Origin of the sequence: Segetibacter koreensis DSM 18137 (genome assembly GCF_000374045.1) — a bacterium.
Lineage (GTDB): Bacteria > Bacteroidota > Bacteroidia > Chitinophagales > Chitinophagaceae > Segetibacter > Segetibacter koreensis.
The window spans coordinates 57672-115342 of sequence record NZ_KB893324.1 but is presented as its reverse complement, the minus strand read 5'-3'; the positions used below and the strand labels follow the sequence as shown (position 1 = coordinate 115342).

General features: G+C 36.2%; 53 protein-coding genes, 2 rRNA genes and 1 pseudogene (2 of these 56 cut by a window edge). 30 read left to right on the top strand and 26 right to left on the bottom strand.

Annotated elements, in window-relative coordinates:
• Together B154_RS0110845 and rrf are read left to right on the top strand one after the other, a co-directional pair.
• A 23S ribosomal RNA gene (locus B154_RS0110845) occupies positions 1 to 66 on the top strand (it extends 2818 nt beyond the left edge of the window).
• Positions 67 to 191: 125 nt separating this feature from the next.
• Positions 192 to 303: ribosomal RNA gene (rrf, locus tag B154_RS0110840) — 5S ribosomal RNA — on the top strand.
• A 50-nt stretch (positions 304 to 353) separates the two neighbouring features.
• On the opposite strand, the gene B154_RS0110835 is transcribed toward rrf, so the two are convergent.
• Complete coding sequence (locus tag B154_RS0110835; protein WP_018614132.1) at positions 354 to 761, bottom strand: WYL domain-containing protein; 408 nt, start codon at positions 759 to 761, stop codon at positions 354 to 356.
• Positions 762 to 895: 134 nt separating this feature from the next.
• On the opposite strand from B154_RS0110835, the gene mqnB reads away from it, so the two are divergent.
• Together mqnB and B154_RS0110825 are read left to right on the top strand one after the other, a co-directional pair.
• Entirely contained in the window at positions 896 to 1579 is a 684-nt protein-coding gene (mqnB, locus tag B154_RS30680) for a futalosine hydrolase (RefSeq protein WP_018614130.1), read from the top strand.
• A 1-nt stretch (position 1580) separates the two neighbouring features.
• On the top strand, positions 1581 to 2414 hold the full coding sequence (locus B154_RS0110825) for a 1,4-dihydroxy-6-naphtoate synthase (RefSeq protein ID WP_018614127.1): 834 nt from the start codon (positions 1581 to 1583) through the stop codon (positions 2412 to 2414).
• Between the two features lie 121 nt (positions 2415 to 2535).
• Here B154_RS0110825 and rplI read toward each other — a convergent pair whose 3' ends face one another.
• The 8 genes from rplI to B154_RS28300 all read right to left on the bottom strand — a co-directional run bounded on the left by rplI (position 2536) and on the right by B154_RS28300 (position 7742).
• On the bottom strand, positions 2536 to 2982 hold the full coding sequence (gene rplI / locus B154_RS0110820) for a 50S ribosomal protein L9 (protein ID WP_018614126.1): 447 nt from the start codon (positions 2980 to 2982) through the stop codon (positions 2536 to 2538).
• Between the two features lie 9 nt (positions 2983 to 2991).
• The gene (gene rpsR / locus B154_RS0110815) at positions 2992 to 3258 is read right to left on the bottom strand and encodes a 30S ribosomal protein S18 (protein ID WP_018614125.1); all 267 of its coding nucleotides are present in this window, start codon (positions 3256 to 3258) and stop codon (positions 2992 to 2994) included.
• Positions 3259 to 3264: 6 nt separating this feature from the next.
• Positions 3265 to 3621, bottom strand: a complete 357-nt coding sequence (gene rpsF / locus B154_RS0110810) for a 30S ribosomal protein S6 (protein ID WP_018614123.1) — start codon at positions 3619 to 3621, stop codon at positions 3265 to 3267.
• A 137-nt stretch (positions 3622 to 3758) separates the two neighbouring features.
• Positions 3759 to 4631 (bottom strand): hypothetical protein, encoded by an 873-nt coding sequence (locus B154_RS0110805; protein WP_157580665.1) that lies wholly within the window; start codon positions 4629 to 4631, stop codon positions 3759 to 3761.
• A 436-nt stretch (positions 4632 to 5067) separates the two neighbouring features.
• Positions 5068 to 5718: a response regulator transcription factor gene (locus B154_RS0110795; RefSeq protein WP_018614117.1), complete on the bottom strand. Its 651-nt coding sequence runs from the start codon at positions 5716 to 5718 to the stop codon at positions 5068 to 5070.
• A gap of 54 nt (positions 5719 to 5772) precedes the next feature.
• Entirely contained in the window at positions 5773 to 6588 is an 816-nt protein-coding gene (locus B154_RS0110790; RefSeq protein ID WP_018614116.1) for a sensor histidine kinase, read from the bottom strand.
• A 14-nt stretch (positions 6589 to 6602) separates the two neighbouring features.
• A complete protein-coding gene (locus tag B154_RS0110785) occupies positions 6603 to 6887 on the bottom strand; it encodes a hypothetical protein (protein ID WP_026260111.1) in 285 nt (94 codons plus the stop codon).
• 435 nt (positions 6888 to 7322) lie between these two features.
• Entirely contained in the window at positions 7323 to 7742 is a 420-nt protein-coding gene (locus tag B154_RS28300) for a hypothetical protein (RefSeq protein WP_018614112.1), read from the bottom strand.
• A 328-nt stretch (positions 7743 to 8070) separates the two neighbouring features.
• Here B154_RS28300 and B154_RS0110775 point away from each other — a divergent pair, with 328 nt between their 5' ends.
• From B154_RS0110775 to B154_RS0110760, 3 genes are all read left to right on the top strand, one after another.
• Positions 8071 to 8727 (top strand): response regulator transcription factor, encoded by a 657-nt coding sequence (locus tag B154_RS0110775; RefSeq protein ID WP_018614110.1) that lies wholly within the window; start codon positions 8071 to 8073, stop codon positions 8725 to 8727.
• 422 nt (positions 8728 to 9149) lie between these two features.
• Positions 9150 to 9815, top strand: coding sequence for a response regulator transcription factor (locus tag B154_RS0110765; RefSeq protein ID WP_018614106.1), 666 nt, complete (start codon positions 9150 to 9152; stop codon positions 9813 to 9815).
• Between the two features lie 155 nt (positions 9816 to 9970).
• A complete protein-coding gene (locus tag B154_RS0110760; RefSeq protein WP_018614104.1) occupies positions 9971 to 11278 on the top strand; it encodes a cryptochrome/photolyase family protein in 1308 nt (435 codons plus the stop codon).
• A 91-nt stretch (positions 11279 to 11369) separates the two neighbouring features.
• Here the strand turns inward: B154_RS0110760 and B154_RS0110755 are convergent, their stop codons facing one another.
• The gene (locus B154_RS0110755) at positions 11370 to 12416 is read right to left on the bottom strand and encodes a sensor histidine kinase (protein WP_018614103.1); all 1047 of its coding nucleotides are present in this window, start codon (positions 12414 to 12416) and stop codon (positions 11370 to 11372) included.
• 51 nt (positions 12417 to 12467) lie between these two features.
• Entirely contained in the window at positions 12468 to 13151 is a 684-nt protein-coding gene (locus B154_RS0110750) for a response regulator transcription factor (RefSeq protein WP_018614101.1), read from the bottom strand.
• Between the two features lie 168 nt (positions 13152 to 13319).
• Between B154_RS0110750 and B154_RS28295 the strand changes: the two genes are divergently transcribed.
• The 9 genes from B154_RS28295 (at position 13320) to B154_RS28290 (ending at position 24082) form a co-directional block, all read left to right on the top strand.
• Positions 13320 to 15476, top strand: a complete 2157-nt coding sequence (locus B154_RS28295; RefSeq protein WP_157580663.1) for a hypothetical protein — start codon at positions 13320 to 13322, stop codon at positions 15474 to 15476.
• Between the two features lie 108 nt (positions 15477 to 15584).
• A complete protein-coding gene (locus B154_RS0110740) occupies positions 15585 to 17381 on the top strand; it encodes an ABC transporter ATP-binding protein (protein WP_245542584.1) in 1797 nt (598 codons plus the stop codon).
• A 223-nt stretch (positions 17382 to 17604) separates the two neighbouring features.
• The gene (gene atpB, locus B154_RS0110735; RefSeq protein WP_051084299.1) at positions 17605 to 18765 is read left to right on the top strand and encodes a F0F1 ATP synthase subunit A; all 1161 of its coding nucleotides are present in this window, start codon (positions 17605 to 17607) and stop codon (positions 18763 to 18765) included.
• 28 nt (positions 18766 to 18793) lie between these two features.
• Positions 18794 to 19063 (top strand): ATP synthase F0 subunit C, encoded by a 270-nt coding sequence (gene atpE, locus B154_RS0110730; RefSeq protein ID WP_018614093.1) that lies wholly within the window; start codon positions 18794 to 18796, stop codon positions 19061 to 19063.
• Positions 19064 to 19201: 138 nt separating this feature from the next.
• Positions 19202 to 19696 (top strand): F0F1 ATP synthase subunit B, encoded by a 495-nt coding sequence (atpF, locus tag B154_RS0110725; protein ID WP_018614091.1) that lies wholly within the window; start codon positions 19202 to 19204, stop codon positions 19694 to 19696.
• Between the two features lie 74 nt (positions 19697 to 19770).
• Positions 19771 to 20334 (top strand): ATP synthase F1 subunit delta, encoded by a 564-nt coding sequence (atpH, locus tag B154_RS0110720; RefSeq protein ID WP_018614088.1) that lies wholly within the window; start codon positions 19771 to 19773, stop codon positions 20332 to 20334.
• Between the two features lie 164 nt (positions 20335 to 20498).
• Positions 20499 to 22076 carry a F0F1 ATP synthase subunit alpha gene (gene atpA / locus B154_RS0110715; RefSeq protein ID WP_018614086.1) on the top strand — a complete coding sequence of 526 codons (1578 nt, stop codon included), beginning with the start codon at positions 20499 to 20501 and terminating at the stop codon, positions 22074 to 22076.
• Positions 22077 to 22329: 253 nt separating this feature from the next.
• Positions 22330 to 23238 carry a S66 peptidase family protein gene (locus tag B154_RS0110710; protein ID WP_018614084.1) on the top strand — a complete coding sequence of 303 codons (909 nt, stop codon included), beginning with the start codon at positions 22330 to 22332 and terminating at the stop codon, positions 23236 to 23238.
• Positions 23239 to 23470: 232 nt separating this feature from the next.
• Positions 23471 to 24082, top strand: a complete 612-nt coding sequence (locus B154_RS28290; protein ID WP_018614082.1) for a class I SAM-dependent methyltransferase — start codon at positions 23471 to 23473, stop codon at positions 24080 to 24082.
• Between the two features lie 198 nt (positions 24083 to 24280).
• Here B154_RS28290 and B154_RS0110700 read toward each other — a convergent pair whose 3' ends face one another.
• Both B154_RS0110700 and B154_RS0110695 read right to left on the bottom strand, forming a co-directional pair.
• Positions 24281 to 24571 carry a rhodanese-like domain-containing protein gene (locus B154_RS0110700; RefSeq protein WP_018614079.1) on the bottom strand — a complete coding sequence of 97 codons (291 nt, stop codon included), beginning with the start codon at positions 24569 to 24571 and terminating at the stop codon, positions 24281 to 24283.
• Positions 24572 to 24581: 10 nt separating this feature from the next.
• Complete coding sequence (locus B154_RS0110695; protein WP_018614077.1) at positions 24582 to 26564, bottom strand: KUP/HAK/KT family potassium transporter; 1983 nt, start codon at positions 26562 to 26564, stop codon at positions 24582 to 24584.
• A 215-nt stretch (positions 26565 to 26779) separates the two neighbouring features.
• Between B154_RS0110695 and B154_RS0110685 the strand changes: the two genes are divergently transcribed.
• The 5 genes from B154_RS0110685 to B154_RS33045 all read left to right on the top strand — a co-directional run bounded on the left by B154_RS0110685 (position 26780) and on the right by B154_RS33045 (position 32561).
• Positions 26780 to 28291, top strand: a complete 1512-nt coding sequence (locus tag B154_RS0110685; RefSeq protein WP_018614074.1) for a hypothetical protein — start codon at positions 26780 to 26782, stop codon at positions 28289 to 28291.
• Between the two features lie 24 nt (positions 28292 to 28315).
• Positions 28316 to 29296: a hypothetical protein gene (locus B154_RS0110680; RefSeq protein WP_018614071.1), complete on the top strand. Its 981-nt coding sequence runs from the start codon at positions 28316 to 28318 to the stop codon at positions 29294 to 29296.
• A gap of 117 nt (positions 29297 to 29413) precedes the next feature.
• A complete protein-coding gene (gene purQ / locus B154_RS0110675) occupies positions 29414 to 30073 on the top strand; it encodes a phosphoribosylformylglycinamidine synthase subunit PurQ (RefSeq protein ID WP_026260110.1) in 660 nt (219 codons plus the stop codon).
• A 53-nt stretch (positions 30074 to 30126) separates the two neighbouring features.
• A complete protein-coding gene (locus tag B154_RS0110670) occupies positions 30127 to 30573 on the top strand; it encodes a protein-disulfide reductase DsbD domain-containing protein (RefSeq protein WP_018614066.1) in 447 nt (148 codons plus the stop codon).
• A gap of 17 nt (positions 30574 to 30590) precedes the next feature.
• A complete protein-coding gene (locus B154_RS33045) occupies positions 30591 to 32561 on the top strand; it encodes a protein-disulfide reductase DsbD family protein (RefSeq protein ID WP_018614065.1) in 1971 nt (656 codons plus the stop codon).
• A gap of 133 nt (positions 32562 to 32694) precedes the next feature.
• On the opposite strand, the gene B154_RS0110660 is transcribed toward B154_RS33045, so the two are convergent.
• Positions 32695 to 33276, bottom strand: a complete 582-nt coding sequence (locus B154_RS0110660) for an RNA polymerase sigma factor (protein WP_018614063.1) — start codon at positions 33274 to 33276, stop codon at positions 32695 to 32697.
• 465 nt (positions 33277 to 33741) lie between these two features.
• On the opposite strand from B154_RS0110660, the gene uvrA reads away from it, so the two are divergent.
• Positions 33742 to 36609 carry an excinuclease ABC subunit UvrA gene (uvrA, locus tag B154_RS0110655; RefSeq protein WP_018614061.1) on the top strand — a complete coding sequence of 956 codons (2868 nt, stop codon included), beginning with the start codon at positions 33742 to 33744 and terminating at the stop codon, positions 36607 to 36609.
• 91 nt (positions 36610 to 36700) lie between these two features.
• Positions 36701 to 37501 (top strand): MBL fold metallo-hydrolase, encoded by an 801-nt coding sequence (locus B154_RS0110650; RefSeq protein WP_018614060.1) that lies wholly within the window; start codon positions 36701 to 36703, stop codon positions 37499 to 37501.
• A 61-nt stretch (positions 37502 to 37562) separates the two neighbouring features.
• Here B154_RS0110650 and B154_RS0110645 read toward each other — a convergent pair whose 3' ends face one another.
• The 3 genes from B154_RS0110645 to B154_RS0110635 form a co-directional block, all read right to left on the bottom strand.
• Complete coding sequence (locus B154_RS0110645; RefSeq protein ID WP_018614058.1) at positions 37563 to 37961, bottom strand: response regulator; 399 nt, start codon at positions 37959 to 37961, stop codon at positions 37563 to 37565.
• A gap of 247 nt (positions 37962 to 38208) precedes the next feature.
• Entirely contained in the window at positions 38209 to 38634 is a 426-nt protein-coding gene (locus B154_RS0110640) for a response regulator (protein WP_018614056.1), read from the bottom strand.
• Positions 38635 to 38874: 240 nt separating this feature from the next.
• Positions 38875 to 40818, bottom strand: a complete 1944-nt coding sequence (locus B154_RS0110635; RefSeq protein WP_245542583.1) for an ABC transporter ATP-binding protein — start codon at positions 40816 to 40818, stop codon at positions 38875 to 38877.
• A 27-nt stretch (positions 40819 to 40845) separates the two neighbouring features.
• Between B154_RS0110635 and B154_RS32305 the strand changes: the two genes are divergently transcribed.
• Positions 40846 to 41061: a hypothetical protein gene (locus B154_RS32305; RefSeq protein ID WP_157580659.1), complete on the top strand. Its 216-nt coding sequence runs from the start codon at positions 40846 to 40848 to the stop codon at positions 41059 to 41061.
• A 57-nt stretch (positions 41062 to 41118) separates the two neighbouring features.
• Here B154_RS32305 and panD read toward each other — a convergent pair whose 3' ends face one another.
• The 7 genes from panD to B154_RS0110595 all read right to left on the bottom strand — a co-directional run bounded on the left by panD (position 41119) and on the right by B154_RS0110595 (position 47814).
• Entirely contained in the window at positions 41119 to 41463 is a 345-nt protein-coding gene (gene panD / locus B154_RS0110630; RefSeq protein ID WP_018614053.1) for an aspartate 1-decarboxylase, read from the bottom strand.
• Between the two features lie 167 nt (positions 41464 to 41630).
• Positions 41631 to 42854, bottom strand: coding sequence for a PQQ-dependent sugar dehydrogenase (locus B154_RS28285; protein ID WP_018614051.1), 1224 nt, complete (start codon positions 42852 to 42854; stop codon positions 41631 to 41633).
• Positions 42855 to 43370: 516 nt separating this feature from the next.
• Positions 43371 to 43661 (bottom strand): isoamylase early set domain-containing protein, encoded by a 291-nt coding sequence (locus B154_RS0110615; RefSeq protein ID WP_018614047.1) that lies wholly within the window; start codon positions 43659 to 43661, stop codon positions 43371 to 43373.
• 127 nt (positions 43662 to 43788) lie between these two features.
• Positions 43789 to 44223 carry a response regulator gene (locus B154_RS28280; RefSeq protein WP_018614044.1) on the bottom strand — a complete coding sequence of 145 codons (435 nt, stop codon included), beginning with the start codon at positions 44221 to 44223 and terminating at the stop codon, positions 43789 to 43791.
• A gap of 407 nt (positions 44224 to 44630) precedes the next feature.
• Positions 44631 to 44879 (bottom strand): hypothetical protein, encoded by a 249-nt coding sequence (locus tag B154_RS0110605; RefSeq protein WP_018614042.1) that lies wholly within the window; start codon positions 44877 to 44879, stop codon positions 44631 to 44633.
• A gap of 99 nt (positions 44880 to 44978) precedes the next feature.
• On the bottom strand, positions 44979 to 45437 hold the full coding sequence (locus tag B154_RS0110600; protein ID WP_018614040.1) for a hypothetical protein: 459 nt from the start codon (positions 45435 to 45437) through the stop codon (positions 44979 to 44981).
• Position 45438: 1 nt separating this feature from the next.
• Positions 45439 to 47814, bottom strand: coding sequence for a molybdopterin oxidoreductase family protein (locus B154_RS0110595; RefSeq protein WP_033411578.1), 2376 nt, complete (start codon positions 47812 to 47814; stop codon positions 45439 to 45441).
• A gap of 337 nt (positions 47815 to 48151) precedes the next feature.
• Here B154_RS0110595 and B154_RS0110590 point away from each other — a divergent pair, with 337 nt between their 5' ends.
• The gene (locus tag B154_RS0110590) at positions 48152 to 49207 is read left to right on the top strand and encodes a tellurite resistance/C4-dicarboxylate transporter family protein (protein ID WP_018614036.1); all 1056 of its coding nucleotides are present in this window, start codon (positions 48152 to 48154) and stop codon (positions 49205 to 49207) included.
• Between the two features lie 137 nt (positions 49208 to 49344).
• Here the strand turns inward: B154_RS0110590 and B154_RS0110585 are convergent, their stop codons facing one another.
• Positions 49345 to 49542: a hypothetical protein gene (locus B154_RS0110585; protein ID WP_018614035.1), complete on the bottom strand. Its 198-nt coding sequence runs from the start codon at positions 49540 to 49542 to the stop codon at positions 49345 to 49347.
• Positions 49543 to 50107: 565 nt separating this feature from the next.
• On the opposite strand from B154_RS0110585, the gene B154_RS0110580 reads away from it, so the two are divergent.
• Complete coding sequence (locus B154_RS0110580) at positions 50108 to 51394, top strand: carbohydrate porin (protein ID WP_026260107.1); 1287 nt, start codon at positions 50108 to 50110, stop codon at positions 51392 to 51394.
• A gap of 51 nt (positions 51395 to 51445) precedes the next feature.
• Here B154_RS0110580 and B154_RS33040 read toward each other — a convergent pair.
• A pseudogene (locus B154_RS33040) lies at positions 51446 to 52462 on the bottom strand (aldo/keto reductase).
• 356 nt (positions 52463 to 52818) lie between these two features.
• Between B154_RS33040 and leuC the strand changes: the two are divergent.
• From leuC to leuB, 4 genes are all read left to right on the top strand, one after another.
• Positions 52819 to 54237 carry a 3-isopropylmalate dehydratase large subunit gene (gene leuC, locus B154_RS0110570; RefSeq protein ID WP_018614027.1) on the top strand — a complete coding sequence of 473 codons (1419 nt, stop codon included), beginning with the start codon at positions 52819 to 52821 and terminating at the stop codon, positions 54235 to 54237.
• A gap of 62 nt (positions 54238 to 54299) precedes the next feature.
• Positions 54300 to 54896: a 3-isopropylmalate dehydratase small subunit gene (leuD, locus tag B154_RS0110565; protein ID WP_018614026.1), complete on the top strand. Its 597-nt coding sequence runs from the start codon at positions 54300 to 54302 to the stop codon at positions 54894 to 54896.
• 53 nt (positions 54897 to 54949) lie between these two features.
• On the top strand, positions 54950 to 56527 hold the full coding sequence (locus B154_RS0110560) for an alpha-isopropylmalate synthase regulatory domain-containing protein (protein ID WP_083934949.1): 1578 nt from the start codon (positions 54950 to 54952) through the stop codon (positions 56525 to 56527).
• Positions 56528 to 56747: 220 nt separating this feature from the next.
• Positions 56748 to 57671 carry the 5' portion of a 3-isopropylmalate dehydrogenase gene (gene leuB / locus B154_RS0110555; RefSeq protein WP_026260105.1) on the top strand. 147 nt of this gene lie beyond the right edge of the window, so the window shows 924 of its 1071 coding nt (coding positions 1-924); its start codon is at positions 56748 to 56750; its stop codon lies beyond the right edge, outside the window.

Here is a 57671-nt window from a genome sequence, read left to right as displayed (position 1 = left end):
AGGCTGCAGGTGTAAAGGTGGTAACATCAAAGCCAAGCAGTACTAATTGCCCGTAAGCTTTAATTTTTTTTTTACTTCTGTTATTACGACTTCCCAATATGTACATTATTAGAGCGTTGAGTGATAAGTATTAAGTTTTAAGTTTAAAACAGCTTACAATTTATACCCTGAAACTGACAACTCAAATGTCTTATGGTGGTTTTGCCGGGGGTGTTCACCTCTTCCCATACCGAACAGAGAAGTTAAGTCCCCCATGGCCGATGGTACTGGTACACCAACCGGGAGAGTAGGTAGCCGCCATATTTATTATTCTTTAGACCCTTACAGTTTTTAAACGTAAGGGTCTTTTGATTCTAACTCAAACGTAAATCCTTGATGTTGATCCAGCTTTTCATCGCTTCCTGTTCATCTTCATTTTGATAGATAAAACGGAAAATTATCTTCACTTTTTTAGTGCTATCAACCATATTTCGCGCAACTCCTGGATCGTCGAAAGTTTCAGATAAGATTTCAAATTGTTTTAAGTTGATTTTATCAAGAATATAGTGTCGTGGTTGTCTATCTTTTATTGGGCCATCCCATAATTTATGTGGTAAACCCACAACTTTTATTTCCCTGTTTTCATTAATATAAATCATATAAGGCTTGATTTTCCGCCAATCTTTACCCCCCTTTTGACTTTCAAAGTAAAAAGATATTAAATGCTTTTGCCTTATCGCATCGCATATAATTTCAATCAGTTCTATTTTAGTTTGTTCCATAAAAATTAATTATCTGTCTGTTTGTTATTTTGCTCTCGCTATCTTTATAAAAAAAATTGGGTGCCATTGAATATCGGGTAACACGTTCTTGAGATTCATCCACATATGTCTAATAAATTGGGCTAGCCTCACTAATGGAAGTTGTAATAATATCTGCTACGGAGAACGAAGTACTATTGATAAAGCGAATTATTAATCCGGATGATTTAGGTAATGATGCAAAATTTAAAATTTCCTTTCTTGTGACAGGAGTAGGGATGTTACCTTCATGTTTTTGCGTATCAAAATTAATATTTGAACGTAAGCCTGATTTGATTATTCAGGCAGGAATAGCTGGAACATTTAATAGCGCTGTAAAACTCGGAGAAGTGGTAATAGTGAAAGAGGATATTCTTGCAGACACTGGCGTTGAAGAAGATGGCAGTTTTAAGGATGTATTTGACCTAAACCTCGCACAACCGGATAGCTTTCCGTTTTTTAAGAAAAGGCTACTAAATCCAGAGATTGAAAAACTGAATTTTCTGGGATTGAAAGAAGTAACAGGTATTACTATAAATGAAATAACAACACGCCTACAAAGAATAATACAATACAAGGCTAAATATAATCCGGATATTGAGTCAATGGAAGGGGCGTCTCTTCATTATTGCTGCCTTCAAACTTCTACTTCATTTATTCAATTAAGAGCTATTAGCAATTATATTGGAGAAAGAGATAAAAGCAAGTGGAATTTTGAAGACTCCTTTAAAAATTTGTCGGAGACAATAAAGCAGTACATAGACCATTTATACAAAACGAATCAATATAAAAAGAAGTAGAATGAAATTTACAATAGGTTTTAGTCCATGTCCCAACGATACTTTTATATTTGATGCCTTAGTAAACAAAAAAATTGATACCGAAGATTTTGATTTTGAAGTGTTGCTTGAAGATGTACAGACGTTAAATTTATGGGCAATTAATGGGAAGTTAGATGTAAGTAAAATAAGCTATGGTGTTTTGCCACTAGTTTTAGAAAAGTATAGTTTACTACGTAGCGGAGGTGCTTTAGGCAAAGGTGTTGGACCCCTATTAATTTCAAAGGATCAAAACACACTTTCGTCGATCGAAGGAAGTACAATTGCAATACCTGGGATAAATACTACTGCTCATATGTTGTTTTCTTATGCCTTTCCCAAAGCAAATAAAAAACAATTCTTGGTATTTAATGAAATTGAGGATGCGGTACTAACAGGTAAAGCAGACGCTGGTGTAATAATACATGAAAACAGGTTTACTTACCAGGATAGGAGATTGGTTAAATTAATGGATTTGGGAGAACTTTGGGAGCAGAGAACGAAAGCTCCCATACCCTTGGGTGGAATAATTGTACGAAAGGAATTTGACGGAGAGGTTAAACAAAAGCTTGAAAGGTTAATCCGAAGGAGCCTCGAATATTCTTTGAAAAATTATCCGGTTATCTCGGATTTCGTGAGTAGACATTCACAGGAAATGAGTGAAGATATAATGCGAAAACATATTGATTTGTATGTAAATGATTTTTCTATTGATATTGGAGAAAAAGGTAAACGAGCAATTAAAAAGCTTTTAGAAGTTTACGCTAGTATGCACGCAAATACCAAAGCTTTTGATGAAAGTGAAACATTCGCATAGCTTTCTGTTTGAAAAGGCTTGGGTGGTTTATTTTATTTAAACTGATTTTTTTAATTTCCTATATAAATTTAAAAGAGACTAGCCCACATTGAGATAGTCTCTTTTACAAAGTGTTACTTCATTATTCAGCTACCACTTCAAATTCAACTTCGGTATTGTTACCGCTGCCGAAATCGATAGTTGCTTTATGTGTACCTAGTTCTTTCACTTCTTCATTAATGGTAATTCTCTTACGATCTATCTCGTAACCTTTCTGATCGCGTATTGCACGACTGAGTTGTAACGATGTGACGCTACCAAAGATTTTACCACTTGTGCCGGTTTTTGCACCGATTCTTAAAGGCGATTCTTTTAAAACAGCAATTACACTATTTATTTCAGAAAGGAGTTTAGCCTCTTTTTTTGCCTTTTGTTTTTGCTTTTCTTCCATCTGCTTAAGGTTAGAAGTATTAGCTTCTACAGCCTTTTTCTGAGGAATTAAAAAGTTGCGGGCATACCCGTTTTTTACAGATACCAACTCGTTGGCACCTCCCAGGTTATCTACGTCTTGTATTAATATTACTTGCATGATGGCCTCCTACTTTAAAAGATCAGTTACGTAAGGTAATAAAGCCATTTGACGGGCTTTTTTTACTGCTGCGGAAACCTTGCGTTGGTATTTCAAAGAATTACCAGTCAATCGGCGAGGTAACAATTTCCCTTGTTCATTTAAAAACTTTTTAAGGAACTCGGCGTCTTTGTAGTCGATGTACTTGATACCATATTTTTCAAAACGGCTAAACTTTTTTGCACGTTTTTCCTGTTTTATGGCTGTCAGGTACTTAATCTCATTTGCTTTTGCCATGATAAATTATACCTCCGCTGCTTTTTCGTTTCCTGTTGGTACGCCACTTCTCTTTCTTTGATTGTACTCGACGGCGTATTTATCGAGTTTGGTCACCATGTAACGAAGTACTTGCTCGTCTCTCAGGAGCTGAATTTTCAGCTTCTCATTGAAGTCGGGTTGCCCTTTAAATTCCGTTACCCAGTAGATTGCTGTTGTTTTCTTCTGGATGGGATAGGCAAGTGATTTTAATCCCCATGGATTGGTACTAACAATCTCACCGCCATTGTCGGTGATGATGTCTATGAATTTTTTCTGAGCCGCTTTAAATTCGTCTTCAGAAAGTACCGGGGTAAAAATCACCATCAATTCATAATTGTTCATTAATCCCTGATTTTGATTTAAAAATTGTTTTTATTTTTTCTTTATTGAATTTGTTCAATACAATAAATCCCCGATTTTTATTTAATCGGGCTGCAAAAGTAAGGTATTATAGTGAAATTTTATAAGATAAATAAGTTTTAATAAGATTTTTTGAAAATAAACTTCGACGAATTAAATCGACTTCTTATTTTATTTATAACAAAAAAATCATTTATACACAGCAGTGGAGTTATAAGTAAAGGCAAAACCAGGCTTTTATATCTAACTATTGCTCCGGTAAATGGTATGGTGTATCCCGAAATTAACAGTATAGAAATAGGGAAAATAAACAAAACTAAAATTACTGGTTGTGTTTGTTGAGTTGTATATAAATATATTGGTGAAATTAAGAATAAAAGCAGTAAAAGTATATTTTCAACAAATGCAGGTATGTAACTAATATTTCTTATTTCGTTTGTATGTGGGCGGAGAAAAGCCATATCTAAAGCATCAGGTAGAAATGAGATAAAATTTATAAATGTGGGTTTTAACTGTGGTACATCAACTTTAGAACCCCCTTCTAAAAGTAAAAACTCATGTTGCTTATTTACTATAAAGGAAAGAAAATTAAAAGACGGGACAATTGAAGAAATAATAAGTGCGGAAATGGCCATTAATAGGTAAACAGCAATAAAAATCTTAAGGTTGTTTCCTGGGTATTTTTGGCATAACCACCAAGATAACAGTGCAGGAAGCAAGGTAAATAATACATAGTTTCTTAAAGCAAACACAACTAAAATACCAAAACAAATAATACTTATTTTAGTAAATGAGATCCTCTTATTGATACAACTATAAAACGTATAAATAATGATTCCTGTAGCAGAAAGAATAAGTCCGTCTTTATGAATGCCGCTACACCAGAATAGGGTGGAAGGCAAAAGAAAAATACCGGCGATGATAAGAAACTTTCTATCTGCAAATATTTGATGAAAAAGTTTAAATAGCGCCACGAGACCAAATAAAAACAAAAAATTAAAAAAAATAATATTAGAATAATAGCTATTGTTGGTAAAAACATTAATAACAGCTAGTAGTTTGACTATGAAATTACTTTTTAAATCATTCCAATAAGTATTTTGACCGCTAAAAATATTTCCAGGCGTGTTATAACCGTATGTAAAAAGGTCTTTAACAAATGCTAAGGGGTGGTGTAAAAGATTTTTGGTTTCAGCTAAACTTAACCTGTAAAATCTCCAGGTGTCTGACCCTTCATAGTATTTTGGTAAAGTATAAAATTTAGCATAAATAACACCTGCCGTTATTTTAATCCAGAAGAGAACTATCAACGTCCATTTTCCAATTCCGGACGTTTTGAAAAAATGAATTTTAGAAATAAAAAAAGAGAAAAGGACGAGGTAAAATATAAAGATGGCTATTTGCAAGCAACAGTTTTAGAAGTAAAAATCAATCTATTAAATAATTTTTGACGGCAAAAAAAACCAGACCTGCAGTGTTTTTCAATCCAAATCTTTCCATTAATCTTTCTTTAATGCTTTCGACGGTTCTTGCACTGATTCCCATTTTTTCACCTATTTCCATACTGGTAAACTCTAAACATATATATTGAATTACTTCTTTTTCTTTATCACTTATTTCCACTTCTTTTTTAAGAGATGGAATGATTCTGTTTTTGTTTTGTGATTTTTTTATCAGTATTCTGTTGACGAAGTTATTCAGATAATATCCTTTCTCGACAACATCGGTAATTGCTTTTTTAATTTCTGCTGGATCGGTGCTTTTCAAAAGGTAACCATTCGCACCGTTTTCCATAAGGTGAACTACAAAACGTTCATCCTCGTGCATTGTAAGCACCAAAACAGCAATATCAGGATAGTGTTGGCTTATATATTTTGTAGTTTCAATTCCATCTTTTACAGGCATCCTCAAATCCATTAATATAACGTCTGGTTTTGTTATTGTAAGTCCATTAAGAAGCTCCTGGCCATTTTCGGCTTCTAAAACAAATTTTATATTACTATAATGCCGTAAAGAAATAATTACTCCTTTTCTGAAGATTTTATGATCATCGGCAATGGCCACTTTTATTTCACTCATGTTTTAAAGATAAAAAACAAAATGAAATGGTGAAAATGTAAGTGAAATAAAAGTTTATTTTTCTTCAGGTTCTTTCGGCACTTCAATGGTTACTTTATAATAAAATTCATTATTTTCCTGCTCAAAATAAATATTTCCAAAAATAACTTTTAGCCGGCTTTGTATATTTTTTAATCCCAGGCCCACACTGCTTTTTGACTTTTGTATAAAGTCTTCCTGGGTCAGGCCCTTGCCGTCATGTAGCAATGTTATAATAATTTTGTCAGCTTCATTGTCTTCGGTAAGATGTATAAAGCTTGAGTTGCTATGTTTAAAAATATTATTAATTAACTCTTGTATAACTCTGAAGATAATTAATTCTTTTTCTGCTTTTAACCTCGTTGTATAGTCATTGAAACAACATTTAACATTAATAGAACCTGATGCATTAATTTTTTGAAAAAAATCGTTTACTGCGCTTTCGAGTCCAAAATCTTTTAATGTTGGAGGCATCAGGCTATGAGAAATATTTCGGATAAGCTGAATGGCATCATCTATTATTTCCTTGATGCTAAAAATAGTTTGAAGCTGCGACGGTTTATCAAGGTTTACCATATTTTCTGAAAGATACAACCTTGCTGTAGCCAGTAAAGGCCCGGCATCGTCATGTAGGTCTGCAGCAATCCTTCTGCGTTCTTCTTCCTGTAGTTCTATTGACGCGCGAAGGAGAACTTTTTGTTGCTCAGCTTCCATTTGTTGCATTTTTAGCTGGTATAAGATTACCCTTCTCTGGTGAAAAATGATAAAAACAATAAGGGTAATTGCTAACAACAGCATTCCAATAGTGCCTAATAACAACGTAGAAAATAATCCTGTAATTAATATAATCATTGATGACCTTGTCTTTATATCAAATTATTTCTATCAATTTTATTAGAACCGGGTTTTACAAATAAGGCAACACAAATAAGAAGTGTCCTTATAATAGTGAAAATGTAATTAAGTACATAATACTGTTCCTGTTCTGCATTGTTTAATGAAGGCATATATAAATAAAGAAAAAAAGTACCTGCGATGTAAATAAAATAGGCCGTTACTATCCAAAACGTTGCTTCTGCATATATAAAAGCTGAGTTTATTATTATTATTTGTTCATAATAATAATAAATGATAAGGGCAAGAATAGTCATGTTTTCAAGATTTGTGCAACCCGAATAATAACTTTTATTGCCAAATTTAAAAAACGACAGTGCCCAGAGAATACAATACAGAATACTTAAGAATAAAATTGCTTTTTTTATAGAGACATTTTTGACAATCAGGTAAAAAAAATAATAGAGCGATATCGTTTCTGTTAATTGATAAACATTATAAAACAAAAAGTTAGGCTTATGTTGGTGTAGTAAGTAAAGCGAATAAACATCATTTATAAAAGACAGGGTTAACAGAAAAAAAATTACCGATAACCTTTTTAGTGGCCCCCTTTCTTTTGAAAGTAAAAAAAAGATTACTGGTAAGATTTCTGTATAAACAGAAACACTTCTTATGGTTTCTGAAATATTAATTTAGAAGAGTTTTGGTTCAAATATAATTACTTTTTGAACCAAACTCTGTCGCCAGATTTATTAATACCATGACCCTGTACCATTCGGATTATCGCTACCATCGCAATACGGTGGGCAACATCTGACACCACCAGCAACAATACCTTTATTCTTTATGATTTCTCCATTGTCAGATACAGTACTATAACTTAAAATATTTTTTCCTTTCTCATCAGCTCCTACCAAAACCAACTGGCGTAGCCCTAATTCATTTACTGCATGAAACATACGAATACCGGCAACACCAGGCTGAGCAAGAATAGCCTCTATAATATCTCTACCCATAAAGTGAGCTAAAACGTCATCTGGGCTTTGATCAAAATTAGTTTTGATCATTTTGGCGCCTTTTTCGTAACCAATATCTTCACCTACCTGTGTAGAATAACCTTTTTTTTGCTCGAATACTTTTCCTTTTACTACATAAAGCTCTGTGTTAGTCATAGATGAAATTTTTTGAAGGTTTATTAAATAAAAAACTATAAAGCAAATTTCCTATTCTGCTATTCGTGTACAAGAGGAGATATTCTCAAAAAAAGGTAAGCTGTTTTACAACTTGTTGATAAGTAGGTAGTTGAATGGATGAAGAAAACTGAGCAAAATGCCATTTTTAGTAAAATTACTTTCAATTACAGTAAAAATACTGTCTCGGCGATAGTAAAATTCGCACCTCGATTAAGGGAATTACTTATAATATTGTGCTATGGTTTACGAGAAGTTTGTATTATCTTATCCTAACTGTTTAGAAATATTTTAAACCAAGTACCAACTTATGGAGAGGCTGATTCAACTGGCATTGGCAGATGAGATTAAAATCTTCAGAGATGGGATTAGGATGGCCATGAAAAACCGGGATTATATCAGCATAATTTGGGAAGCCGAAGACAGTAAAGAGCTTACAAAAAAGCTGAAACTTAAAACGCCCGATGTGTTATTGATGGATATAAGAGACCCTGGTGCCAATGCAATTAAGGATCTGCAGTTAATAAAAAAAGAATATCCGGATTTAAAGATCATAATTTTCAGCATGTACGATGACTATGAAATTATAAGGGAAATGATGGAATATGGAGCAAATGCCTATCTTACGAAACGTACTGACGGAGATGAAATTTATAAGGCTATTCTTGCATGTATGAATGATGATTTTTATTTCAACGAACTGGTAAATACGGCGGTGTTATTTAAATTACAAGAAAAAAAATCAGTAAAAAGGTATTATCCCCACCCTGTTAAGCTCAACGACAAAGAACTTAAAATTTTAAAACTTATAAGTGAGGATAAGACAACAGAAGAAATTTCTGAAGAAATTTTTTTAAGTCCCAGAACGGTCGAAACTATCCGCCAAAATATGAAAACAAAAGTTGGTGCAAAAACTATTGCAGGACTATTAATGTATGGTATCAGAAACAAACTTCTCCACCCCTAGTGGCGAAGATGCTGTTAAAAAAAGCGGCCTACTAAAAGTAGGCCGGTTCTTTAATTGGAGTTTTTAAGATTGGAAATATGGCTTTTCTTAAATTATTGGATCGTAAACAGGGCCTTGCTTTTCTTGTTAAAATTTTAGAAACAGGTAATTTATTTTCTATACACTTTCAAAATGCGAACTCTTAATTTTTTACTGTTATCTTAATCAAAAGTAACTACTTATCACGCGTTAATTACGCGCAAAATTGCTCGATTTTACATCTTCAAATAATACTTATTTAACCGTATTCATACTAAAAATTGGCATAGTATTTTTACGAAGTGGCTCAATTTTAAAAGGAATGGTTGATACATTATTGAAAAGAAATAAATACCTTTCAGTACTTCTAACAACTTAACAAAAAAGAATATATTTATTGCAGAATGAATAAAGATACTAGCAGTAAAATAAAAGTTTTAATTACAGATGATCATGCTGTATTTCGAACTGGTGTTAAAACCTCTTTGTCCTATTATAAAGATATAGAGGTTATTGGTGAAGCTGAAAATGGAGTGCATTTGCTTAAACTTCTGCGGTTTCTTCAGCCCGATATTATTCTTCTTGATATACAAATGCCGGTTATGGATGGTATAACAACTTTGCCTGAGGTGAAAAAGTTATTGCCAAATGCGAAAGTGATTATGCTCACCATGAATGATGATATAGGAATGATAAGCAAGCTGATGGAAATCGGGGCCAACAGCTATCTTACAAAAAACAGCGATAGCGAAACCATTTATGAAGCTATTAAAACGGTGTATACAAAAGAATTTTTCTTTAATGATTATACAAATAAGGCAATGTTATCCGGACTTAGAAACAGGAAACCCGTTGAGCCGCATTTACCCGATGATGCTGAATTGAGTAATAAAGAGATTCACGTTTTAAAATTAATGTGCGATGAAAAAAGCACCAAAGAAATTGCTGATATTGTTGAAATAAGTCCTCGCACAGTCGAAGCAATAAGAGATCGCCTTAAAATTAAAACAGGGGCAAAAAGTACAGCGGGTTTAATTTTATATGCAGTAAAACACGGAATTGCAGAGTGACAAAAAATAGTATTTTTTAATACCGGCTGTTATTCTCATAGCATCATTATTGTGCAAAATCCTTTAATAAGCTTTCTTGCCATTTTTCGCTTTCAAAAATCAGAACTTCTCATTTCTCAACTATTTGCCATGAAAATTGTTGGTAAATAGAAAGAATGAAAGCCGAGGTAAATATTTTTTGGTTTAGAAGAGATCTGCGCCTTCACGACAACGCCGCCTTATTTTATGCTTTAAAAGAAGGTAAGCCTGTAGTACCTGTATTTATATTTGACAGAAATATTTTAGGTCAGTTAGAAGATAAAGCTGACAGGCGGGTAGCATTTATTCATGCCGCCATCGTGGAACTGCATCAACAGTTACTTGCGCTTGGCAGCACACTGGAAGTGTTTTATGGTTTTCCCGATCAAATATTTAAAGGACTTGCAGATAGTTATCAGATCGAAAAGGTCTTTGCTAATCGCGATTATGAACCCTGCGCAAAGAGGAGGGATGGCGATATAGCGAACATTCTGCAAGAGAAAAAAATATCTTTTCATACATTTAAAGACCAGGTAATATTTGAAAAAAATGAAATTGTAAAAGATAATAATAGCCCTTATACTGTTTTTACTCCTTATAGCAGAAGATGGAAAGACAAGCTCAACAACTTTTTTCTTTCATCTTATCCGACAGAAAAATTTTTCAAAAACTTTTTTATCCAGCCACCGAATCAAATACCATCATTGGAAAGTATGGGCTTTCGAGGAGTTAATTATTCATTTCCCTCGAAGGAGCTAAAAGATGAGATAATAAAAAAGTATGGTGAAACCAGGGATTTTCCCGGTGTTGAAAATGGTACATCCAGGCTAGGGGTGCATTTACGTTTTGGGACAGTAAGTATCAGGGAGATTGCAAGGCTTGCCAAGGGGTTAAACGATACTTATTTAAATGAATTAATCTGGCGGGAATTTTACCAGATGATATTATGGCATTTTCCGAAAGTGGGTGAAGGACACGCTTTTAGACCTGAATTTGAGAAAATAGAATGGCGTAATAATGAGGAAGAATTTACAAAGTGGTGTGCAGGAATGACAGGTTTTCCGATTGTAGATGCAGGCATGAGAGAGCTAAATGCCACAGGCTTTATGCACAACCGGGTAAGAATGGTTGTTGCCTCATTTCTAACTAAACATCTTCTAATAGATTGGCGATGGGGTGAAGCATATTTTGCTCAAAAGCTGTTGGATTATGAACTTGCTTCTAACAATGGGGGATGGCAATGGGCAGCGGGAAGTGGCTGCGATGCCGCACCTTTCTTTCGCATATTTAATCCGCATTTGCAAACCACCAAATTTGATAAAGATCTTGCTTATATAAAAAAATGGGTACCCGAACTAAATGAGCTTACTTATCCTATGCCAATGGTTGACCATGATTTTGCACGTAAAAGAGCACTAGAGGTATTTGGAAAGGCTTTACGATAAGCAAAATCTCCAGGAATTATAATAAACGTTTAGGGAGAACCTTATGATTTGTAAGCAGCTCAAGGCTTATTAAAAACGTGGTTTTGTTTTTTTACTTTGCTGCCTCAAGCGTAAACCCAATGGTTGTACCTATATCAGGCTTGCTACGCGCGTGCAGGGTTTGGCCATGCGCCTCAATAATGTGTTTGCATATGGCAAGGCCAAGACCGGTGCCGCCAACATCTCTGCTGCGGCCGGCATCAGTGCGATAAAATCTTTCAAAAATCCTTGGAAGATGTTCTTCAGAAATACCAATTCCATCGTCACTTATCTCTACCAACACATGTTTTCCATCTGTTTTGTAAATGCTTGCTACAATATGTCCGTTTTCTTTACCATACTTTATAGAGTTACTGACAATATTTATAATGACCTGCCTTATTTTTTCCTTATCCGCAAACACCGATACTGGTTGTTCGCAACCTTTTTTTATACTGCCTTTTATGTTTTTATCTGATGCTTTTATTGAGAGTGAGTCGTAGGCCTCTTTAATAAGATCCTGGATTATAAAATTCTCTTTATGTAAAGGTTGTTCACCGCTTTCAAGTTTTGTTATCTCATCCAGATCACTTACAAGTGTCACCATCCGGGCAATGTTACGAGCTGCGTTTTCTAAGAATTTTTTGCTTACTGCAGGGTTTTCCAAAGCGCCGTCCAGCAGTGTATCTACATACCCCTGTACAGCAAAAATGGGTGTTTTAAATTCGTGAGCAAGGTTTTGAAGAAACTCTTTCCTGTAAGCTTCGTTGGTTTTAAGCACTTCAATTTCTTCCTTTTGCTGCGCTGCCCATTTTTCTACATCTTCCCGTACTTCATCAATACTTTTTTGTGGAAGTAAATATTTATAATATGTCTCTTCACGTTTTGAAGCTTTAGTCTGGTAAATAAATTTGTAAATCAATTTTATTTTTCGATAGATAAAACGCTCGAGTGTAAACTGAATTAGAAGAAAACTTCCGATAAAAATAATGATAAGCACAAGAAGTGCCACCCACCATATTGGATGCATTAAATAATAACCGAGCGTAATAGGAACGGAAAGTATAGTGGCTGTATATAAGGATAGCTGTTGGGGTGAAAGATTTTTAGTTGCAAGCATTACACGAATTTACGAAAGGATAACAGTTTTTTCTAACCCTTGTTTATATTTTTAGTCCTGCATTTCAAACTTATATCCAACACCTTTTACGGTAGTTACACAATCAATTCCCAACTTCTGCCTTATTTTTCTAATGTGAACATCAATGGTGCGGTCTCCGACAATAACCTCGGCGCCCCAGACCTGGCTTAAAATTTCGTTTCTCAAAAAAACTCTTCCCGGTTTGGATGCAAGTAAGTACAACAACTCAAATTCTTTTTTCGCAAGTACAATATCATTTCCGTTTAAAGTGACCATAAATCTTTCCGGGTCAATAACCATATTTCCCAGTTTTAGGGTTTTTCCTTCTTCTTTGTTTAAACGCCGGAAAATTGCATTTACACGACTTACCAGTACTTTAGGACTTATTGGTTTACTTATGTAGTCATCGGCACCTGTTTCAAGACCTTTTATTTGCGAGGATTCATCGTTAAGAGCGGTGAGGAAAATAATAAGTGTATCGTTATAATCAGGTTTGGAGCGAAGAATCTTACAAACTTCAACACCATTCATTTTGGGCATCATTATATCGAGAATGACAAGATCGGGTTTAAAAGGACCTATTTTTTCTAAAGCTTCAAGGCCGTTTTTTGCAGTCAGTATTTCATATCCTTCTTTAACCAGGTTGTAAGAAATTATTTCCAGTATATCAGCTTCATCATCAACAATTAATACTTTCTTCAAATTAGATTCCATTAACAATATATTTACACAAAAATAATTTTAAGGCATCGGGAAAGAGTATAACTGCTATTATATAATTGTTAACTCCTGCTTTTAAAGGTAATAAAATGAAATCTTAAAAGAAAAAACATTAAATTGTTGCATAAGCTTTGGTAGTATTTTTGTATGATGATGTCTCATATGCTAAAATATTTACTGTTTTTACTGCCTTTTGCTTTTTCCGCTAAATTATATTCTCAGCCTGCACCAGTTGTTCCTTTAATACGGAAGGTATTTCACGACAATATCGATAAGAATCAAAAAGAAATAGACTTACTTGATAAAAAGGAAGATAGGTCTTTAAATGTTGGTAACGACCAGGAAGTGAACTTGCAGGTGGGCTACACGCTTTACAATAAAATTGATGGCATTCAGGATAGCATTGAACTAGACAAAGATCTTGACGCAAATCAAAAAGTCAGATTTCTACGAGGTTTAAATGAAATCTTAAGTTCTTATATAGCAGGGTACAAAGCAAAAGAATTAAAGGCAGACCAGTTGCCGGTTCTTGTTGATGCTTTTCAGAATGCTATGGATCTTGAATTAAAGCAAGCTGCTATTACACCGGTAATAAAAGATGTAGAACCAGAGATAGGAAGTATTTTATTGAAAGTTTTTCCTTTTCAGAAAAATGCCGGGTTAGCTGAAAGCAAAGAAATAGTTCTCTTAAAGATTTGTCAGAAAGACCCGGAAAGAATTTTGCCAATTCTGCGATCAAATCCAAATGTTAGTTTTGCTGACAGCCTTTTGAAAATAGTTGCGCACACCCACCAGGAAGATATCTACACATATGCTCAATCGACTACTCCGCTAGGTAGAAGAATTCAAAAAATAGATGATTCTTTAGTCCGTACAATCACTAAGCTGGCAAATATAAATGAAGGCCGTATGTATTTTCCTTTTCTTGATAATCTTTCAAAAGGAAAAATTACTATGGAGGAAATTGGTAAGGCTAAAGAAAGTGCATACAAATATTATAGCCTGCTTGTTAATACTGAGATTGATTATACCGCGAGATTGCGTAGACGCGATACCCCAATGGCTATGAATGCCTTAACGGGTATGTTGAAACAAAAGGCTGTTGAGGAGTTCATAAATGAAATTAATGGGCTACATGATGAACCTGATAATATAAGAATGAAGAAAGTGGAGCCATTAAATGCACAGGAGCTATATTATTTATGCGTGATGGCCGAAACTGAAATATATACGAGCAGCTATTTAAAGGTTTACGAGCGTATTTTTCAGAGAATGAAAAGTCCAAACAGCGATACCTTGCTGATGAGCGTAAATTTCGATCGTTTTAAGAAGTTTATAAAAATGGCCGCTAATTATAATACGCTCGATGATTTTTTGAAACGGATGGAAAAGGGTAATGCAGAAATTCTAATGCGGGCTTTTGCAAGCGGGTTGGACCGAACGAACAGCCTGGAGGATGCGGTGGACGTTGCTGACAGTTATGCAAGCATTTCCGACGATAATTTACGGAGGCTTATTTTAAATGAGGTTCAGACAAATATAAATAAGCAAACAAATGAGGATAACAAAAGAGGACGAACTATTTATGATCTTCTAAACACTATTTTTCTTAGTCTTGATTCTGCTGGTAAGGTAGATATATCTGCAAAATTTGGTATTCCACCTATTTATACAGTTTCAAATAAGTCTCTTAGAGATAAAGGTGGCAAAATAATTATACAACAGTTTTTTTATGGCGATAAAGACGGATTAACCTTCTTTAACCTGTTTAAGTCCGCTTATAATATACCCGGTTGGAAAATAGTAAATAAAAAGGAATGGGTAGAAGTGAGTTCTACAAAAGGAGTACCCGTGGTTATTTATGCTAACAGGCCACTCGACGAAAAAGAAGGGCTAGATGAAAAGGCACAAGACGATTTAGATTCTTATCTTACAGATAATGATATCAATCCGACAATTGTTATTCACAGGGGTCACAGCTATCATGTGTCTTCTACCATAGCTCAATTGTTTCCTACTTCTAAAGTTATTTTTCTAGGAAGTTGTGGAGGGTATCAGAATGTTAACCGGGTCTTAAGTATTAGCCCTTATGCCCATATTATTGCTAGTAAACAAGTAGGCAGTGGTACTGTAAACGGTCCTATGATAATGAGTATTACAGAAACTCTTCGCCAGGGAAAAGATCTGAACTGGCCGGAAATGTGGAAGAGCTTTGGTAAAAAATTAAAGAATAATAATCTTTTTGAAGATTATGTACCGCCTTATAAAAATCTTGGTGCTCTTTTTCTAATGGCCTATAATAAAGTGATGGAAGGGTAATATTTAAAAAAAGTAATGACAAAAAGAGAGCGACTGAACAGCGGCTCTCTTTTTTCTTTTAGCAGTTTATAACGTTAATGATATTTTTGCAGTGTTATGTCAGATGAAGTGAAAAAAAAGGTATTTGATTTCTCTCTTTTAAATAGGGTTTTTCAATTTGTTAGGCCATATAATACATACCTGGTCCTCAGTATCGTACTTTCTATACTGCTGGCAGTGTTTGCCCCTGTACGCCCATACCTTATTAACCTTACTGTAGATGTTGCGACTGGTAAAGCTTTACACATGCCTGGCTGGCTAAAATTTTTTCTTTTCAATGCTAATGTATCTGATGCCACGAGGTTTATTATTGCGGTCACTTTTTTTCAGATAATATTTCTTTTTATTGAAACCACTTTCAGATTTGTGTTTTCTTTTCTTACTTCCTGGCTTGGCCAGAGCGTGGTAAAAGACATGCGGGTTGTTGTATATAAAAAAATAATGAATTTAAACCTTTCTCAGTTTGATAAAACACCTATTGGCACCCTAACTACACGCACAATAAATGATATTGAAAGTATCAATGATATTTTTTCCGATGGGTTAATACCGATTATTTCTGATCTGCTGTCGATCATATTTACGTTGGCCATTATGTTTTATATGGATTGGAAACTCACCCTTATTAGTCTTATTCCTTTCCCAATATTAATCATCGCGACCTATTACTTTAAAGAAAGTGTGAACCGCTCCTTTATGAAGGTGAGAAATGCCGTCGCTGCATTGAATGCATTTGTACAGGAGCATATAACAGGTATGCAGATAGTACAGGCATTTGCTGCTGAGGAAAGAGAGTTTACAAAATTTAAAAAAATAAATAAAGAACACCGCGACGCAAATATTCGTGCCATTTTTGCTTATTCTATATTTTTTCCTGTGGTAGAAGTGGTCCTTGCAGTAAGTATGGGCTTACTTGTCTGGTGGATAGCGGGCAACCAACTCGATGCAGGTTTGCTTGTTGCATTCATCCTTTATCTCAACCAGATTTTCCGGCCATTAAGGGTTATTGCTGACAAGTTTAACGTTATTCAAATGGGAATGGTGGCCAGTGAAAGAGTGTTTAAGGTACTTGATAATCTAGACGTTGTGCAATCTGAAGGAACTTTTGCACCCGATGTAATTAAGGGTAAAGTGGAATTTAAAAAGGTTTGGTTTGCATACGTGAAAGAACAATACGTATTAAAGAATATCTCCTTTACTGCTGCCCCTGGCGAAACGATAGCGCTTGTAGGTCATACCGGAAGCGGAAAAACATCCATTATCAGCTTGCTCAATCGTCTTTATCATATACAAAAAGGCGAAATCAGGATAGATGATATAAAAGTGGAAGATTACAAGCTGGATATACTTCGAAGCCGGATAGGAGTAGTATTGCAGGATGTATTTCTTTTCTCCGGAAGTATTCTTGAGAATATTACTCTTAGAAATCCTGAAATATTAAAAGAACATGTAGTTGAAGCTGCAAAAATGATAGGAGTTCATGATTTTATAATGAGCTTGCCCGAAGGTTACGATTACAATGTTATGGAAAGAGGCAGCACATTAAGCCTCGGTCAGCGTCAGCTGCTCAGTTTTATACGAGCACTACTTTATAATCCGTCTATCCTTATTTTAGATGAGGCTACTTCTTCTATCGATACAGAAAGTGAGGGTCTGATTCAGCATGCTATTGATAAGCTTATTGCCGGCCGTACGTCCATCATCATTGCCCATCGGTTGTCAACGATCAGAAAAGCTGACAAAATCATAGTTATGGACAAAGGTGAACTGAAAGAAATAGGTACTCACACAGAGCTATTGGCAAAAGGTGGCTTTTATGCTAATTTGTATAACATGCAGTTAGAAAAACAAAAAGCTTTTGCATAATAAGGAACTACAGGTTAATGTAGCGGTAAAACTTTTCTCCAATCACTTATAAATCCGTTTCAATATAACAGTCGCACCTTTTTAGAAACAAGACAGATATTATGTGTTTGGAAAGATGGAGGATTTATACAGGGACGTAGGTAATTCTTTTCTCACATTTTCATTTTTCAGGTGCTTTTTTCCCTTTTCAAGATGTATATTTGCGCCAAAATTGAGAGCAGGTATGACAATAAAGTGGACCAAATCTTTTGTGGTAGCGGTTTTCAGCATATTTATGATGTTATTATCTAATGTTACGTTTGCTCAACATGAGGTCAATAACGGAGCTGAGATAACTGAAAATGGTACAACTGTACCACGCGAAGAAAAAATTGATGCGGCTAAACTGATAATGGAGCACGTCATGGATAACCATGAGTTTCATTTTGGTGAACACAATGGTCATCCGGTATCTATTCCCTTACCAGTCATTTTATTTTCTCCCCAGAGAGGATTTGACGCTTTTATGTCTTCAAGTTTTCAACATGGACATGCTGCTTACAAAGGCTATAAGATGGAACATGATAAAGTGAAGGCGGTGAATGAGGAAGGTAATGTAGATGAGAGTGTAAAAGTATATGATTTCTCACTGACCCGTAATGTAGTGCAAATGTTCATTGCTGTATTACTATTGATATTGCTAATGACTAACATTGCCGGAAAATATAAAGCACATGGCACAAAAAAGGCGCCCTCTGGCTTTCAAAATGCTGTAGAACCTGTTATTACTTTCGTACGGGATGAAGTAGGTAAACCAAACCTGGGTCATAATTATGAAAAATACATGCCCTACCTGTTAACGGTTTTCTTTTTCATTTTAATAAACAATCTCGTCGGATTGATACCTGGTTCGGCAAATGTTACCGGCAACATTTCATTTACCCTGGTACTGGCATTTATTTCAATGCTTGTTATTTTGTTTAGTACGAATGGTCATTTTTGGGGCCATATATTCTGGCCTCCCGGGGTTCCGTTGTTTGTAAAAGTTATTTTAATACCTGTAGAGTTTGCCGGAGTGTTTATTAAGCCAATGGCTTTAATGATACGTCTTTTTGCAAACATGATAGCTGGGCATATTGTCATCATTTGTTTCATTTCCCTTATTTTTATTTTTGGTGCAATGAGCAAAGTAGCAGGCGTTGGATTTTCGCCCTTATCGCTTGCATTCACAATATTTATATATTTTATTGAAATATTGGTTGCATTCATTCAGGCATTCATTTTTACCAATCTTACCGCTGTATTTATTGGACAAGCGTTCGAGACCGGGCATGTAGATCATGGGCAGGCGCCGCATGATCCTCATCCTACACGCGATCACAGAGAAAAGGAATTCGCTTTATAAATTTTTTATCATAACAAAAACAAACAGTATGTCTTTAATGAGCATTATGTTGCAGGTTACTAATGATGCTGCTACCAATTTTTCAATGTCTCACTTAGGTGGTGCAATTGGCGCTGGTCTCGCAGCAATTGGTGCAGGTATTGGTATTGGCCAGATTGGTCGTGGTGCTGTAGAGTCTATAGCTCGTCAGCCTGAAGCTGCAAATGACATCCGTGCTAACATGATCCTGACTGCTGCATTCGTAGAGGGTGTTGCCCTTTTTGCAGTTATCGCAGGTATCCTAGCTGTACTGAAGTAATTACTTTAGTAGTAGCAGCACTAAAATTATTACTGCATCTAAAGCACAGGGCGGCGGATGCAGTAATTAAATTTCAAATAAAGTTCAAATTTTTATAAATATCGGTAGCATTTTAAAATACGTTAACTTTCAAATTATATGGAACTCTTATTACCAGGGATAGGTTTAATTTTTTGGACATTAATCGCTTTTATTGTTGTTTTAGTCATTCTTCGAAAGTTTGCCTGGAAGCCAATTCTAAGCTCTTTGAAAGAAAGAGAAACTAGTATTGCATCTGCTATTGCCTCTGCTGAGAAGATGAAGGAGGAGATGGCTTTAATGAAAAGCCAGAACGAAGCATTATTAGCCGAAGCTCGTGACGAAAGAGCGAAAATGATTAAAGAAGCAAAAGATACAACTAATAAGATGATTAGCGACGCTAAGGACAAAGCCAGAAATGAATATGACCGCATAGTATCAGAAGCACAGGTGGCAATTCAACAGCAAAAAAATGCAGCTCTTACAGATGTAAAGAACCAAGTGGGTAAATTGGTTATTGAGGTAAGTGAAAAAATATTACGTCGCGAATTGGCAAATCGTAACGAACACGAAAATTTTATTAAACAACAAGCTGAAATAGTAACTCTTAATTAATTTGATAATTTGAAGATTTGAAATTGGTGCGGTTGAATTACTAAAAAATTTCAAATAGACCTATAAATTTAACTATGCTTAATCCCCGATTAGCAGGCCGATATGCGAAGAGTTTAATAGACCTGTCGGTTGAAAGAAACGAACTTGAGAGTGTTTATAGAGATATGCAATATTTGCAGGCGGTTTGCAAAGCGAGTCGTGAATTTGTTAGTCTGCTAAAAAGTCCTGTTGTTTCTATTGATAAGAAATCTGGTGCCATAGCAGCCGTTACTTCAGGAAAAATTTCTGATGTGACATCTACTTTCAATATGCTTCTTATACGTAAAAACAGGGAGTTTTATTTACCTGAAATTGTTGATGCCTTTATTAATCAGTACAATGAAATTAAAGGAATACACAAAGTAAAACTTACAACGGCTACTCCTATAAGTGATGAAGTAAAAAAATCTATTGTAAGTAAAATAATAAGGGAAACTTCGTTGCAAGAGATTGAACTGGAGGCTGTGGTTAAAGAAGAAATAATCGGCGGTTTTATACTTGAATATGATAATAATCTTGTTGATGTAAGTATTCAGCGTGACTTAAGGGATTTGAAGGCGCAATTTGACAAGAACATTTACGTTCAGCAGATTAGATAGGAGTTCGATATCGAGATGATTATTGTAATGTACAGTCTAATCAACTTCAGTCTATAGAAATAGATATTTATATAAAAGAAGGCATAATAAATAAAAACAAAATAAATTTTTTAATATTCCCTTTGGATCACCTAAGTAGGGGATAAGGGATAAAACATAGTAATATGGTTGATATAAAGCCAGATGAAATATCCGCAATATTAAGACAACAGCTAAGCAATTTTAATGCTTCTGCTGATCTTGAAGAAGTCGGTACAGTCTTACAGGTGGGTGATGGTATTGCCCGTATTTATGGGTTGAATAATGTTCGTAGCGGTGAGCTGGTTGAGTTCGAAAATGGAGTGAAAGCGATTGCGCTTAACCTTGAAGAAGATAATGTGGGTGTGGTTTTAATGGGCGACCAGGAAGCAATCAAAGAAGGATCAACAGTACGACGTACCGGAAACATTGCATCTATAAGAGTAGGAGATGGCATGTCGGGTCGTGTGATAAATATGTTAGGTGAACCAATTGATGGTAAAGGTCCGATTACAGGTCAACTGTATGAGATGCCGTTGGAGCGTAAAGCGCCGGGCGTAATCTTTCGTGAGCCGGTTAAGGAACCACTTCAAACAGGTGTTAAAGCCATTGATGCGATGATACCTATCGGTCGTGGTCAGCGTGAACTGGTTATTGGAGACCGCCAGACAGGAAAGTCTGCTATTTGTATTGATACTATCATTAATCAAAAAGAGTTTTACGATGCAGGTAAACCTGTATATTGTATATATGTTGCAATAGGCCAGAAAGCAAGTACCATTGCAGGTGTAATGAAAACGCTGGAAGAAAATGGTGCTATGGCTTATACAACAATTGTTGCGGCCTCTGCCAGCGACCCTGCTCCACAACAGTTCTACGCTCCATTTGCGGGTGCCGCTCTGGGAGAGTTTTTTAGAGATACAGGTCGTCCTGCTTTAATCATTTATGATGATCTTTCAAAACAAGCTGTGGCATATCGTGAGGTTTCTTTGTTATTAAGAAGACCTCCGGGACGTGAAGCGTATCCTGGAGACGTATTCTATCTGCACAGTCGTTTATTAGAGAGAGCAGCAAAAGTTATTTCAAAAGATGAAATTGCCCGCAAAATGAACGATTTGCCTGAAAGCATACGTCATTTAGTAAAAGGTGGCGGTTCCCTTACTGCATTGCCAATAATAGAAACACAGGCCGGTGACGTATCTGCATACATTCCTACCAATGTAATTTCCATTACTGACGGACAAATTTTCCTCGAGGGTAATCTGTTCAATGCTGGTATTCGTCCGGCAATTAACGTAGGTATATCCGTAAGCCGCGTAGGGGGAAATGCACAGATCAAGTCGATGAAAAAAGTTGCCGGTACTTTAAAACTAGACCAGGCTCTATATCGTGAGATGGAAGCATTCTCAAAGTTTGGGGGAGACCTTGACCCGGCTACAAAAGCGGTGTTGGACAAGGGTGCCCGTAACGTAGAAATTTTGAAGCAGGCCCAGTATTCACCAATGCCAGTCGAAAAGCAGGTGGCTATTATTTACCTTGGTACTCAAGGTTTGTTGAGAGAAGTTCCTGTAAGGAGGGTTAAGGAATTTGAAGAGCATTTTTTAACGGAGTTGGAAAATAAAATGCCTGAGTTGTTGACAGAGTTTAAGAATGGTAATCTTCCTGCTGATGCAATTTCTAAAATGGTTGAGCTTGCAAAAAGTTTAGCAGGAAACTATAAATAAGAGAAGACATTAAATTTTATAAAATGAATAGCAAGCAGCCCCTTAATGGGGCTGTTTTGATGTAAGATTGATTTTGGTTAATAAGGTTTGAAGTAAAACAAGCAAGAAAGAATTGTAATAAAGCTAAAAAGAGCTATAAAAAACTTATAAGAATTTCTAGATAATGATGTGAAAGCGGAACAAAGAATAAAAGATATTACTTCTAAAAATAGTTCTGCTTTTCTTGCAAAAGGTTTTGTTGTACTATTGTACTATGACAATTATCCCTCCTTATTTATCAAAAGGTGATACCATAGGTATTGTATGTCCGGGTGGTTATATGCCAAAAGAGAAAGCTGAGACGTGCATGGAGGTTTTGGTGCAGTGGGGATTTAAAGTAAAAGCAGGAACAACTCTTGGGAATCAATTTAATTATTTTTCAGGTACTGACGAGCAAAGACTGGAAGATTTTCAGCAGATGCTGGATGACGATTCAGTAAAAGCTATTTTATGTGGGCGGGGCGGCTATGGAGTAGGGAGAATCATTGACAGAATAAATTTTAAAAAGTTTAAAAAAAATCCAAAATGGATCATTGGATACAGTGATATTACAGTATTACATTCTCACATTTACAGCCGTTTCAAAATTGCGTCGCTTCACTCTCCTATGGCTGCAGCTTTTAACGACAATGAATATAACAATGAATATATACAGTCCTTGCACCTGATGCTTACCGGTAACAAACTTACATATATCTGTGAAGTAGAGACATATAATAATACGGGAACAGCTGAGGGCGTTTTAGTGGGAGGTAATTTGTCGTTATTAGCTCATTTAAGTGGCACTCCCTCAGATATAAATACAAAAGGCAAAATATTGTTTATTGAAGACGTAGGAGAATATGTATATAACATTGACAGAATGTTGTACCAATTGAAGCGAAGTGGAAAGTTTGATGAGTTAGAGGGATTGATTATCGGTGGATTTACAGAGATGAAAGACACGGTGATACCTTTTGGTAAAGATGTGTACGAAATTATTTATGATGCAATAAAGGAATATGACTACCCTGTTTGCTTCAAATTTCCGGTCGGCCATACACGTGAAAATTATGTATTGAAAGTTGGCGCTCAATATAAATTGCACGTTGGAAAGAAAGTTGTCTCATTAAAAGAGATTTGACATTACTTTTTGATAGACCCAGAGGTGTCTAATTTTTGTGACTATACTTTTTCTAAAAAGTATAGTCACAAAAATGCTGTAAGTAATTGTTCGGTGTACAGTCCTAAAGTTTTTTCACTTTCTTTGCCGGATGAAGCTTTTCCTTATTCGTTTTTCTAAATCACTATTCATAAAACTGCAACTACACAGGGTATTTGCTGCATTTGAGAGTTTGTTTCTAAACCTGGTTTATATGACCCGCCTGTCCAAGTGGGTACACGACAATAAGCAAATTCAATACAACGATTTTTGGAGCAAGTGGGATTACGATAAGCGGTATAAGTTGTACAAATGGGTTATCGAAAATGAACAGCTAACCGGGCCTTTAAATTATCTTGAATTTGGTGTTGCAAGCGGGAAGTCTTTTGATTGGTTTATGACCCAAAATTCACATAACGATAGTCGTTTTTATGGCTTCGATACCTTTGACGGTTTGCCGGAAGATTGGGGACCTTTTAAAAAAGGTGCATTTAGCAACAATGATGAAATGCCTCTTATAAAAGATTTCAGGGGAAAGTTTCTGAAAGGTTTGTTTCAACAGACCTTACCTGCATTTTTACCTGAACTGGATAACAGTCGCAGAACTGTATTGATGATGGATGCTGATTTATGGTCGGCTACTTTGTATGTACTGACTTCTTTTGCGCCTTTTTTAAAAAAGGGAGATATTATTTTCTTTGATGAGTTTGTTGTTCCTACCCATGAATTTAAAGCTTTTCTTGATTTTACTCAGTCGTTTTATCTCAACCTTCAATTAGTGGCTGCTGCAAACAATTATTATTTTGTAGCTTTTAAAGTTGTTTAAGGCGTTTTAAACTGATAAAAATGTGAACTTAATTTATACAACTATCTTTCTGTCTTAGACGTAAACTATACTACTTACATATTCATCAGAAAAAATACAAACAATAAGAAAGGCTCAATAAAAGCTTGTTATTAAAGTTTGCCTCCCATAGTGTTGAAATGATTCCTACAGTTGGTACAAAAAAGTATTTTAAATAAATTAAAAGGTCCAGTTCTGTATACCACCTGCTAAATTAATAAGGTTAGCAAAATTAAATTTTTGCTCTAATCTTTGAATAGCGATTTGACTTCGAACGCCTTTCTGGCAATACACTATTACAGGTTTTTCCATTGGTATCTCTACAGCTTTTCGTATAATCTGGTCTAGTGGAATTAATTTACCCCCTATATTAAATTCTTCATGTTCGGATTTTTCTCTTACATCTAACAGAAAAAAATCTTCCCCTTCTGCAAGTTTTTTCTGTAATTGTTTTGCTGAAATCTGTTGCATCTTTACCCTCTTACACTTCTTCGTATTGGTTGTGAATTCGTTTTAGCTTGATGCTGGAAACAGGAGCAACAATTAATGGGAATTTTTCAACAATAACATTGCTGGGGTCAAGACCAAAACCCCTTTCTTCAGTAAGGCTTATTTCTTTTATAAAGAAGTACGCTTTCATAATTAATTTCTCGATGAAGGGAAGCTCATTATCCTGGCTGAGGTATTTTTCCATAACAACAAACTGAAAATCTCCGGCAACATTGTTTCTTTCGAGGCTTTCATACCGGCTGGTAATATTTACTTCTTTGTTGGCAACAAGGTCTGCTACCACATTACGAAACATCAGGTTCATTCTTTGCGCTACTCTAAAGCCCAGTCGAAATTCTACCCTGATAATATCGTTCGGAATAATGTGAGAAACAGTGTACTCTGATGTATACGGGTCATCTAAAACGTCTACATGTACAAACCAATATATATCTGCACGTTTTGGTTTTCTGTTTAATATCGAGTAAATGATTTTATGTTCAATTTCTTTTGGATTATTGGCACTTGTCATATAAACAAGGTGAGTAGCAAATTTTGGAACAGTTTTATCATTACTCAGTTCCTGTATCTGTGGTATATAATGCTCGAGCCGCACAAATTCAATATAACGATTTTTGATGCGGCGACTGCGAAACCATACATACATAACTGCAAATAATCCTCCTCCAACTATCAGTGTTACGAAACCACCGTGCGGAAACTTTTCAAGGTTTGCTATTAAAAATGAAATTTCAATAGATAAATAAACGGCGAGGTATACATAAATCAATACCGGTAATGTCCGCCTGCTTATTAAAAAATTAGCAAAAAGAATAGAGGTGCTAATCATGCAAAGCGTAATGGCTAAGCCATAAGCCGCCTCCATGTTGCTCGATTTCTGAAAGTAGAGAGTAATACCACAGCAACCAACAAATAACAACAGGTTTATGCCGGGAATGTATAATTGCCCTTTTTCTTCTGTCGGATAATTGATCTTCATTTTTGGCCATAAATTCAGCCGCATAGACTCACTTATTAACGTGAAAGAACCGGATATGAGAGCCTGGCTTGCTATAATAGCTGCTGCAGTTGCGATAAAAATGCCTGGTAATAAGAACCAGTGCGGCATTAATCCGTAAAAAGGATTAATACTTCCCTCGAGACTTGAATCTATTCTTACATGATTATAATTGTTGAGCAGCCAGGCGCCTTGACCAAAGTAGTTTAGTATCAATGCAGACTTTACGTAAATCCATGAAATTCTGATGTTGCCACGGCCACAATGTCCCATGTCACTATAAAGTGCCTCTGCCCCAGTCGTGCAAAGGAAAACAGCGCCCAGTATCCAGAAACCTTTAGGGTAAAGGGTTAGTAATTTAATAGCATAGTGAGGGCTAAGAGCTTTTAAAATTCCAACATCGTCAGATATATGATAACTTCCTAAAACAGCCAACATCGCAAACCACACAAACATGATAGGACCAAACATTTTACCAATAGTTAAAGTTCCAAATTGTTGCATAAAAAACAACATGCTGAGTATAGCAAGTACAATTACTACAATTGTAAAAGTTTCAATGCCACCAAGTCCTGGTATTTGTTTTAGGCCTTCTACCGCGGATGTAACAGAAACTGGCGGGGTTATAATACCATCTGCAAGTAACGACGCTCCACCAATTGTGGCAGGCATTACCAACCATTTTCGTCGTCGCCGTACCAGGGCATACAAACTAAAAATACCGCCTTCTCCATTGTTATCTGCTTTTAACGTAAGGATTACATATTTTACTGTAGTTTGTAAAGTAAGCGTCCAAATAATACAGGAGAGAGAGCCAAGTATCAGCTCTTCATTTATTACACGCCCATTTATAATGGCATTAAAAACATATAGAGGAGAAGTACCGATATCGCCATATATAATGCCTAATGCAATTAATAACCCAGCTGTCGTAACCTTGTTAATATTCTTGGACACGGTCAAAAAGTTAATAAAGAAATAGTAGCAAATGTATATGTAAAAAGTTTTTTTACTAAGTAATTTCTATAATCCTTTTATCAAAATTAAACATTTGGTTAATTCTTCCTACTTGCGTTTTTAATTTATAAGAAATGCCTGACGTTAGGATTTTATTGGATAAATTCATAAATTCAAAGCTTACATTTGTTAGCATATAAATCATTACAGACCGTATGAAAAGAATTGTGGCTGGTTTAGTGTTTTTGTTAACTTTTTGTGTTGCAAATGCTCAGCATGTAATTTATAGCGAACCCGACAGAAATGACTACAGGCAAACGGATTTTGAAATAATTGGAAAGATCGGCAGTAATATTCTTATTTATAAAAATCTGAGGAGCTCTTATGTTATCAGTGTTTACGATATGGATATGAAGCAAAAAGAAAGAGTGAAACTTGATTTTTTACCTGACAGGATTATCAATGCCGATTTTTTGGCTTATCCTGATTTTTGCTACATGTTTTACCAATATCAAAAACGGAACGTTGTTTATTCTATGGCTGCCAGGCTTGATGCTAATGCAAAAATTCAGGGAAAACCTGTTACAATGGATACTACTGAAATAAGTTTTCTGGCTAGCAATAAAATCTATTCTGTCATAAATAGTGATGATAAACAATATATCGGTCTATTTAAAATCAACAGTAAAAATGACGATAATTATGTAGTTACAACCGTTTTGTACAATAAAGATCTTGAGAAAAAAGAAAAGCAGTTTGTGAATGTTTCTATGCCTGGCAAACACGATTACCTAACCGAGTTCTCACTAGATAATGAAGGTGATTTTTCATTTTTAAGAGCAGTTCAGGGGCAGGAAAATGATAAGGTTCAAAAATTATATTTGCTTACAAAGAAGTATGGAACTGCACAGGTTAAAGACAACCAGATAAATCTAAACAACCAGAGTCTGGATGACGTAAGGCTAAAGGTGGATAATTTCAACAAGCGTTATATTATTTCTTCTTTTTACAGTAAATCGCGACGCGGAAACATTGAAGGGCTTTTTACCTGTATCTGGGATAAATTTTCAGATTCTGTAAAGACAACATCTGTTGTGCAATTTGATGAAAATTTGCGAAACGATGCAAAAGGAGATAATAGTGTAAAGACAGCCTTCAACGACTTTTTTATCAGAAACATGATCGTAAGAAAAGACGGTGGTTTTTTGCTTTCTGCAGAATCTTTTTTTAGTACCGGAAGGGGCGGAGCTTACAACCGCTACGATTATTTGTATGGTTCTCCTTTTTTACGTCCAATGGATTATTATATGTTTAGTCCTTACGGATACGGTTATCCCTGGTACCGGTATAATAGCTTTGGGCAGAGTGTTCGCTACAATGCTCAGAATATTGCTGTTTTTTCATTTGACAGCAGTGGAAAGATCAGCTGGAGTAATGTCTTAAATAAAAACCAGTATGATGATGAAACCGACGCCTTTATTGGCTATTCTCTTGTAAATACAGGTGACCAGCTGCATTTTTTATTTAATCAACAGGAAAGAAGGACTCAGTTATTATCAGATCAAAGTATCTCACCTGCAGGACAAATAACACGTAACCCGACATTGAAAAATCTTGACCAAGGTTACGACTTTATGGCCCGATACGGAAAACAAATTGGCAGCCGGCAAATAATTTTCCCGTGTTTGTACCGAAATTACCTTTGTTTTGCACGGTTAGATTTATAGAAGAAAAACCTGTCAGAATAAAGCGTGGTTATCCTATTTAAAGACCGGTCTCCGGCTACAATTTTTTGGCTTATTGTATTGAGCATTGTCGTTCATAGTCATTTCTTTGTTGATACTCCCATTGTATATGCAAAGAATGACGATGGCCTGCTTTCAACTTTTTTAAATAATTATGTTGTTCAACTAGCGCCGTCTATCCTTGTTTTTATTTACCATGCCTTTATTATATTACCTGCATTAAGACTAAATCATCTTTTTACTGACCACCGAATGTTTAGCAAGGTTAACTATTTGCCAGCCATGGTTTACATTTTGCTTTCCGGAGTTTTTAAAGAATGGAGCGCCGTTACTCCTGCACTTATTATTAACCCGATTTTAATATGGTTTTTTGCAAAGACAGTTAGATTATACAACAGTCCTAATCCTAAAACCTTATTGTTCGATATTGGTCTTCTTACAGGCATAAGCATCCTATTATATCATCCATCGGCCTTACTTATACCGGTAGCTTTTTTTGCAGTCATGGTGCTTCGACCTTTTATAATTGCTGAATTTGTTGTATTGCTAATGGGTGTTGTTTTTCCATTTTACCTGCTTGTTTCATATCTCTATTTAACCGACAACCTGCTCTCTATAAAAAAATACATTCCACTATGGCAGTTTAATCTTCCTGATATTCAAAATAAAATCATGTTTTTTATTACTGTCGGATTAATAATAATTATTTTATTAATAGGCTTGTTTTATTGGCAACAGGAAAAACGGAGATTACTTATACAGGTAAGAAAAAATTGGGTAGTATTACTTGCTATGCTTTTTGTATTGCTGCCAATACCTTTTATAAATAAAAATGCCGGTATTGAAAGTTTAATTTTATGCATAGTTCCTGCAAGCCCCCTAATTGCCAAAGGTTTTCTTACGCCTAAAAGAAATACGATCCCTGCTCTTTTATTTTGGGGCTTGATTTGTTTAGCTATTGTAAAAAACTGGCAGTTAATTAAATAAAAACGACTGGTTATAGCTGAATGATTATAACTTTTCTCTCATCCTGGCTTTTCAAATATTAAAAGACTATTTAGATTTCGATATTTACCTTTGCTTTTTATAATTATAAAAGTTATTATGAAATTTGGAATTGTTGTTTTTCCAGGCTCTAATTGCGACAGGGATATGAAAGATGCATTGCAGGACGAGCTGGGGAAAGAGGTGATAATGCTTTGGCATAAAGACAAAGACATTAGTATGTTTTCTACAGACGATTGCATTGTCTTGCCCGGAGGTTTCTCTTATGGTGATTACTTGCGATGCGGTGCTATCGCCCGTTTTAGTCCCATGATGCAAAGCGTTATAGAGTTTGCAAACAAAGGAGGTAAAGTTTTAGGGGTATGCAACGGGTTCCAGATTTTATGTGAAAGTGGCCTATTACCCGGTGTTCTTTTGCAAAACGCGCAGCAACAATTTGTATGTAAAAATGTTTATATGATCGGTAGCGATCAAACTCCTTTAAAGATCCCCGTCGCTCACGGTGAAGGAAGATATTACGCCGAAGACGATGTGCTTGATGAATTAGAATCAAATCAACAGGTTGTTTTTCGCTACTGTGATGAAAAGGGCAATATAGAACCTTTGAGTAATCCCAATGGAGCTTTACGAAATATTGCCGGTATAAGCAATAAACAAAAAAACGTTGTTGGACTAATGCCACATCCTGAAAGAGCAATATCTACTGCTTTAGGTAATAAAGATGGAATTCATGTTTTTAAGCTCTTAGGTTTGAATTAACAAAAAACGGTGTGCTAATTGTAATTGTAGCATAGATAAATAAAGAGAAAGTTATGCGTAAAATTATATGCTTTATTGTTGGTGCCTTGTTCGTTTTCAATGCAATGGCTCAATTAAAGGATCCTGTCAAATGGACTGCTACAAGCCGGAAAAAGGCAAACGGATATGAAGTAGTGTTAACAGCTACATTACCTAAACCGTGGCATATCTATTCCCAAAATACTGGCGAGGGCGGGCCGGTGGCCACTAGTTTTAAATTTACTAAAAATCCATTGCTGACTTTTGACGGTGCTGTTAAGGAAATAGGAAAGCTTAAGGAGAATTATGACAAGCTTTTTGAGACCAAAGTAAAATATTATGGAGATAAAGTTGATTTTGTGCAGGCTGTGAAAGTAAGAGGTAATGTAAAAACCAACGTAAATGTAACGGTTGAATATATGACTTGTGACGACAGTCAATGCCTGCCACCAACAAAGAAATCATTTAATGTTTCTTTGTAATACCAATAACTGCAGCAATGACAAATTTTTTTAAGGCATTTTTTCTTATAACAGTTTTTTTAATTTCACTTACAACGACTGCACAGGTAACTAAGCCTGTGCAGTTTAGTTTTTCATCTCAGCGTGATGACTCAGGCCGGGCTTTTATTTCTATAAAAGCAAAAGTTCAACCTAATGTCGAGGTATATTCTGCAAAGAGAAAATTACCTGATGAAGTATTCTTAACATCAGTTGATTTTGACAGTACAGCAAAAAAATTTCTTCGCGACAGCTTAACGGAGCAAGGAAATGTAAAGACGTCTAAAGATTCGGCAACAGGCGGAATGACGGTAAGATTCTTTACGGACAGTGTAGAATGGAAACAGCCATTGCAACTTGGAAAACAGGATAGCGCAGTAATCAAAGGTACAGTGACATGGCTGGCAAGGCAGGCTGATGCTTTTCCCGGAGGCGAAGAAAGCTTTTCTATAAAAGTGAAGGCGGCTCCACCACTGACTTTTTCTTCAACTATTGTTGCAAATAATTCTCTTTGGTCAAATTTTTTGCTTTGCCTGCTTACCGGTCTTTTAGCTGTATTAACACCTTGTGTTTTTCCTCTTGTCCCGGTTACAGTTAGTTTCTTCTTAAAAAGAAGTAAGTCAAGATCTGAAGGTTTAAGAAATGCGATTTGGTATTCTTTGTCTATCATTTTGATATATACCATCCCAACTCTAATCCTTACTTTGATTTTTGGCGACAAGACTTTATATAATATTTCAACACACCCTGTAAGTAACCTGCTGTTTTTTGCCATCTTTATTGTTTTTGCTATTTCTTTTTTTGGAGCATTTGATATTTCACTGCCTAACAGTTGGGCTAATAAGTCTGATGAAAAGGCAAGTAGAGGCGGATTTTCTGGAATTTTCTTTATGGCACTTACACTCGTTATTGTTAGCTTTAGTTGTACCGGTCCCATTGTAGGTACGTTATTAGGGCAGACATCAACACAGGGAGTTAGTGCTGCCCCAATATTAGGAATGCTGGGCTTTGGGCTAGGTCTGGCATTGCCGTTTTCTTTGTTTGCATTTTTTCCGTCCATGCTCAAATCGTTGCCCAAAAGTGGGGGGTGGCTAAATACGGTTAAGGTAAGTTTTGGGTTTATAGAACTGGCATTGGCAATGAAGTTTCTATCTAATGTGGACCTCGCTTATCACTGGCGGTTGCTCGACCGGGATATTTTTCTTGTTATCTGGATTGTAATTTTTAGCTTACTCGGCTTGTATTTACTTGGTAAATTAAAGTTTAGTCACGATAGCGATATGCCTTACTTAAGTGTACCAAGATTTTTTCTGGCTATTGCATCTTTTTGTTTTGCCCTGTATTTATTTCCCGGTCTTTGGGGCGCGCCGCTAAAAGGAATTGGTGGCTGGCTGCCACATCCCAGTACCCAGGATTTTAATTTGCATGAGATTAAATACCAGTTAGACGATTTGAAAAAAGCAGGAATCTCTTCCGGTAGCACAGCTAGTGCGGCTCAACCTCCTAAAAAGTACACCGATAAATTACATGCTCCTTTTGGGTTGACGGCTTATTTTGATCTTGATGAAGGAATGGCTGCTGCTAAGGCGTTAAATAAACCGGTAATGCTTGATTTTACGGGTCACAGTTGTGCCAACTGCAGAAAAATGGAAGCCGAAGTTTGGGACGATCCGCAAGTGATGAAAAGAATACAGGATAATTTTGTATTAGTAAGTCTTTATGTAGATGAATCTTCTGAACTTCCTGAAAACGAACAATACACTAATAAAAATGGAGAAAAGATCACAACCCTTGGTCAAAAAAATCTCGATTACGAAGTCACAAAGTTTGGATTTAATGCGCAGCCTTTGTATATGTTTCTTGACCTTACCGGCAAGCCGCTAAGCGATATAAAGTATGGTTATGATTCTGATATTAAAAAGTTCACCGACCACCTGGAAACAGTAAGAAAAACGTTTGAAAGCAGGTAAGAAGTAGTTATTTGATGCTGGATAGTGTTTGAATACGACGAAATGTATTTCTTCATGTTAACTTTTAATGCATTGCCTCTTCTATTTGTTCTAAAAATCAATAAGGAGTTTCTTTTTTAAATCTCCTCTATATCTATAAAGCCACCTGCTTCTCGGCAAGAATTCTGCGCATGTTAGTAAGGGCATAACGCATGCGGCCTAAAGCGGTATTTATACTGCAATTAGTCATTTCTGCAATTTCTTTGAAGCTAAGATCCGCAAAGTGTCGTAATACTATTACTTCTCTCTGGTCTTCAGGCAGCATATCAAGCAGTTGCCTTACGAGATCGCTTGTTTGTACCCTGATGATATTTTTATCAACAGCATCTTCAGAAGAATTAAAAATCTCAAAATACTCATTCTGATCTCCTGTATTTACAATTTGTACTCTTTTTACTTTTCTAAAATGATCTACACAAAGATTATGAGCAATTCGTATGGCATATGATAAAAACTTTCCTTCTTCAGTATAATTGTCGTTGCGTATGGTATCAATTATTTTTATAAAAGTATCCTGAAAAAGGTCTTCCGCGAGGTATTTGTCTTTTACAAGGAAAAGGATAGATGAAAAAATTTTTTCTTTGTATCTCCATGCTAAAATTTCAAGTGCTTTATTGTTGCCGTATTTAAATTCCTGTATCAGTTGTGTGTCAGGGGCAAGTAATAATGTTTTCATATAGATATTGATTTTAAAGGATTTGGATAACACTTTTTTAATTAGAATTAATAGGACCTTTCTAATAACTTCTGTTTATATAACCATGTATTTTTAATCTTATTTCTTTACATTGTTATTAAATCAGTGATGTAAAATAAGAGTATAGTTAAGAGACTAAACTATTGAAGAAGATAAAAGGATGCCCTAAAAAGTCACACTTTTACAATAATTATTGTTAATGGGTTCGCTATCTTATTCCTTTTAAAGCTTAAAACACTAGGTGTCAATCATTTATCCATCCTTTTGTTACAAGCTTCCTATTCTGACACTTCCGTAAAAGACTTTCTCTTAATTGGAACAATACATTTAATTACTGTTTTTACTAATATTTTATCTGAAAATGTTAGTTAATTAATCCTTTATACTTCCTGCTTTGTTTATTATTGACGTTATAACCATTTTATTGTTTTTATTTTTGTAGTTATGGCTAAGAACAATGCAGGCATAGTAAAAGTTGCTAAAGAAAAAGTTGCCAATAAAATCAACGATAACATACTTATAAAAGGTGCGAGAACTCATAATTTAAAAAATGTAACAGTTGAATTTCCAAGAAATAAATTTATTGTAGTTACAGGTGTTTCCGGATCGGGCAAATCTTCCTTAACGATTGATACATTATTTGCTGAGGGTCAAAGAAGGTATGCAGAGAGCCTGAGTGCGTATGCGCGGCAGTTTATGGCGAGAATGAATAAGCCTGATGTAGATTTTATAAAAGGTTTATGCCCTGCTATCGCTATAGAGCAAAAAGTGAGTACTCGTACACCAAGAAGTACAGTAGGAAGCATGACAGAAATTTACGATTACCTGCGTTTGTTATATGCACGTGCCGGTCACACCATATCTCCTGTCAGTGGTCGTGAAGTAAAAAAAGATGATGTAAAAGATGTTATAGAAGCTATACAACAATTGCCTGAAGGCAGCCGGGTACTGATGATAGCAGTTTTTAAACAACATGCCAACCGTCAAGTACGAGAAGAATTAAATATTTTGCTTCAAAAAGGTTTTAGCAGAATGTTTATAACAAAAACAGAGAGCCAGGGTGATAGCGCAGGAGAAGTTATTCGGATTGAAGATTTGATTGAAATGAATGATGAGGATTTACAAAAGAAAATAACTTCTCCCACAAATACTAACCCTCAGTCTTCAACTTATATTCTCGTAGATCGCATAGTAAAAAAGCAGTTTGACGAAGATGATACGCACAGGTTGAGCGATAGTATAGGAACGGCTTTTTACGAGGGGGAGGGAGAAATGTACCTGTACGTAGATGAAAAGTTTATACCATTCAGCAATAAGTTTGAACTTGATGGTATACAGTTTGAAGAGCCGGTTCCTAACCTTTTTTCTTTTAATAATCCCTTTGGGGCATGCCCGGTTTGTGAAGGTTTTGGAATGGTGTTAGGAATAGATCCCGATCTTGTTATACCCGACAAAAGATTAAGTATATATGAAGGTGCTGTTGCCCCCTGGAAAGGTGAAAAGATGGGTCTTTGGCGCGAAAGCTTCGTTCGTGCTGCGGCTAATTTTAACTTTCCTGTTCATACCCCGGTTGCAGATCTCACTAAAGAACAATACGAGATTTTATGGAAAGGCAACAGGTATGCAAACGGTATTGATGATTTTTTTAAAGAAGTAGAGCAGAATTTATATAAAGTTCAATACCGTGTTATGCTAAGCCGCTATCGTGGGAGGACAAGTTGCCACGAATGTGATGCTTATCGCTTGCGCAAAGAGGCTTTGTATGTAAAAGTAAACGGCCTTCATATCGGCGAACTTTGCAATATGCCGGTTAAAGATTTATACCAATGGTTTAGTGATCTTAAGTTGAGCGATTATGATTTGCAGGTAGCAAAACGAATATTGCTCGAAGTAAAAAATCGACTTAAAACATTGCTAGATGTTGGGTTGGGATATTTGTCACTCAACCGGCTGGCTAACAGTCTAAGTGGCGGTGAAAGCCAGCGTATTCAATTAACCCGCAGCCTTGGCAGCAATCTTACCAATTCATTATACATTTTAGATGAACCCTCTATTGGTCTGCATAGCCGCGATACTAAAAGATTAATACAGGTTTTGAAAGAACTAAGAAATTTAGGCAATACAGTGGTAGTGGTAGAGCATGATGAAATGATGATGCGCGAAGCTGATCATATTATAGATATGGGACCTTTGGCCAGTCATCTCGGTGGAGAAGTAATTGCTGAAGGGAGATATGAAGGAATTATTTCTAATCCTGAAAGTCTTACAGGAAAATATTTAAAAGGAGAATTGAAAATTGAACCACCTCAAAATGTAAGAACTTCCAGCCATAGTATTACTGTACATAATGCACGTCATAACAACTTAAAAGATATTACTGTGCAGTTTCCTTTAGATGTATTTTGTGTGATAACAGGAGTAAGCGGCAGTGGAAAAACAACACTTATAAAACAGGTTCTGGCACCGGCATTAAAAAAGCTAAAAGGTGAATTCGCAGAAAAAGTCGGTTTTCATAAAGCGATTACAGGTGATGTCGAATATATTTCGCAGGTAGAAATGATTGATCAAAATCCTATTGGTAAATCTTCTCGCAGCAATCCTGTAACTTATATTAAAGCTTATGATGAAATAAGAGATGTATTTGCTAAGCAGCCAATGGCAAAGATGAGAGGTTTTCAGCCAAAACATTATTCTTTTAATGTAGATGGGGGACGATGTGATGCATGTAAAGGCGAAGGAGAGCAGGTCGTAGAAATGCAGTTTCTGGCAGATGTACACCTTGTTTGTGATGTTTGCCATGGTAAAAGGTTTAAGGAGGAAGTGTTGGAGGTGACTTATAAGATGAAGAACATTTACGATGTTTTAAACATGAGCGTCGATGAAGCAATCGACTTTTTTAAGGATGAAAAAAATATAGCTAAAGCGATTCAGCCATTGCAGGATGTAGGGCTTGGGTATATAAAACTGGGTCAAAGCAGTGACACGCTGAGTGGCGGAGAGGCACAAAGAGTAAAGCTTGCAAGTTTTCTCGGTAAGGGAAAAGGGATAGGACATGTATTATTTATTTTTGATGAACCTACAACCGGCCTTCACTTTCATGACATAAAAAAACTTTTGGCGTCCTTTAGTGCACTTATAGAGCAGGGGCACTCTATCCTGGTTATTGAGCATAATACCGACGTTATACGAAGTGCAGACTGGGTAATAGATCTTGGACCAGAAGCCGGTGATGAAGGCGGAAATCTTGTATATAGCGGAGTGCCTTCAGAACTTAAAAATGTAGAAGCAAGTTATACAGGAAGGTTTATGTAATAATTATAACTTTAAAGAAACGTTCTTTATTTATCTCTTGCATACATCTGGAATTTTCTTGGAATTGCCATTTAATTAACCACTTTACCTAATGCTATCAACATCTTACATCTGCACTACTTGCGGTATTCAATATGAGGCAAGTGCATTGCCTCCGGGGCGTTGCATAATATGTGAAGATGATCGCCAATATGTAAATTCAAACGGGCAAAGCTGGACTACTCTTGACAGGCTGAATCAGCAGTATAAGAATATAATAGAATTAGTTGCCCCAAATGTGTATGCCATTTACACAACTCCTTCTTTTGCTATAGGTCAAAGGGCACATTTATTAATAACGCCTCATGGTAATATTTTGTGGGATTGTATTACCAATCTAGACCTTACTACTATAGATCTGATAAACAGGTTAGGAGGTGTTAAGGCTATTGCAATATCACATCCTCATTATTTTTCAACCATTGTTGAATGGAGTCGTGCTTTCGGCGGAGTTCCAATATACATTAATGGCCTTGATGAAAAATGGTTAGTTAGAAAAGATACTGCTATACAATTGTGGAATGAGCAGGAATTTGATTTATGGGATAAGGTAACATTAATCAGGTGTGGAGGCCATTTCCCTGGCGCTTCAGTTATGTATAATCCCGCAGGTAAAGGAGCACTTTTTGTCGGAGATACCATACAGGTTGCTCCTGATTTAAAAACTGTTTCATTTATGTACAGTTATCCTAACCTTATCCCTCTTCCTAAAAAAGATATTCTCCAAATTGAAAAAGCTGTAAAAAATATAGATTATGATGGTATGTATGGCGCTTTTGGCCGTTACATTAAGAGGGATGCTAAGGCCGCTATGGCATTTTCGGTTGAAAGATACCTTCAAATATTTGAGTAAAACTTTTTGAAATATATTCGTGATACAGTACGTAATGCTTTATTGAAACGAAACAATAAGATTATTCCTGCACTTTCTCTGCTATATTTTTTGCGACTTTTATGTACTCGTCATAACTTGAAGGTTTAGTCAAATAATCCAGTGCACCGAGTTGCTTATACCTTTCTATTTCGCTTGCAGACTTATTGCTCGATAAAACAATAACATGAATATGTGTATACTTTTCCATTTTTTTTAGATCCGTTAAAAATTCTGCACCTGTAATTCCCGGCAGATAGAGATCTGTTACAATAAGCTTTGGTAGATCTTGTTTATTTTCTATTGACTCTAAGTAGATAAATGCTTGCATTGCCGAGTGAGTGTAATACACACTTTCCACTCCGCTTTGGGAAAATGCCTCTGACAATATTTCTACATCGTCAGTGTCGTCATCAATTATTAAAATTTTATGGCCGGGCATATGTTAAGCTTTTCAAAAAGGCTAATGTTTATCGAAATTATATACTTTTAAAAAAGTTTCTCAAGGAATAATTTTATCGAAAGGTTATCAATTGATGTTGAAAGTAGCAAATTGAAGATCAATAATTTCAATAGTGAAGTTGTGTTGAAAAAATTGCATTTACGTGCAGCAATACGAAAAAAGTCTCATCTTACTTGTTCTCCAATTGTTTGCATTTTTTCTTAAACGTGCTAATTATAAAGAAATTCTACGCTGTATTAGGATTTTTTGAGATTTTCCAATATTCAATGATCGTCTTTAGCATTTGTTTTAATTCTGACAGTGATGAACTTTTTTCAAAAAAACCTTGAACAATCATTTCAGTAAAAGCCTTATTAACAGCATCGCGACTTGCAGAAGTGGTTAAAAAAACAAAAGGGATTGATTTCTGTCTCAGGTAACTGTCATTATCTATTTGTTTTTTAAATTCCAACCCATTTATTCCCGGAAGGTTAACATCACAAATAATTAAAAACGGTTGCTCATTTGTTGTTTTTAAATATTTTAAGCCGTCTGAACCGTTAGTAAAAAATATAATATTGTTAGGAACTTCTAACTCTTTTAAGATGTCATGAATAATCTCCTGGTCATCATAATCATCTTCTATAATAATAATAGGTCCAGATCTAGCCATAATTTATAATTAAGAAGCACTTTTAATTTGCGAAAGTACGTTGTAATATTTAATTATTATAAATGCTCAGTTTTACTATTGCCAATGCAGCCACTCTCAGATGTGGCTCGCATTGGCCAAACTGTTCTTGTTTCTTTACCTCAATTTCTTTGTGCTGCAATTCCTAAGTGTACTTGTTTACAGATCATACCAGGGAACATCCTAATTATAATTCATTGATTAATTAATTATAATTAGCAATTACTGGTATCCCATGGCTTGCAACTTAAACAGCTCGGCATACCTGCCCTCTTTTTCTAATAACTCTTTATGACTTCCCAATTCAATTAGCTGCCCTTTTTCCAGCACTAATATTCTATCTGCCATTCTAACTGTTGAAAATCTATGTGATATTAATACTGCCGATTTTTCTCGAGTCAGTTCAGCAAAACGTTGAAATACTTCATATTCAGCTCGCGCATCTAAAGCTGCTGTAGGCTCATCTAATATCAGCAATTGAGCATCTTTCATATAGGCTCTTGCCAGAGCAATTTTCTGCCACTCACCGCCTGACAGATCAACTCCATTATTAAAACGCCTGCCAAGCATCTGTTCATACTTATTTGGTAATCTATCAATCAGTGGATGAGCAAGACTTTGTATAGATGAGTTTTTTATAAGTTCAGCATTGTTAACTTCATTTATGTTGCCCACTGCAATGTTTTGGCTGGCACTCATCTGGTATCTTATAAAGTCTTGGAAAATGACACCTATCTGAATCCTTAATTCATTGAGGTCATACTGGCGAAGATCAACACCATCCAGCAAAATACGTCCTTCAGTAGGATCATACAAACGCGCAAGCAATTTTACAAGTGTTGTTTTGCCTGCCCCGTTTTCACCAACCAGTGCAATCTTTTCTCCTAAACTAAGTGTAAAACTTATATGACGGTTAGCCCAACGTTCTGAGTTAGAATATTTAAACCCTACATTTTCAAATCTGAAACCTTGCTTAATTGGGCGTGGAAAAGGCAATGGATTAGGTGACAAAACAATACGGGGACGTATTTCGAAAAACTCAAAAAAATCCTGCAGGTACACAGCGCCTTGCGACACGCTTGTAAACCGGATTAAAATTCCTTCCAGTAAACTTCTCAATTGCCTAAAAGAGCCTGCAAGAAAAGTGAGGTCGCCAATAGATATTTTTCCATTTACAGCCTCAATTATCATAAATATGTAAGCACTATAATACCCTGCGCTTCCTACCATAGTTAGCGATGTGCCCCAAATTGTACGCTTAATAGCTAACCGCTTATTATCAATGTAAAACCGGTTGGAAAGTTGGCGAAAGCGATTGATGATAAAACCAGATAAATTAAAAATTTTCACTTCTTTAGCTGTCTCATCACTTGCACCTAAAAAACGAACATAGTCAAGTTCTCTTTTTTCCGGCGTTTGTCTTCTGCTAAGGGCGTAGGTTTTATCGTTAAAATAGGCTTCACCTAAAAACGCAGGTATAATGGCTACTAATAACAGAATGATCAGCCATGGGTTAAATGCTAACAGGCCAGCTGCAAGAAAAGCCATTGTTATTAAGTCCTGCACCTGGCTCAACACCTGCGAAAGTAATATGGTTCGGCCAATCGTTTGCTGCCTTGCTCGTTCCAGCTTATCATAAAAGGTAGAATCTTCGAACTGGTCAAGATCAAGAGTAGCAGCATGACTCATGATCTTTATGGAAGTATGGTTGGAAAACAAATCTCCAAGTAAGCTATCCATAAGAGTAATGGCTCTGCTTAAGCTATCTGACAAAATAGCCAGGCCAAATTCTATAGCAACCAACGTCCAAAGGTAACGGGATGAAAGGCCGGCCTTATTATGGCTTAATATAAGAATCTGGTCAATAATCAATTTGCCGACGTATAAAATAGCGAGTGGAGTGGCAGATTTTATAATTCTCAGGAGTGCATTCACTACTGTCATCCACGGACTGGTTTCCCAAACGAGTTTAAAGAAACGGGGGAGATTACGTAGCGCTGAAAGACGGTCTTTAAAGGAGAGTTGGTTAGTTAGCGATTTAGGACTCTTTTCGCTATTAAACAGTTTTCGCTGAAAAATCATTTGTAAAAATACAATACTAGTGCATGTAGGTGATGCAAAAGAGAACAATACTTGTGAATTACGCCAATTTGCTACTTTTAGCATAGTCACTCATCTTATAGTGACATAGCAATGCACGCAACTCTCTATTCTAAAGCAAACAATGGATGCAACAGCACAATAGGTGTCGCATTAACAATGAACATTTATTATGTGCCTTCAAATTCTTTTACCTTTTCTGCCATTCCTTCACATCAGCCCACAAACATCAAAATCTCTCGCCAGGTTTTAAGAGGTAATTTTAGAGAGGCGGTTAATTGCCCGCTAGCTGTAAATAAGATTGGTTAAACCTAAAAAACGAAGTTTTGCTTTAGGCAGAAAAAATATTAATAGTTCTTAATCGTCTTAGAGCTTATTTCCTTCTTTTGGAAACACAACAGTAGGTTTAAACTTCTTGGCTTCTTCGAAATCCATGGATGCATAAGAAATAACAACTACTGTATCGCCTGCCATTCCTTTACGAGCCGCTGGTCCGTTCAAGCAACAAACTCCGGAACCTCTTTGTCCCTTTATCAAATACGTTTCCAGACGCTCTCCATTATTTGCATTTACTACGGTTATTTTTTCATTCTCAATCATGTTAGCTGCATCCATCAAATCTTCATCTAATGTTAAGCTTCCTACATAATTTAGGTTTGCTTCCGTAACTACAACCCTGTGTACTTTCGATTTTAAAATTTCAATTTGCATACTGTTCAAATAACTCCATTTATAACTTCAACACCATTTCAGGAGAAATTAACCGCAAAGGAACAAAATTTTAAAATATAAGTGTTACGTGTTTATATAAACCGAAGATGGATTAAGATTTCTTTACCAAAATGCAGTATTTATGGATTTGAACGAATCGATATGAGTTAAATGTGAACCAGTTTGTAAACCGCTCCTATAGATCCTGCTTTTGTATTTAGTACGCCCAATACATACAATTCGTTATTTGTATCTTTATCAAAACTGAAAATTGTAAAAGGATAGGTAGGCGGATTTAATACTTTTATTGGGTTGCGAAGCCATTTTTCATTTTCGTTTTTGCCAATTGCAAATAAACTTCCATTAAAATCGGCAAAAACATATTTATTTTTTAAAAAAGGCAATTGATCTCCGTGATAGACACTGCCACCAATAACACAGATACCATCTTTATGCGAATAACTATTAACGGGAGGTATAAAGCCTGAAGTATCAGCAGTCGTATTGGTAACGGCTAAGCTATCAGCTTCTTTTATCGGCCATCCATAATTGCCTCCTTTTTGTATAATATCTATTTCCTCCTCCGTTTTATCACCTATATCAGCACCAAATAATAGGTGTGTGTCAGGATCAAAAGAGAAACGCCATAATCTTCTTAGGCCGTATGACCATATCTCAGGTTTTGCGTTTTTGTTAGTTATAAAAGGATTATCTGAAGGAATGGCATAAGGTGTTTTGTTTACATCAATTCGCAACAATTTTCCTAAGTAGGAATGTAAGTCCTGAGCCTCCCGCTTCTCTAAAGGAGTACCATTGTCGCCAATAGCAATATATAGATAGCCATCCGGGCCAAAGGCGATCTGGCAACCATCTACACCAATTGTACTGCCATCTACTTCAAGCACTTTACGTTCGGTTGAAGCATCTGCAATATCCGCGTTAGTGTTGCTAGCCCTAAACTCCGAAATCATCAATTTACACTTGTCTGCCGTATCACTTGCCGGCGCATTGTAGCATATATAAAACTTTTTGTTTGCTGCAAAATCGGGGTGGAAGGCCATACTAAAAATCGCTCTCATTGCTGCAGTTGTATCTTTTTGTTCCAGTTTGCTGCTTACATCTATAAAAGGTTTTGGCAATAGCTTGCCGTTTTGCATAATAAATATCTTACCGCCAAGATCACTGATAAATAAACGATTTGTATTGTCAGGAGCCGTTACCATTTGAACGGGCGACTTTATTGCGTTTGTGATCAACTGGTATCTGACAGCGTTGGAAGAGGCTGCTGCAGCATCCGATTTTTTATCATCCTTTTTTGAGGGGGTTGTATCGCACGAGATAACACTGATAGAGAGTATTGATAAAACAAAAAAAGCGGTAGAAAGTTTCATTAAGCAAATTTGAAATGAAGATGAAAAGTAAATAAAAATTGTGTAATGACGTGAGATACTTTTAGTTCGTTTTTTCGCTTCATTGTTTACACTAGAGGCCTTGGCCGTTCCCAATTAATAGAGCAGTAAATTGTTTGCTGGAAGCTTCTTTTTTTCTGATACTTCATTAGAGATTGGTGAAGCGGTGTCATTGCATTCGTCGGCCTGGAATTATAATATAAAGGTAAAGTTTTTATTAATTATTCTGTCACTCTTGTCCAGATTTACATGTATAAACTGGACAAGGGTTATGAAAAAGTTGGTGCTTAACGATGGCAACAGGTTTTGTATTGAGAATGTTGCTTATGATGGAAGAAGGAGAGCCTGATGGTGGAGGTGCACTTAGGACAGAAAAGCAAACAACGAAGAAAAGCTGTAAATAGAAATACGAGTAAGGATAAAGTATTATAATAATAAGTTCAAGGTCATGCGGCAGCAGGACCTTGAACAAAAGAAGAAAATGTGACTTTTATATTTTTATATTATAATAACACTATTTTGCCCGCCAAATTCATTTATGTTTTGGCTGTCTGCATGTGGCTCGTTAAGCCATTGAGTTTCATTGACCCGATATTTGAATTCGTGCTGGGAATTTTTGGGTAAAGACACATCACAGGTAAATGTACCGTCTTTCTTTTTGCTCATAACTATTGAGTTTTCCCAATCGCTATTAAGACCAAGTATTTCTACTGTTTCAGCATTTTCAATATTGAAAGTAAACTTTACTTTACAATAATCCTTCGTTTTAAAATAAGTTTTTTGTACCATGTTTTACTTTTTATCTTTTAGGTTAAGGTTAACGATTAATACAAATTATAATAAAAGGTAACCCGTCCTTGTAACAAAATGCAAAAATGGAATTTGAGTTGTAGGAAAAAAAGATGAAGGTTTAAAATTACTTTAGCTCTTTTAGCACCTTGTTTTTTACTTCATCAGTACAATGTTTAATGAATTGACCTGCTATAAGGTCCAGCTGATTATAATCAATTGGTTTAGTGAGAAAACCTGCATTATAGGTTTTAGCAAATTCCTTATCTTTAGTTTGTGAAGAAGTAGTAAATAATATTGAAGGGACTTTCTTAAAACGATTTATTCCGCGAATTATCTTAAGCGCTTCTTTGCCATCCATTCGTGGCATATTTATATCTAAAATAATGAGACATGGAACAGGCTGATGGAGCGGTATATTTTCTAAATATGCTATAGCCTCCAATCCATCTGTGACAGTTATTAATTCTACGTCATTTGAATAAGGCGAAAACGCTTCTTTTATAAGTTGTAAATCATCGATGTCATCGTCAGCATATAGTACAATATTTTTAGGGAACATCTTAGTTAAGACAGGTTTAGGTGGATACAAAAATATAAAATCTATACCCTATTTGCAACTAGAGTTGATAAAAATGTTCAAATTTGATGTAAACCAAAAAAGGACTTTTAAATATATACTCGAAGTAAAGGGTATAGTTTAGTTTTATTGAAAAAAATGCTAAAAGAGTGATATATTATTAATAGTGTAAAACTTTTTAATTAAAGGAACTATTTTTTCATCATTAGCTTTTGTAAAGAACATTTAAAAAGTTACCCCAAAGGTCAGAAATCGTATAAATTATCTATTATCTAAAATGGCAAAGCAGAAAGATGTAAAAAAGAAGCCTTTCACACAATTCTGCTTTGTTTAAATCTTACCTGCCATTAATACGTTGATAATTTAAACATATTGTGGCATTCTAAAAATTAACTGGAATAAGTTCCACCTTCACCAAAACGACTTTCAGCATTTTCAGGTCCTTTTTTAGCAAAAAGATCTTTTAGTTCGGCCGGAGCATACTGATCGTATAGATTTTGTGCTTTTTCTTTGAGATTGTTCACCATGTCTCGTTTTTCTTCTTCGCTCATTTTTGAATACTTGTAATAGGCGAATGCAGCCAAACCTGCTGCAAGCAATGTTCCTGCTCCTCCTGCTATTTTTTTGTTATTATACATACTTTTAGTTTTAATAGTATTTGAAGAATAAAAATCATACCATAAAAAGTTAGCCGGACAACATATTGAGCCTATGAATACAAAATCGGATAAAAGTAATTATTTAGCTACGATAAGTGTTTGCGGAGCTGCTTGCTTCGCACGGGTCAATAGCCAGGAAAGTTGTCTCGTAGTTTGCCTTTCAATTTCCTCGCACATTGCTGTCAGATCTTTATCACGCAGTCCGTCTGATGCCTGCTTTAATATAGTGCAACAGACTTTGACTTCCGTTGTGATAAGATACAGATCATGTAAATCACGTAGTAAGGCAAGACCTCCTTTCCGGGTATCTTTTAATAATGTCTGAGTAAGACGATCCGGTTCTTTGTCGCTCTCTTCTTTATATCGTTTTACTATTGGTTCAAATTCCTCGACCAGCTTTTGTGACCATGAGGCTAAAAGCTGGCATGTCTGGTAAACATCTGGTTCATCACCATGTGCTTTTGCAACTTTTTTAAAAGCTTTAACCAAATCGATTTCAGTTCGGTGAACTAAATCTATGTATTGCCCAATATGCATTTTAAGCCTCCTGTGATTTTAGTTTACTTTTTATAGTATCTGCAGCTTTTTCTATTTTATCAGCAGTGCTTTCGATAATACCTGCATCAGCTTTTGTAATTCGAACTGCAGCATATTTAAAATGAGGTTGTTTACTTACGGGATCCCATTCTGAAAGAGTCAATTCATTTGCTGCTCTGGGCCGGTCCGATTTATCCCAATAACCATAGTGGAAAGGAATAAATACAAGTCCAGGTTCTACACCGCCGATCTTAGCAGGTTCAATCACTTTACCCCGACGGGATTCCACCACTATCATTTCACCTTCTTTAATCCCATACCTTGCGGCATCCTCTTCTGAAATTTGGATAAAGGCATCGGGTGCGGCATCGCTTAATGCTTTAGAACGACCTGTTTTTGTTCGTGTGTGAAAATGGTACACTTGCCGGCCGGTGGTGAGCCATAAAGGATAAAGGTCGTCAGGTATTTCGTATGGCTGCTGGTAATCAGTTCCTTTTAAAAAGGCTTTTCCCTTCGGATCAATAGCCTTGTATTCTTCCGCTGTTACTGCCGCGCCTGTATCTAAATCGTATCCATAAGTTTCACAAATATTAGCAGATGTATTAAAAAGATGAGTCGTATATAAGTGTGGCGTTCCATCAGGAAATTGTTCGTTGCAAGGCCATTGAATTCCTGAACCCTGACTCAATTTTGAATAACTCATACCACTATAGTCACACGGTCTACCCTTACTGCATTGTTTCCATGCTTCGAAGGCTTCTTCTGACGTTTGCCACTTAATTAAAGGATCTCCATCTTTGTCCCTGAAGTCCATTCTTTTTGCATAATCTATAAAAATATCCAAATCAGATCTCGCTTCTCCCGGTGGCTCAATCGCTTTATGAGAAATATGCACCGTACGATCAACGTTTGTAAAACAGCCTGTTTTCTCACCCCATATCGCTGCTGGTAATACTACATCGGCTCTCTCTGCCGTTTCGGTCATAAATGGGTCCTGTACAATTACAAACAAGTCTTCTTTATCAAGAATATTTCTTATTCGTTGCAATTCAGGCATTGATACAGCAGGATTAGTGCCGCTAATCCATAGTAAACTTATAAGGCCTTGTTCGGCATAGCGCCATATTTGCATAGCATGTGTAGGAGGTGACCAGTGCGGAATAATGTCAGGATCAACATTCCATAAAGTAGCAAGTTCGGCTATATGCTCCTTGTTTCCCCAATTTCTAAACCCGGGCAGATCGCCATCCGCACCACATTCCCTGTTGTTTTGCGCAGTAGGTTGTCCGTTCATCTGGTAAATGCCACAACCGGGACGGCCAATTAAACCCCTGATCAAATGAAGATTGTTTACCTGTACTGCCGCTGCTGTAGCTTGCATTGATTGGTAAACACCTTGCAGTGCTGTTGAAACCAAGGTGCTTGCTGAACCAAGAATTTCCGCTGCTTCTCGAAGTTTTGCCGCTGGGACGCCACTTACTTCTTCCACTCTTTCCGGAGGCCATTTAGCAACAATTTGTTTTAATTCTTCAAACCCTACTGTATGATTTTCTATAAATTCTTTATTGATTCTTCCTGAATCAATTATTAAATTCAATAATCCGTTCATTACCGGAATATTTGTTCCTGTAATAGGGGCTAGGTGAACTGTTGCCTTTTCTGCAGTAAAGGTTTTTCGTGGATCGATAACAACTAGCTTGGGCGGGTTTTCACCTTCAAGTCTGTCTAGTATACGCATCCAAAGCACCGTTTGTTGTGATGCCACATTGTGTCCTACATGTAAGATAGCTTCAGTAGTATCAATATCTGTATATGAACCCGGCTGGCCATCAGAGCCAAAAGAAACTTTTAGTGCGGCTGCAGCCGTGGCAGTGCAAAGTCGGGTATTACCATCCATATGTGGCGTTCCCAATCCGGCTTTTCCTATAACAGCTAACGTATAATATTCTTCTAAAAATAGTTGGCCGCTGGTATAAAAACCAATTCCAAGACTTGTTTGTTTTTCAATAACCTCTTTAGACTTTTTTACAATCAATTCCATAGCTTCGTCCCAGCTACTTTCTTCCAATTTGCCGTTTTTTCGAATTAGTGGTCTTTTTAACCTGTCAGCACTGTTATTGGCTACCCAACCATTTAATCCTTTAGGGCCAAGCCTTCCGTGATTTACAATATCTACAGCTCGACCTCGCACACCTACGATTTTTCCATCCTTTACCCCAATGTCCATTCCACAACCATTTGAGCAAAGTACACAAGCAGATTGAACCCATTTGTCTGGTTCTTCTTCTATTTGCTCATCTACTCTTACAGGCCAGTCTCCCTTATAAGGAGACCGCTTACCCCAAATGTCTTTAATGCTATCGCGTGTTTGCTGCATGGCTTTCAATTTTGAAACAATTATCAAAATCAGGTTTTGCAGTTACATCTGTTCGTAAAACTCTTTTACTACTTGAGAAGGTTTGCTGCAAGCAATCGTATTTTGAAGATAAATTTTTTTAATAATAAGCACTGCAATTTATTGGCCGTTTACATTTCAAGGATCAATAGAGTGTATAAACAAATAATAGGGGAAATTTTTGTACTGTCAATTAAATAGTAAATCCATCTGTTCAAAAAATCACTGGTATCGTTTTAGGAGGAAACTATTTCTGCAACATCCATTTTAGCTGGCATTTAAGCTTGTCAAGTGGCTGAAAAAGAGTTAAGAAAAGAAAATGAAATCTAGCCTTTTTATAAAAGAAAAAATCAAAAGTTTTTCCCCCGCTTATTTTGCTTTGGTAATGGCAACCGGAATTGTATCGATAGCCGCTCATTTATTACAATTTGAATTTATCAGCAATATATTGTTTTGGCTTAATAACCTAGAATTTGTAATACTGTTGGCGATTTTTCTTTTGCGGCTCATATTATTTTCTTCTCAATTTGCAAATGATTTATCTGCTCATGCCAAAGGCGCCGGTTACCTTACCCTGGTTGCAGGCTCATGCATATTGGGAATACAATATGTATTGATAAGACAAAATTTTACCCCTGCTGTTGTTCTTTGGTTTTTTGCCGGTGTCGTTTGGTTGGTTGTTCTTTACGGATTTTTAACTTCTGTAGTTATAAAAGAGAAAAAGCCATCTTTGGAAGAAGGTATGAATGGACTGTGGTTACTCATAGCGGTTTCGACACAATCACTTTCTATTTTAGCGACTTCTTTAAATGCTCATTTGCCTTTTCCTGTCGACCTAACAATGCTCGTTGCCCTTGGTCTGTATGTGTTAGGGTTTATGTTTTACAATATACTTATAGTGATAATTTTTTACCGGCTCACTTTTTATAAAGTTACTGCTAAAGAAGTTACTCCACCTTACTGGATAGATATGGGCGCTGCCGCTATCACTACGTTATCAGGTGCTACACTTATTACCAGTATAAATAATTTTCCAGGCATTTATGATTATATTCCTTTTTTAAGAGGATTTGTTGTACTTACCTGGATTACCGGAACGTGGTGGATACCTTTAATTGTAATTTTGGACATATGGAGAAATTTCTATAAAAAAATAGAGTTCACTTACCAGCCTGCCAATTGGAGTCTTGTTTTTTCTTTTGGTATGTACACAGTTTGTTCTATACGTCTTTCGCAGGCTTTGCATTCTCCTTATTTTGAAATGATAGCTAAAGGTTTTATCTATATTGCCTTAGCAGCGTGGTTGATTACTTTTACTGGTATGCTTTATAGTTCGTTGAAATCTTTTACAACGATAAAAGCTAAACCTGCATAGCAAGAATTGATGTAGTAAAGTTTTAGACTTCTTTATGTTACAAATAAAAAAACCAGTGAAAATACCTATTCTCACTGGTTATCTCAATTCTTTTCTTGTAAACTTCTTAAATATTCAAAAATCTATTGAATCAATTATCAATACTTCCTTAAAAAGGTTGCGGTTCGCATACTTCTTTGGCGATTCCAAAGATCTACAAGGCCAAATGATTTTTGTTTAGAAACTATTGTGTTTGTATCAATATCAGTTGCCAAAGTTTCTTTTACTTCTTCTACAAGTTTTTTTAAATTTTCCTTTTCTATTTGTACAATAGAAGGCATTACATTACTGTTCATTATGTTCAATTTTTACTATTATTGCAAGGCAGTGCAAAAAAGCGAAGCGCTAGAGAGGGATAGTTATTAGAGTAGTACTACAACAAATAATCTTCCTTATTTGATAATGCAAATTTACTTAGGGGATATTTTAGAACAAGCGTTAGTATAAACAATATTAACAATCGTATTCAAAATTGTATATAACATTAAATTTAAATACTGTTTATGTTGGTAAAATGTCTTTTCGTTTTTTTAAATAAGATTACTATTATAAGGTTTGGTGTTAACAATTGGAGTAAATAAGTGAAAAAAACTTTAATGACATATATATAATTAATAATAATAAATGAATGTTTTTAACAGAAATTAGTTGATCCTACTTTATTTTTCTCTTGTAACAGATAAGAATTATATTAATAGAAAAGGCATTTGTCGATATTTGCACAATTATCCTTGTGCTAAAAACTACAAACGATAGCAATAAAATTGATTATAAAAAAGAGTATTTAAATTTTTAGTAGGAGATTATTTTACTTTAACCACACTTTATATGCGTTTTTCCTGTACAAAAACAATTCAGTTTTTGATTTCACTGCTTTGCTCACAAGTCTTATTAGCTCAAAATAGTATAGATAAAAAACTTTCTATTCACTGGCAGGCTACTCTTATTCCCCAATATCATTTTAAATTCACTTCTCCATACCAGGGAGCCAATAGCTTAATACCTGACGAGGCAGTAAAGACTTCATTGACTACCACTTTTTTTATCAACTATCATCCCTTTAAATATACTTATATAGTTTTTAATCCGGAAGCTGCAGGGGGTAAAGGGCTAAGCAAAACGCTGGGTATTGCAGGATTTCCAAACGGAGAAATTTACCGGGTAGGTAATCCTTCACCTCAGCCATATATCGCTCGTTTATATATTGAACAACGCTTTCCTTTGCCTGGTAATAAAAAGGTGATAACGACAGATAAGGATAGTGCAAAAAAAACGCTTCTTTTTAATTATGTATCCGTTTTGGCAGGAAAATTTAGTATTACAGATTTCTTTGATGGTTCAGATGTGAGTCATGACCCACGCTTGCAGTTTCTTAACTGGAGTTTGATGGCGAGTGGCGCCTGGGATTATCCGGCAAATGTTCGTGGTTACACAATGGGGGTTGTTGCGCAGGCCTTTTATAATGATTGGAAAATCCGCTCTGCTGTTACAGGCGTTCCTATGGAAGCAAATGGCAAGGAATTGCAGTTTAAAGGGGGAGATGCAGTGGGAACGGCAATAGAATTAGAAAAAGATAATGTTATAAAAAAGGGTGAAAATCTTTTTACCAATGTGCGTCTTGGCGTTTTTTATAACAGGGCAAGAATGGGCAATTATGAAACTGCCTTAAAAAAATCTTTGAACTCTCCTGATGTAATTGCAACAAGGATATACGGAAGAAGCAAAAAGGGTATATATGGAATAATAGATAATCATTTTGGTAATATACTCCACTTTGTTAGAGCCAGTTATAACGACGGTAACAATGAAACGTGGGCTTTTACAGAAATAGACAGAAGCGTGGCAACAGGCTTTTCTTTTAAAGGCAATATCTGGAAAAGAGAAAATGATATGTTTGGGATTGCAACAGTTGTAAATGGTTTATCAGGTGAACACAGAAATTATCTTGCTGCCGGAGGCTATGGTTTTTTGATTGGAGATGGAAAATTAAATTATGGCACAGAGAATATTGTCGAAAGTTATTACTCGTTCAATGCATTCAAAAGCTTGTATATTTCGCCGGATTATCAATTTGTTATTCATCCCGGGTATAATAAAGACAGGGGACCGGTACATATTGTAGCAATAAGGTTTCACTATCAATTATAACATAGGCCGACTTTGAAACCCTATTGCAAACAAATTTATAAATTAAATCATTTATTCCTGTTTCCTGTCTTGTCCCTGCCGATCCAACATCCATCCGGGATACTCGGGTTGCAGCTTGCTTACATCATTTAGTTTTTCCAGTTCTTCAGTGGTAAGCTTTACATCTATAGCTTTTAGATTGTCTTCAAGTTGTTCTGTTTTTTTTGCACCTATAATTACGCTCGTCACAGCAGGCTGATGCAGTAACCAAGCTAATGCCAGTTGAGCAACAGAGATACCTTTTTGTTGCGCTATTGGTTGCATAACATCAATAATGTCAAAAGCTTTTTCTTTGTCTACAGGAGGAAAATCAAAATTAATACGGCGGCTATCTTCAGGACCTTGCATGTTTCGTCCATATTTTCCACTAAGTAACCCGCCCGCTAAAGGACTCCACACCATTAAACCTACTTTTTGGTCGTTTAACAATGGTATCAGCTCTCTTTCCAGGTCCCGACCGGCAATGGTATAATAAGCCTGCAACGAAACAAACTTTGATATGTCTTTGTACGTAGAGTAGGAGAGTGCTTTCATAAGTTGCCAGGCTGCAAGATTACTGCAGCCGATATATCTGACCTTGCCACTTGTTACCAGCTCATCGAGTGCACGAAGCGTTTCTTCAAGGGGAGTAAGCGGGTCGTAACCATGTATTTGGTATAAATCTATATAATCAACATTAAGACGACGAAGGCTTTCTTCTGCATTATGTGTTTACGGGTAAGACCAGAACCCATTAGGTCCTTCACTCATCTTTCCTCTTACTTTTGTGGCAATAACAAGATCGTCTCTTTTAAGGCCAAGATTTCGAATAGCTTTTCCCGTCATTTCCTCAGATAACCCTTCTGAGTACACATTCGCCGTATCGATGAAATTTATTCCTGCATCTACCGAACGTTTAACTAATTCGTCTACTGGTTCCTGTGGCAACTGTCCTATCGCTGTCCAATAACCTTTGCCGCCAAAAGTCATTGTGCCAAGGCATAGCTCAGAAACTTTAAGTCCTGTATTCCCTAAAATTTTGTATTTCATAAAATGTTTGTTGAAAATATTTAAAGGATAAAAGTAAGACAACAAACCGCAAGCAAAAAGGTTGGAGATTTTTTATTCAGCTATAGGCCACATCTTCCACTGCATTAAAAACATCATCTGAAGCATTGTCCTTCAAATTTTCATATTCGCAATCAACCTTAATTTTCTATTGTAAAAAACGAGTTTAGATTAAAGTAGCTGTATTGTGCTATTTTTGCTACACATATGGCAACAATTGCCATTAAAAATTGATTTGCAGTATAATTTTTTATAAAATTGACGTTTTATTTAATAAGTTTTTCTGAAACTTCGCAATATTTTAAAAGCAGCAAAGAAACATCTTAAACTATTTAAAAATGAGCAACACTCCTACCACATTGTTTGATAAAGTGTGGGATGCACACGTGATTCGAAAAATCGAAGACGGCCCGGATGTATTTTTTATTGACAGGCATTTTATACACGAAGTTACCAGCCCTGTAGCTTTTCTTGGTCTTGAAAACAGGGGCGTTAATGTTATGTTTCCTGACCGTACTTATGCTACTGCCGATCATAACACACCTACTGTAAATCAACACCTTCCGGTGCAAGATCCGCTTTCAGCAAATCAGCTAAAAGCATTGGAGACAAATTCATCGAAGTATGGTATTTCTCATTGGGGTCTTGGTAATCCTAAAAATGGTATTGTACATGTAGTTGGTCCGGAAAATGGTATTACGCTTCCTGGCATGACTATCGTTTGCGGAGACTCTCACACTTCAACTCACGGAGCTTTTGGAGCGATTGCTTTTGGTATTGGCACGTCTGAAGTTGAGATGGTACTTTCGTCTCAGTGTATTATGCAGCCTAAACCTAAGAAAATGCGCATTAATGTTAATGGCAATCTTAGCAAAGGCGTTACTCCAAAAGATGTTATTCTATATATCATTTCTAAACTAACTACCGCCGGTGCTACAGGCTATTTTGTAGAATATGCAGGGGATGTTTTTGAAAACATGAGCATGGAAGGTCGTATGACGGTTTGTAACATGAGCATTGAAATGGGTGCCCGTGGGGGTATGATTGCTCCTGACCAAACTACTTTTAATTATATAAACGGTCGCGAAAAAGCTCCAAAAGGTGAAGCATGGGATAAAGCGCTGGCTTATTGGAAGACCTTAAAAACTGAAGAAGGAGCAACATTTGATAAAGAATATAATTTTGATGCTGCTGATATTGAGCCAATGATTACTTATGGTACCAACCCCGGTATGGGCATTGGCATAAGCAATCATATTCCTTTAGCTGAAGAAGTTGGCGGTGGTAAGAGTACTTACGAAAAGTCTCTTAACTATATGGGCTTTCACGAAGGTGAGGAAATGAAAGGCAAAAAAATTGATTATGTATTTATAGGTAGCTGTACCAACGGCCGTATTGAGGATTTTAGAGCTTTTGCATCTGTAATAAAAGGTCGCAAAAAGGCAGAGAATGTAACCGCGTGGATAGTTCCAGGCTCACACGTAGTTGAACAACAAATTAAAGACGAAGGTATTTTGGATATTTTGACTGAAGCGGGTTTCCAACTGCGTCAGCCGGGATGCTCTGCATGTCTAGCAATGAACGATGATAAAATTCCTGCTGGTAAATATGCGGTAAGTACGAGCAACAGAAATTTTGAAGGTCGTCAAGGCCCCGGAGCCCGGACTTTGTTAGCTAGTCCATTAGTTGCTGCTGCTGCTGCTGTTACAGGCGTTGTAACAGATCCGAGAGAATTATTAGAAGAGGCTGCTGTGTAACAGCGGCCTCCTTCTTTACCGCCTTAAAATATTATTTAATTTACAATTGACTATTCACTATCATGGCTTACGATAAATTTACTGTTCTTACAAGCTCTGCTGTTCCTTTACCGATCGAAAACGTAGATACTGATCAAATTATACCAGCCCGCTTTTTGAAAGCGACCAAACGCGAAGGTTTCGGAGAAAACCTTTTTAGAGACTGGCGATATAATAATGATAATTCTCCTAAAGAAGATTTCGTTTTAAACAACCCCATTTATTCGGGTAAAATATTAGTCGGAGGTAAAAACTTTGGCAGTGGAAGCAGTCGCGAGCACGCTGCATGGGCTATTTACGATTACGGTTTCCGTTGTGTCGTTTCCAGTTTCTTTGCTGATATTTTTAAAGGCAACGCCATTAACGTTGGTATTCTTCCTGTCCAGGTTAGTCCTGAGTTTTTAGATAAAATTTTTACCGCTATTGAAGCAGACCCAAAAACTCAACTGGAAGTAAACTTACCGGAGCAAACAATTACCATTCTGGCTACCAAAGAGAAAGAAAAGTTTGATATCAATGGTTATAAAAAACATAACCTGCTGAATGGATTCGACGATATAGATTATTTGCAGGCCATGAAAAGTGAAATAAACACATTTGCGGAAAGTAGTGTTTATTAAAACATTCGGCCAAAAAATAACTGCAAGTTTTTTATTTGAAATTCGATTCAATTATGCAAGTAGCAATAGAGCCTAAAGGTAAGCCAGTTAAGTCTTCAGCAACATCGACAATGCTCCCCCAGAGACATATTGAGATAATGGACACTACTCTTCGCGATGGTGAACAAACGAGTGGAGTCAGTTTTTCTTCTTCAGAAAAGCTAACTATTGCTCAACTTCTTTTAACTGAATTAAAGGTTGACAGAATTGAAATTGCTTCTGCGAGAGTGTCCGAAGGGGAGTTTGAAGCGGTTAAAAAAATTACTGAATGGGCAAATGCCACAGGTTATATTGACCAGGTAGAAGTTCTGACTTTTGTGGATGGAGATACATCAGTAAACTGGATGCTGAAGGCAGGTGCTAAAGTAATGAACCTCCTTACAAAAGGGTCATTAAACCACTTAACGCATCAACTGAAGAAAACGCCCAAACAACATTTTGCAGACATAGCTGACGTAATTGCTCTTGCAAAATCAAAAGGTCTTGAATGCAATGTTTACCTTGAAGATTGGAGCAATGGCATGCGCAATTCGAAAGAGTATGTGTTACAATTCATTGATTTCCTACAAACTCAACCTATTAAACGTGTATTGCTTCCTGATACTTTAGGTGTACTTATTCCATCTGAGGTTTATGCTTTTATAGATGAGCTGGTGCATCGGTATCCGGATCTTCATTTCGATTTTCACGCACACAATGATTATGATCTAGGTACTGCAAACGTACTAGAAGCTGTAAAAGCCGGCGTTCATGGACTTCATCTTACCGTAAATGGTATGGGTGAACGTGCAGGCAATGCGCCGCTTGCAAGTGCTGTAGCAGTCTTAAATGATTATGTGAAAAGTGTAAATACCTCTGTAGATGAAAAAGCACTTTATTCTGTAAGTAAACTTGTTGAAACTTTTTCTGGTTTCAGAATACCTGATAATAAACCTGTGGTAGGGGAAAATGTTTTTACCCAAACTGCCGGCATACATGCTGATGGTGACAAAAAGAATAAACTTTACTTCAACGATTTAATGCCTGAACGTTTTGGTCGTGAGCGTAAATATGCTTTGGGCAAAACAAGTGGTAAGGCGAATATCGAAAACAATTTGAATCAGCTTGGTATTCAACTTTCTGATGAAGACCTCAAGAAGGTTACACAGCGTATAATTGAATTAGGTGATTTAAAAGAAGTAGTTACGCAGGCGGATCTTCCGTACATTATTTCTGATATATTAGATAGTAAAACAATAAAAGAGAAGGTGAGTGTAGAAAATTATGTTTTAACTCACTCAAAAAATCTGCGCCCCTCTGTTACTTTAAAAATAACTATTGAAGGCGAAAGCTTTGAAGAACACGCTCAAGGTGATGGACAATATGATGCCTTTATGAATGCTTTAAAGCTGGTCTATCAAAAGAAAAAGTTAGAGCTTCCCCAATTGACGGATTACACTGTACGCATTCCGCCAGGGGGAAAATCTGATGCGCTTTGCGAAACTATCATTACCTGGTGTCTTAATCATAAAGAATTTAAAACTAGGGGGCTTGACAGCGATCAAACTGTTGCGGCAATAAAAGCTACTCAAAAAATGTTGAATTTAATTTAAGAGAAAGCCCATGATCAACTGTTTAAAGTGCAATATGGCGTGTAAGTAGTGTTGCAGAAGACTGCGGAATAAATACGTTAGACCATACAGATCAATTTGTTTTTTAAACAAATCGATTAGATAAAATGCTATTATCATTAATAAGAAAAATAAATTAACTAACTAAAACTAAACAATAGGCCAGAAGCCGTGTTGCTTCAATGCCTTTGTGCCTTTTAAAATGAAAAAACACATACTGGTGGTTCCGGGTGATGGAATAGGACAGGAAGTAACGGCTGTAGGAAAAAAAGTATTAGACAAAATAGCTGCAAAGTTTGGACATGAATTTACTTATGATGAGGCATTGATTGGTCATGTGGCGATTGAAGCTACTGGTAATCCCTTGCCTGACGAGACACTGGAAAAAATGAAAACTTCAGACGCTGTCTTGTTTGGTGCAGTAGGTCATCCTAAATACGACAATGATCCCAGTGCTAAGGTGCGTCCGGAACAAGGGTTATTAAAAATGCGTAAAGAACTTGGACTATACGCAAACCTTCGTCCTATTAAATTATTTGACGAATTGCTAGACGCTTCAAGCATAAAGCCTGAAATTTTAAAAGGGGCTGATATTCTTTTTTTTCGCGAACTGACAGGTGACATTTATTTTGGTGAAAAAGGTCGTAAGAACAATGGCGATACAGCCTATGATGTAGCAGAATACAGCCGGTTTGAGGTTGAGCGAATAGCCCGTAAAGCTTTTGAAGCAGCAAGAACCCGACGAAAGAAGCTTTGCTCAGTAGATAAAGCAAACGTTATTGAAACCAGCAGGCTTTGGAGAGAAGTGGTTCAAAAGATTGCTTTAGAATATCCTGATGTGGAAGTAGAACATCAATTTGTTGATGCAACAGCCATGTTATTAATAAAAGATCCACGTCGTTTTGATGTTGTTGTTACAGCTAACCTGTTTGGAGATATACTTACCGATGAAGCATCACAAATTGCAGGTTCTATGGGTATGCTTGCTTCTGCGTCCATAGGTGATGGTACAGGAGTATATGAACCTATTCATGGTTCTGCACATGATATAACTGGTAAAGGTGTTGCAAATCCTCTTGCTTCTATTCTTTCTGCTGCATTATTGTTAGATATTTCTTTTAATATG

Coding starts and splice junctions, on each gene's coding strand:
- B154_RS0110560 (WP_083934949.1), top strand. CDS start 54,950: ATGCAAGTAGCAATAGAGCCTAAAGGTAAGCCAGTTAAGTCTTCAGCA.
- B154_RS0110685 (WP_018614074.1), top strand. CDS start 26,780: ATGAAAAGAATTGTGGCTGGTTTAGTGTTTTTGTTAACTTTTTGTGTT.
- purQ (WP_026260110.1), top strand. CDS start 29,414: ATGAAATTTGGAATTGTTGTTTTTCCAGGCTCTAATTGCGACAGGGAT.
- B154_RS28280 (WP_018614044.1), bottom strand. CDS start 44,223: ATGTTCCCTAAAAATATTGTACTATATGCTGACGATGACATCGATGAT.
- B154_RS28285 (WP_018614051.1), bottom strand. CDS start 42,854: ATGAAACTTTCTACCGCTTTTTTTGTTTTATCAATACTCTCTATCAGT.
- B154_RS33045 (WP_018614065.1), top strand. CDS start 30,591: ATGACAAATTTTTTTAAGGCATTTTTTCTTATAACAGTTTTTTTAATT.
- B154_RS0110635 (WP_245542583.1), bottom strand. CDS start 40,818: ATGCTAAAAGTAGCAAATTGGCGTAATTCACAAGTATTGTTCTCTTTT.
- B154_RS0110785 (WP_026260111.1), bottom strand. CDS start 6,887: ATGACTATTCTTGCCCTTATCATTTATTATTATTATGAACAAATAATA.
- B154_RS0110590 (WP_018614036.1), top strand. CDS start 48,152: ATGAAATCTAGCCTTTTTATAAAAGAAAAAATCAAAAGTTTTTCCCCC.
- B154_RS0110600 (WP_018614040.1), bottom strand. CDS start 45,437: ATGCATATTGGGCAATACATAGATTTAGTTCACCGAACTGAAATCGAT.
- atpF (WP_018614091.1), top strand. CDS start 19,202: ATGGAACTCTTATTACCAGGGATAGGTTTAATTTTTTGGACATTAATC.
- uvrA (WP_018614061.1), top strand. CDS start 33,742: ATGGCTAAGAACAATGCAGGCATAGTAAAAGTTGCTAAAGAAAAAGTT.
- leuC (WP_018614027.1), top strand. CDS start 52,819: ATGAGCAACACTCCTACCACATTGTTTGATAAAGTGTGGGATGCACAC.
- B154_RS0110775 (WP_018614110.1), top strand. CDS start 8,071: ATGGAGAGGCTGATTCAACTGGCATTGGCAGATGAGATTAAAATCTTC.
- atpA (WP_018614086.1), top strand. CDS start 20,499: ATGGTTGATATAAAGCCAGATGAAATATCCGCAATATTAAGACAACAG.
- atpH (WP_018614088.1), top strand. CDS start 19,771: ATGCTTAATCCCCGATTAGCAGGCCGATATGCGAAGAGTTTAATAGAC.
- B154_RS0110605 (WP_018614042.1), bottom strand. CDS start 44,879: ATGTATAATAACAAAAAAATAGCAGGAGGAGCAGGAACATTGCTTGCA.
- B154_RS0110755 (WP_018614103.1), bottom strand. CDS start 12,416: ATGCTTGCAACTAAAAATCTTTCACCCCAACAGCTATCCTTATATACA.
- B154_RS28300 (WP_018614112.1), bottom strand. CDS start 7,742: ATGACTAACACAGAGCTTTATGTAGTAAAAGGAAAAGTATTCGAGCAA.
- B154_RS0110650 (WP_018614060.1), top strand. CDS start 36,701: ATGCTATCAACATCTTACATCTGCACTACTTGCGGTATTCAATATGAG.
- B154_RS0110585 (WP_018614035.1), bottom strand. CDS start 49,542: ATGAACAGTAATGTAATGCCTTCTATTGTACAAATAGAAAAGGAAAAT.
- B154_RS0110760 (WP_018614104.1), top strand. CDS start 9,971: ATGAAAGCCGAGGTAAATATTTTTTGGTTTAGAAGAGATCTGCGCCTT.
- B154_RS0110710 (WP_018614084.1), top strand. CDS start 22,330: ATGACAATTATCCCTCCTTATTTATCAAAAGGTGATACCATAGGTATT.
- B154_RS0110645 (WP_018614058.1), bottom strand. CDS start 37,961: ATGCCCGGCCATAAAATTTTAATAATTGATGACGACACTGACGATGTA.
- B154_RS0110790 (WP_018614116.1), bottom strand. CDS start 6,588: ATGATTATATTAATTACAGGATTATTTTCTACGTTGTTATTAGGCACT.
- B154_RS0110750 (WP_018614101.1), bottom strand. CDS start 13,151: ATGGAATCTAATTTGAAGAAAGTATTAATTGTTGATGATGAAGCTGAT.
- rplI (WP_018614126.1), bottom strand. CDS start 2,982: ATGCAAGTAATATTAATACAAGACGTAGATAACCTGGGAGGTGCCAAC.
- leuD (WP_018614026.1), top strand. CDS start 54,300: ATGGCTTACGATAAATTTACTGTTCTTACAAGCTCTGCTGTTCCTTTA.
- B154_RS0110700 (WP_018614079.1), bottom strand. CDS start 24,571: ATGCAACAGATTTCAGCAAAACAATTACAGAAAAAACTTGCAGAAGGG.
- B154_RS0110595 (WP_033411578.1), bottom strand. CDS start 47,814: ATGCAGCAAACACGCGATAGCATTAAAGACATTTGGGGTAAGCGGTCT.
- B154_RS0110765 (WP_018614106.1), top strand. CDS start 9,150: ATGAATAAAGATACTAGCAGTAAAATAAAAGTTTTAATTACAGATGAT.
- B154_RS0110615 (WP_018614047.1), bottom strand. CDS start 43,661: ATGGTACAAAAAACTTATTTTAAAACGAAGGATTATTGTAAAGTAAAG.
- rpsF (WP_018614123.1), bottom strand. CDS start 3,621: ATGAACAATTATGAATTGATGGTGATTTTTACCCCGGTACTTTCTGAA.
- B154_RS28290 (WP_018614082.1), top strand. CDS start 23,471: ATGACCCGCCTGTCCAAGTGGGTACACGACAATAAGCAAATTCAATAC.
- B154_RS28295 (WP_157580663.1), top strand. CDS start 13,320: ATGCTAAAATATTTACTGTTTTTACTGCCTTTTGCTTTTTCCGCTAAA.
- B154_RS0110835 (WP_018614132.1), bottom strand. CDS start 761: ATGGAACAAACTAAAATAGAACTGATTGAAATTATATGCGATGCGATA.
- B154_RS0110660 (WP_018614063.1), bottom strand. CDS start 33,276: ATGAAAACATTATTACTTGCCCCTGACACACAACTGATACAGGAATTT.
- mqnB (WP_018614130.1), top strand. CDS start 896: ATGGAAGTTGTAATAATATCTGCTACGGAGAACGAAGTACTATTGATA.
- rpsR (WP_018614125.1), bottom strand. CDS start 3,258: ATGGCAAAAGCAAATGAGATTAAGTACCTGACAGCCATAAAACAGGAA.
- B154_RS32305 (WP_157580659.1), top strand. CDS start 40,846: ATGCACGCAACTCTCTATTCTAAAGCAAACAATGGATGCAACAGCACA.
- B154_RS0110825 (WP_018614127.1), top strand. CDS start 1,581: ATGAAATTTACAATAGGTTTTAGTCCATGTCCCAACGATACTTTTATA.
- B154_RS0110670 (WP_018614066.1), top strand. CDS start 30,127: ATGCGTAAAATTATATGCTTTATTGTTGGTGCCTTGTTCGTTTTCAAT.
- B154_RS0110795 (WP_018614117.1), bottom strand. CDS start 5,718: ATGAGTGAAATAAAAGTGGCCATTGCCGATGATCATAAAATCTTCAGA.
- panD (WP_018614053.1), bottom strand. CDS start 41,463: ATGCAAATTGAAATTTTAAAATCGAAAGTACACAGGGTTGTAGTTACG.
- atpB (WP_051084299.1), top strand. CDS start 17,605: ATGACAATAAAGTGGACCAAATCTTTTGTGGTAGCGGTTTTCAGCATA.
- B154_RS0110640 (WP_018614056.1), bottom strand. CDS start 38,634: ATGGCTAGATCTGGACCTATTATTATTATAGAAGATGATTATGATGAC.
- atpE (WP_018614093.1), top strand. CDS start 18,794: ATGTCTTTAATGAGCATTATGTTGCAGGTTACTAATGATGCTGCTACC.